Source organism: Sagittula sp., from assembly GCF_052825245.1.
Genome location: NZ_JBRBWD010000048.1, coordinates 1 through 54669 on the forward strand (window position 1 = coordinate 1; position 54669 = coordinate 54669).

Annotated in this window: 55 protein-coding genes (1 of these 55 only partly in view); 21 read left to right on the forward strand and 34 right to left on the reverse strand. The window is 67.7% G+C overall.

The window, feature by feature from the left end; genetic code table 11:
- Positions 1-213 precede the first annotated feature (213 nt).
- Both ACU0DV_RS20350 and ygiD read right to left on the reverse strand, forming a co-directional pair.
- The gene (locus tag ACU0DV_RS20350; RefSeq protein WP_446242352.1) at positions 214-1173 is read right to left on the reverse strand and encodes a glutathione S-transferase family protein; all 960 of its coding nucleotides are present in this window, start codon (positions 1171-1173) and stop codon (positions 214-216) included.
- A 13-nt stretch (positions 1174-1186) separates the two neighbouring features.
- Positions 1187-2017, reverse strand: a complete 831-nt coding sequence (ygiD, locus tag ACU0DV_RS20355; protein ID WP_446242353.1) for a 4,5-DOPA-extradiol-dioxygenase — start codon at positions 2015-2017, stop codon at positions 1187-1189.
- A gap of 152 nt (positions 2018-2169) precedes the next feature.
- Between ygiD and ACU0DV_RS20360 the strand changes: the two genes are divergently transcribed.
- The gene (locus tag ACU0DV_RS20360) at positions 2170-3066 is read left to right on the forward strand and encodes a LysR family transcriptional regulator (protein WP_446242354.1); all 897 of its coding nucleotides are present in this window, start codon (positions 2170-2172) and stop codon (positions 3064-3066) included.
- Between the two features lie 67 nt (positions 3067-3133).
- Here ACU0DV_RS20360 and ACU0DV_RS20365 read toward each other — a convergent pair whose 3' ends face one another.
- Positions 3134-3991 carry an SDR family oxidoreductase gene (locus ACU0DV_RS20365; RefSeq protein ID WP_446242355.1) on the reverse strand — a complete coding sequence of 286 codons (858 nt, stop codon included), beginning with the start codon at positions 3989-3991 and terminating at the stop codon, positions 3134-3136.
- Positions 3992-4100: 109 nt separating this feature from the next.
- Between ACU0DV_RS20365 and ACU0DV_RS20370 the strand changes: the two genes are divergently transcribed.
- From ACU0DV_RS20370 to ACU0DV_RS20380, 3 genes are all read left to right on the forward strand, one after another.
- Positions 4101-4490: a winged helix-turn-helix transcriptional regulator gene (locus ACU0DV_RS20370; RefSeq protein ID WP_370314108.1), complete on the forward strand. Its 390-nt coding sequence runs from the start codon at positions 4101-4103 to the stop codon at positions 4488-4490.
- A 176-nt stretch (positions 4491-4666) separates the two neighbouring features.
- On the forward strand, positions 4667-4831 hold the full coding sequence (gene hemP, locus ACU0DV_RS20375; RefSeq protein ID WP_100931612.1) for a hemin uptake protein HemP: 165 nt from the start codon (positions 4667-4669) through the stop codon (positions 4829-4831).
- Positions 4828-5946, forward strand: a complete 1119-nt coding sequence (locus ACU0DV_RS20380; RefSeq protein ID WP_446242356.1) for an alpha-hydroxy acid oxidase — start codon at positions 4828-4830, stop codon at positions 5944-5946. Before hemP ends, ACU0DV_RS20380 begins: the two co-directional genes overlap by 4 nt.
- On the opposite strand, the gene ACU0DV_RS20385 is transcribed toward ACU0DV_RS20380, so the two are convergent.
- The 12 genes from ACU0DV_RS20385 to ACU0DV_RS20440 form a co-directional block, all read right to left on the reverse strand.
- A complete protein-coding gene (locus ACU0DV_RS20385) occupies positions 5912-6766 on the reverse strand; it encodes an energy transducer TonB family protein (protein ID WP_446242357.1) in 855 nt (284 codons plus the stop codon). The genes ACU0DV_RS20380 and ACU0DV_RS20385 overlap by 35 nt on opposite strands.
- Entirely contained in the window at positions 6763-7230 is a 468-nt protein-coding gene (gene exbD, locus ACU0DV_RS20390; protein ID WP_446242358.1) for a TonB system transport protein ExbD, read from the reverse strand. Before exbD ends, ACU0DV_RS20385 begins: the two co-directional genes overlap by 4 nt.
- A 4-nt stretch (positions 7231-7234) precedes the next feature.
- A complete protein-coding gene (gene exbB / locus ACU0DV_RS20395; RefSeq protein ID WP_446242359.1) occupies positions 7235-8026 on the reverse strand; it encodes a tonB-system energizer ExbB in 792 nt (263 codons plus the stop codon).
- Between the two features lie 2 nt (positions 8027-8028).
- Entirely contained in the window at positions 8029-8712 is a 684-nt protein-coding gene (locus ACU0DV_RS20400) for a Fe2+-dependent dioxygenase (protein ID WP_446242360.1), read from the reverse strand.
- Between the two features lie 79 nt (positions 8713-8791).
- Positions 8792-11194, reverse strand: coding sequence for a TonB-dependent receptor (locus tag ACU0DV_RS20405; protein ID WP_446242361.1), 2403 nt, complete (start codon positions 11192-11194; stop codon positions 8792-8794).
- A gap of 328 nt (positions 11195-11522) precedes the next feature.
- Positions 11523-12113 carry a zeta toxin family protein gene (locus ACU0DV_RS20410; protein WP_446242362.1) on the reverse strand — a complete coding sequence of 197 codons (591 nt, stop codon included), beginning with the start codon at positions 12111-12113 and terminating at the stop codon, positions 11523-11525.
- A complete protein-coding gene (locus tag ACU0DV_RS20415; protein ID WP_283984137.1) occupies positions 12110-12469 on the reverse strand; it encodes a TA system antitoxin ParD family protein in 360 nt (119 codons plus the stop codon). Before ACU0DV_RS20415 ends, ACU0DV_RS20410 begins: the two co-directional genes overlap by 4 nt.
- A 57-nt stretch (positions 12470-12526) precedes the next feature.
- On the reverse strand, positions 12527-13270 hold the full coding sequence (locus ACU0DV_RS20420; protein ID WP_446242363.1) for an SDR family oxidoreductase: 744 nt from the start codon (positions 13268-13270) through the stop codon (positions 12527-12529).
- Positions 13257-14192, reverse strand: a complete 936-nt coding sequence (locus ACU0DV_RS20425; RefSeq protein ID WP_100931621.1) for a 3-keto-5-aminohexanoate cleavage protein — start codon at positions 14190-14192, stop codon at positions 13257-13259. The genes ACU0DV_RS20420 and ACU0DV_RS20425 overlap by 14 nt, the downstream gene beginning before the upstream one ends.
- A 23-nt stretch (positions 14193-14215) precedes the next feature.
- Entirely contained in the window at positions 14216-15160 is a 945-nt protein-coding gene (locus ACU0DV_RS20430) for a 3-hydroxyacyl-CoA dehydrogenase (protein WP_446242364.1), read from the reverse strand.
- Positions 15160-15939 (reverse strand): SDR family oxidoreductase, encoded by a 780-nt coding sequence (locus tag ACU0DV_RS20435; protein ID WP_100931623.1) that lies wholly within the window; start codon positions 15937-15939, stop codon positions 15160-15162. Before ACU0DV_RS20435 ends, ACU0DV_RS20430 begins: the two co-directional genes overlap by 1 nt.
- Positions 15940-15990: 51 nt before the next feature.
- A complete protein-coding gene (locus ACU0DV_RS20440) occupies positions 15991-16710 on the reverse strand; it encodes a GntR family transcriptional regulator (RefSeq protein WP_446242365.1) in 720 nt (239 codons plus the stop codon).
- Positions 16711-16881: 171 nt separating this feature from the next.
- Between ACU0DV_RS20440 and ACU0DV_RS20445 the strand changes: the two genes are divergently transcribed.
- Genes ACU0DV_RS20445 through ACU0DV_RS20465 form a run of 5 tightly spaced genes read left to right on the forward strand, consistent with a single transcriptional unit; the run spans position 16882 to position 21932 of the window.
- On the forward strand, positions 16882-17916 hold the full coding sequence (locus ACU0DV_RS20445; protein ID WP_100931625.1) for a TRAP transporter substrate-binding protein: 1035 nt from the start codon (positions 16882-16884) through the stop codon (positions 17914-17916).
- A 7-nt stretch (positions 17917-17923) separates the two neighbouring features.
- A complete protein-coding gene (locus ACU0DV_RS20450) occupies positions 17924-18523 on the forward strand; it encodes a TRAP transporter small permease subunit (protein WP_370314062.1) in 600 nt (199 codons plus the stop codon).
- The gene (locus tag ACU0DV_RS20455; protein WP_283984130.1) at positions 18516-19859 is read left to right on the forward strand and encodes a TRAP transporter large permease; all 1344 of its coding nucleotides are present in this window, start codon (positions 18516-18518) and stop codon (positions 19857-19859) included. Before ACU0DV_RS20450 ends, ACU0DV_RS20455 begins: the two co-directional genes overlap by 8 nt.
- Positions 19860-19867: 8 nt before the next feature.
- Positions 19868-20632, forward strand: coding sequence for an SDR family NAD(P)-dependent oxidoreductase (locus ACU0DV_RS20460; protein ID WP_370314063.1), 765 nt, complete (start codon positions 19868-19870; stop codon positions 20630-20632).
- Positions 20633-20660: 28 nt separating this feature from the next.
- Positions 20661-21932 carry a hydroxymethylglutaryl-CoA reductase, degradative gene (locus ACU0DV_RS20465; RefSeq protein WP_446242366.1) on the forward strand — a complete coding sequence of 424 codons (1272 nt, stop codon included), beginning with the start codon at positions 20661-20663 and terminating at the stop codon, positions 21930-21932.
- A gap of 47 nt (positions 21933-21979) precedes the next feature.
- On the opposite strand, the gene ACU0DV_RS20470 is transcribed toward ACU0DV_RS20465, so the two are convergent.
- The 4 genes from ACU0DV_RS20470 to ACU0DV_RS20485 are packed head-to-tail and all read right to left on the reverse strand — an operon-like array spanning position 21980 to position 25898.
- Complete coding sequence (locus tag ACU0DV_RS20470; RefSeq protein ID WP_446242367.1) at positions 21980-22822, reverse strand: sugar phosphate isomerase/epimerase family protein; 843 nt, start codon at positions 22820-22822, stop codon at positions 21980-21982.
- Positions 22822-23973 (reverse strand): dihydrodipicolinate synthase family protein, encoded by a 1152-nt coding sequence (locus tag ACU0DV_RS20475; protein WP_446242368.1) that lies wholly within the window; start codon positions 23971-23973, stop codon positions 22822-22824. The genes ACU0DV_RS20470 and ACU0DV_RS20475 overlap by 1 nt, the downstream gene beginning before the upstream one ends.
- Positions 23974-23985: 12 nt before the next feature.
- Complete coding sequence (locus ACU0DV_RS20480; RefSeq protein ID WP_446242369.1) at positions 23986-24756, reverse strand: 3-ketoacyl-ACP reductase; 771 nt, start codon at positions 24754-24756, stop codon at positions 23986-23988.
- Positions 24753-25898: an acyl-CoA dehydrogenase family protein gene (locus tag ACU0DV_RS20485; RefSeq protein ID WP_446242370.1), complete on the reverse strand. Its 1146-nt coding sequence runs from the start codon at positions 25896-25898 to the stop codon at positions 24753-24755. Before ACU0DV_RS20485 ends, ACU0DV_RS20480 begins: the two co-directional genes overlap by 4 nt.
- A gap of 130 nt (positions 25899-26028) precedes the next feature.
- On the opposite strand from ACU0DV_RS20485, the gene ACU0DV_RS20490 reads away from it, so the two are divergent.
- Both ACU0DV_RS20490 and ACU0DV_RS20495 read left to right on the forward strand, forming a co-directional pair.
- On the forward strand, positions 26029-27042 hold the full coding sequence (locus ACU0DV_RS20490) for an aldo/keto reductase (RefSeq protein ID WP_100931634.1): 1014 nt from the start codon (positions 26029-26031) through the stop codon (positions 27040-27042).
- Complete coding sequence (locus tag ACU0DV_RS20495) at positions 27039-27494, forward strand: MaoC family dehydratase (protein WP_446242371.1); 456 nt, start codon at positions 27039-27041, stop codon at positions 27492-27494. Before ACU0DV_RS20490 ends, ACU0DV_RS20495 begins: the two co-directional genes overlap by 4 nt.
- Positions 27495-27515: 21 nt before the next feature.
- On the opposite strand, the gene ACU0DV_RS20500 is transcribed toward ACU0DV_RS20495, so the two are convergent.
- The 3 genes from ACU0DV_RS20500 to ACU0DV_RS20510 are packed head-to-tail and all read right to left on the reverse strand — an operon-like array spanning position 27516 to position 30193.
- Positions 27516-27827, reverse strand: coding sequence for a Dabb family protein (locus ACU0DV_RS20500; RefSeq protein ID WP_446242372.1), 312 nt, complete (start codon positions 27825-27827; stop codon positions 27516-27518).
- 3 nt (positions 27828-27830) lie between these two features.
- Positions 27831-28616: an enoyl-CoA hydratase/isomerase family protein gene (locus tag ACU0DV_RS20505; protein WP_446242373.1), complete on the reverse strand. Its 786-nt coding sequence runs from the start codon at positions 28614-28616 to the stop codon at positions 27831-27833.
- On the reverse strand, positions 28613-30193 hold the full coding sequence (locus tag ACU0DV_RS20510; RefSeq protein WP_446242374.1) for an acyl CoA:acetate/3-ketoacid CoA transferase: 1581 nt from the start codon (positions 30191-30193) through the stop codon (positions 28613-28615). The genes ACU0DV_RS20505 and ACU0DV_RS20510 overlap by 4 nt, the downstream gene beginning before the upstream one ends.
- A 123-nt stretch (positions 30194-30316) precedes the next feature.
- On the opposite strand from ACU0DV_RS20510, the gene ACU0DV_RS20515 reads away from it, so the two are divergent.
- The gene (locus tag ACU0DV_RS20515; protein ID WP_446242375.1) at positions 30317-31135 is read left to right on the forward strand and encodes an aldo/keto reductase; all 819 of its coding nucleotides are present in this window, start codon (positions 30317-30319) and stop codon (positions 31133-31135) included.
- A gap of 63 nt (positions 31136-31198) precedes the next feature.
- Here ACU0DV_RS20515 and ACU0DV_RS20520 read toward each other — a convergent pair whose 3' ends face one another.
- The 8 genes from ACU0DV_RS20520 to ACU0DV_RS20555 form a co-directional block, all read right to left on the reverse strand.
- Positions 31199-32803 (reverse strand): GMC family oxidoreductase, encoded by a 1605-nt coding sequence (locus ACU0DV_RS20520; protein ID WP_446242376.1) that lies wholly within the window; start codon positions 32801-32803, stop codon positions 31199-31201.
- Between the two features lie 9 nt (positions 32804-32812).
- Positions 32813-34315 (reverse strand): aldehyde dehydrogenase family protein, encoded by a 1503-nt coding sequence (locus ACU0DV_RS20525; RefSeq protein ID WP_446242377.1) that lies wholly within the window; start codon positions 34313-34315, stop codon positions 32813-32815.
- Between the two features lie 31 nt (positions 34316-34346).
- Positions 34347-34916 carry a hypothetical protein gene (locus ACU0DV_RS20530; RefSeq protein ID WP_100931642.1) on the reverse strand — a complete coding sequence of 190 codons (570 nt, stop codon included), beginning with the start codon at positions 34914-34916 and terminating at the stop codon, positions 34347-34349.
- Between the two features lie 19 nt (positions 34917-34935).
- On the reverse strand, positions 34936-35964 hold the full coding sequence (locus ACU0DV_RS20535) for a zinc-dependent alcohol dehydrogenase (protein ID WP_446242378.1): 1029 nt from the start codon (positions 35962-35964) through the stop codon (positions 34936-34938).
- A complete protein-coding gene (locus ACU0DV_RS20540) occupies positions 35961-36902 on the reverse strand; it encodes an ABC transporter permease (RefSeq protein WP_283984116.1) in 942 nt (313 codons plus the stop codon). Before ACU0DV_RS20540 ends, ACU0DV_RS20535 begins: the two co-directional genes overlap by 4 nt.
- Positions 36903-36912: 10 nt before the next feature.
- A complete protein-coding gene (locus ACU0DV_RS20545) occupies positions 36913-38418 on the reverse strand; it encodes a sugar ABC transporter ATP-binding protein (protein WP_370314079.1) in 1506 nt (501 codons plus the stop codon).
- Between the two features lie 11 nt (positions 38419-38429).
- A complete protein-coding gene (locus tag ACU0DV_RS20550) occupies positions 38430-39440 on the reverse strand; it encodes an ABC transporter permease (protein WP_446242379.1) in 1011 nt (336 codons plus the stop codon).
- 96 nt (positions 39441-39536) lie between these two features.
- The gene (locus tag ACU0DV_RS20555) at positions 39537-40649 is read right to left on the reverse strand and encodes a sugar ABC transporter substrate-binding protein (protein WP_100931645.1); all 1113 of its coding nucleotides are present in this window, start codon (positions 40647-40649) and stop codon (positions 39537-39539) included.
- A gap of 258 nt (positions 40650-40907) precedes the next feature.
- On the opposite strand from ACU0DV_RS20555, the gene ACU0DV_RS20560 reads away from it, so the two are divergent.
- Entirely contained in the window at positions 40908-41549 is a 642-nt protein-coding gene (locus ACU0DV_RS20560) for a TetR/AcrR family transcriptional regulator (protein ID WP_100931646.1), read from the forward strand.
- Between the two features lie 3 nt (positions 41550-41552).
- Here the strand turns inward: ACU0DV_RS20560 and ACU0DV_RS20565 are convergent, their stop codons facing one another.
- Positions 41553-41984: a GlcG/HbpS family heme-binding protein gene (locus ACU0DV_RS20565; protein WP_446242380.1), complete on the reverse strand. Its 432-nt coding sequence runs from the start codon at positions 41982-41984 to the stop codon at positions 41553-41555.
- 422 nt (positions 41985-42406) lie between these two features.
- On the opposite strand from ACU0DV_RS20565, the gene repA reads away from it, so the two are divergent.
- The 3 genes from repA to repC all read left to right on the forward strand — a co-directional run bounded on the left by repA (position 42407) and on the right by repC (position 45791).
- Complete coding sequence (gene repA, locus ACU0DV_RS20570) at positions 42407-43588, forward strand: plasmid partitioning protein RepA (RefSeq protein ID WP_100931656.1); 1182 nt, start codon at positions 42407-42409, stop codon at positions 43586-43588.
- A 1-nt stretch (position 43589) separates the two neighbouring features.
- The gene (repB, locus tag ACU0DV_RS20575; protein ID WP_446242381.1) at positions 43590-44552 is read left to right on the forward strand and encodes a plasmid partitioning protein RepB; all 963 of its coding nucleotides are present in this window, start codon (positions 43590-43592) and stop codon (positions 44550-44552) included.
- 177 nt (positions 44553-44729) lie between these two features.
- Complete coding sequence (repC, locus tag ACU0DV_RS20580; RefSeq protein ID WP_446269781.1) at positions 44730-45791, forward strand: replication initiation protein RepC; 1062 nt, start codon at positions 44730-44732, stop codon at positions 45789-45791.
- A 64-nt stretch (positions 45792-45855) separates the two neighbouring features.
- On the opposite strand, the gene ACU0DV_RS20585 is transcribed toward repC, so the two are convergent.
- On the reverse strand, positions 45856-46578 hold the full coding sequence (locus ACU0DV_RS20585) for a response regulator transcription factor (protein ID WP_100931650.1): 723 nt from the start codon (positions 46576-46578) through the stop codon (positions 45856-45858).
- Positions 46575-47741, reverse strand: coding sequence for a GAF domain-containing sensor histidine kinase (locus ACU0DV_RS20590; RefSeq protein ID WP_446242383.1), 1167 nt, complete (start codon positions 47739-47741; stop codon positions 46575-46577). The genes ACU0DV_RS20585 and ACU0DV_RS20590 overlap by 4 nt, the downstream gene beginning before the upstream one ends.
- Before the next feature lie 240 nt (positions 47742-47981).
- Between ACU0DV_RS20590 and ACU0DV_RS20595 the strand changes: the two genes are divergently transcribed.
- The 5 genes from ACU0DV_RS20595 to ACU0DV_RS20615 all read left to right on the forward strand — a co-directional run bounded on the left by ACU0DV_RS20595 (position 47982) and on the right by ACU0DV_RS20615 (position 53280).
- Positions 47982-49001 (forward strand): ABC transporter substrate-binding protein, encoded by a 1020-nt coding sequence (locus ACU0DV_RS20595; protein WP_100931652.1) that lies wholly within the window; start codon positions 47982-47984, stop codon positions 48999-49001.
- Positions 49002-49080: 79 nt separating this feature from the next.
- A complete protein-coding gene (locus ACU0DV_RS20600) occupies positions 49081-50493 on the forward strand; it encodes a sugar ABC transporter ATP-binding protein (protein WP_446242384.1) in 1413 nt (470 codons plus the stop codon).
- Positions 50493-51416, forward strand: coding sequence for an ABC transporter permease (locus ACU0DV_RS20605; protein WP_446242385.1), 924 nt, complete (start codon positions 50493-50495; stop codon positions 51414-51416). The genes ACU0DV_RS20600 and ACU0DV_RS20605 overlap by 1 nt, the downstream gene beginning before the upstream one ends.
- Complete coding sequence (locus tag ACU0DV_RS20610; RefSeq protein ID WP_283984107.1) at positions 51413-52354, forward strand: ABC transporter permease; 942 nt, start codon at positions 51413-51415, stop codon at positions 52352-52354. Before ACU0DV_RS20605 ends, ACU0DV_RS20610 begins: the two co-directional genes overlap by 4 nt.
- Positions 52351-53280: an SMP-30/gluconolactonase/LRE family protein gene (locus ACU0DV_RS20615; protein WP_283984106.1), complete on the forward strand. Its 930-nt coding sequence runs from the start codon at positions 52351-52353 to the stop codon at positions 53278-53280. The genes ACU0DV_RS20610 and ACU0DV_RS20615 overlap by 4 nt, the downstream gene beginning before the upstream one ends.
- Positions 53281-53293: 13 nt before the next feature.
- On the opposite strand, the gene ACU0DV_RS20620 is transcribed toward ACU0DV_RS20615, so the two are convergent.
- Positions 53294-54669: the 3' portion of a carboxypeptidase M32 gene (locus tag ACU0DV_RS20620; protein WP_446242386.1), read on the reverse strand. 100 nt of this gene lie beyond the right edge of the window; the window shows 1376 of its 1476 coding nt (coding positions 101-1476); its start codon lies beyond the right edge, outside the window; it ends in the stop codon at positions 53294-53296.

Here is a 54669-nt window from a genome sequence, read left to right on the forward strand (position 1 = left end):
CGCCGCTCCAAGGAGGCCCGCAAAGCCAGCCAGGGCTGCGATACATGAGGTCTCCGCCCTGTCAGGCTTTGCTTCCCTCAGCGCCCAGGTGGGACATTTCTACTTTGCGGAACAAGAGACATTTCAACTTGGTTGCAACAATCGGGGCGGATTAATCCCAACGCGGAGGTTTCGCCCGATGCCATGGCGCGCGGGCGAAACCGAAGCGATGGGTCACAGGTCCAGCAGTTCCGTGATGTGGCGGGGACCGACGGGGCGGATGCGCGAGGGGTTCAGCGCCTTGATGGCGTAGTAGCCGCGCGTGATGTGATCCATGTTCACCGTTTCGCGCACGCCGGGCAGGGACAGGATGCGCGCCATGTAGGCCGAGAGGCGCGGGTAGTCGGCGATCTGGCGGCGGTTGGTCTTGAACAGCCCGTGATAGGCCGCATCAAAGCGGATCAGCGTGACGAAGGCGCGGATGTCCGTCTCGGTCAGCCGGTCGCCGAAGAGGTAATCCCCGGTCAGCCGCTCCTCCAGCATGTCGAGCGTGTCGAAGACGCCGGCCACAGCCTCGTCGTAGGCCTCCTGCGAAGTGGCGAACCCCGACTTGTAGACGCCGTTGTTCAGCCGGTCGTAGATCACCGCGTTCAGCGCGTCGATCTCCTCCCCCAGATCCTCCGGGTAGAGACGCAGGCCGGAGGGGACCAGCCCCTCGAACGCGGTGTCGAACATGCGCAGGATGTCGGCGCTTTCGTTGTTCACCATCACGTTGCGCTTCATGTCCCACAGTACCGGCACCGTCGCCCGCCCGGTGAAGTCACTGTCGGCGCGGGTGTAGAGTTCGTACATGTAGGTCGAGCCGAACATCGGGTCGGCGTCTGCACCGTCATGGCCGCCGAACTGCCAGCCCTGGTCCGTCAGCACCGGGTTCACCACGGTGACCGGGATCAGGTCGTCCAGCCCCTTCAGCTTGCGGGCCATCAGCGTGCGAGAGGCCCAGGGACAGATCAGTGCGACATAAAGCCGGTAGCGCCCTGCTTCCGCCTCGAACCCGCCCTCGCCGGTCGGCCCGGCGCTGCCGTCCGGGGTGATCCAGTTGCGGAAACTCGACACCTGGCGCACGAAGCGGCCCTTCTCGTCCGCCTTCTGCACTGGCTGCCAGTCTTCCGTCCATTTTCCGTTCACGAGCATTGTCCTGGTCCTTTCAGCGGGCGTGGAACACGAAGGAGCGCATGGAGATCGACGCGAGGTCGATGGCGTCCGTCATGAATGTCAGGTCGTCGCGGGCGTCGGACGCCCCTGCGATGGTCAGCGCGGGCATGTAGTGATCGACCGAGGGGTGCGCCATCCGCAGCAGCGGCCCAAGCCCCTGCCGGTCGGCCAGTGCGGCAAGGTCGCGGTCCCCAAGCCGGTCGGCAAAGAGCGTGTCGAATTCCAGCGCGAAGTCGTGTGGCCGCGCCACCTGCCCCCACTTCATGGCACCGAGGTTGTGCACCACGTTGCCCGACCCGAGGATCAGCACGCCGCGGTCGCGCAGCTCAGACAGGGTGCGCCCGATTTCCAGCTGGTGCTCCAGCCCCCGGCCCATGTCGATGGAGACCTGGAACACCGGCACGTCTGCGCCGGGGTAGAGGAACTTCAGCACTGTCCACGCCCCGTGGTCGAGACCCCAGGTGTCGTCTTCCTCCGCGTGGTGGCTGGCCAGCAGGGACACCACCTCGCGCGCCATCTCCGGCGCGCCCTGCGCGGGGTATCGCTGGGCAAAGAGCGCATCGGGGAAGCCGTAGAAATCGTGGATCGACTTCGGCATGGCCGAGACGTCGACCAGCGTCGTGCCCCGCGTCATCCAGTGCGCCGAGACCACGAGGATCGCCTTCGGTCGCGGCAGCGTGCGGCCCAGCTCGGTCCAGGCCCTGCTGTAGGCGGTGTCCTCGATGGCGTTCATCGGGCTGCCGTGGCCGAGGAAGACCACCGGCATCCGGTCGGACGGGGCCAGTCCCTGTTTCAGGTCGTCGAGCGTGCGGGTGGCGGTCATGGTCTCTCTCCTCTGCAGGGACGGTGCGGGGCGCCTTTTGGCAATCCCTTTCGCCGGCGATCTGCGTTGACCACAATCTAGGGCTTGCCATTCATCCACGAAATGGCGTCATCATTGAATGACTATCCCCGATTTGTTCCGAATGGCCCGCCATGGACGTTGTCGAGCAGCTCAAGGCCTTCGTGGCCACGGCCAAGACCGGCTCCTTCACCGCCGCCGCCGATCAGCTTGGCGTGTCGAACCGGCTGACCTCGAAATACGTTGCAGAGCTTGAGGGCCGCCTTGGCGTGCGCCTGTTTCAACGCACCACCCGCAAGGTCGGGCTGACCCCGGCGGGTGAGGACCTGCTGGCCCGCGCGCCCGCGCTGCTGGACGATCTCGACGCGCTTCTGGCCGAGGTCTCCGACAGCTCGCGCGGGTTCACCGGCGTCATCCGCATCTCGGCCCCCGTCACGTTCGGCGAGGTCTACGTGGCGGACATGCTGGCCCGCTTCGCCGCCCGCAATCCGGAACTGACCTTCGACCTGCGGCTGCACGACGGGTTTGTCGACCTCGCCAGCGAGGGGATCGACCTGGCCTTCCGCGTCGGACAGTCGGACATGCGGTCGCTGAAATCCCGCAAGCTGGGAGAGATGCGGTCGGTCGTGGCGGCCAGCCCCGATTACATCGCAGCGCAGGGCGCCCCCGTTACCCCGGACGACCTGCGCTACCATGCCTGCATCCTCGACACGAACCGCCGCACCCCGCGCTGCTGGGTGTTCCTGAAGGATGGCAAGGAACAGGCGGTGGACGTGCAGGGGCGGCTCCACGTCAACTCCGCCCGCGCGGCGGTGGAACTGGCGGCCGCCGGGCTGGGCATCTGCTACGTCCCGCGCTTCGCCGTGACGGAGGCGATGGCCGCGGGCCGCCTTGTGCCCGTCATGGAGGGCTACGATGGCAGCGCGATCCAGGTCAGCGCCGTCTACCTCGAAGGGCGCAGCCTGCCCCGCAAGATCCGCGCCCTGATCGACTTCGCGGTGGAGGACAGCCGCGCCGCCGCCCTTCTCTGACCGATCCCTGCATAAAAAAGGGCGACCCCGCAGGGCCGCCCCTCGGATGACGGAACAGGCCGGGCGTTCAGCCCAGCACGGCCTTCAGCGTGTCGCGCATCGGGGTTGTCGGGCGGCCGATCAGGCGGCTCAGGTCGCGGGACTGCGTGGCCAGAGCGCCCTGCCCCGCCTTCGCGTCGCTGTCGGCCAGGATGCCGGCGAACCCTTCGGGCAGGCCTGCGCCCACCAGGGCTGCCGCATAACCCGCCTGGTCCATGTCCACGTAGGCCACGTCCTTGCCGGAGACTTCGCTCAGCAGTGCTGCGTATTCGGTCAGGGAAAAGTCGCTGTCGCCGCCCAGTTCATAGACGTCACCGGCCTGCCCTTCGCCCGCCAGCACCACCGCCGCCGCTTCGGCATAGTCCTGCCGCGACGCGGTGTTGAAGCGTCCCTCGCCCGCGGCCCCGAAGTGCTGGCCCATACCCACGGCCTGCGGCGCGGTCCCGGCGATGTTCTCCGAATACCAGCCATTGCGCAGAAGCGCGTGGGGAAGGCCGCTATCGCGCAGCATCGCCTCGGTCTGAAGGTGCTCTTCGGCCAGTGCCATACCGCCCGTTTCGGCGTTCAGGATCGAGGTATAGGCGACGAACCCGACGCCCGCGGCCTTTGCCGCCTCGATGACGTTGCGGTGCTGTGCGGCGCGTTTGCCAATCTCGGACGACGAGATCAGCAGCAGCCGGTCGACGCCGTCGAAGGCGGCGCGCAGCGCCTCGGGGTTTTCGTAGTCGGCCTGCCGCGCGGCAATGCCCTTCGCCTCGAACGCCTCGCGCGCAGAGTCGGAGCGCACCAGCACGACGATGTCGCTTGCAGGCACCAGCGTGGCGAGGTGATCGACCACCTTCTGCCCCAACTGCCCCGATGCGCCGGTCACCAGATACTTGGTCATGATCTTTCCTTTCAGGTATAGAATCGGATACAGGTCTCATTTAGAGACTTACTCCGTGCCCCGAAAGGAGGCAGTTTTTCGGGACAAGGTAACAGAAAGGGAACCGCCCATGGTATCTACCGTCACCGACCGGCTGCAGGACTGGAAAACGCAGGGATTCGATCCCACCAACTGCCCGGTGCGGCAGGTGCTGGACCACGTGTCCGCCAAGTGGCCCGTCCTGATCCTGATGGAGCTGGAGCAGGGGCCGGTGCGCTTTAACGCCCTGCTGCGCGCCCTGCCCGACATCTCGAAACGGATGCTGACCCAGTCGCTGCGAAATCTCGAACGCGATGGAATCATCCGGCGCGAGGTCTTCGACACCAAGCCGCCCAGCGTTTGCTACAGCCTGACCGAGCTGGGAGAGGGCCTGCTGCCCCACATCATGGCCATGGTGGACTGGGCTACGCAGGGTATGCCCCACATCGCCGCCGCACGCGCCGCCTTCGATCGCGCCTGAGGTCCGGCGCCCGTTCTTTCGGCACGCAAGGTAGGCGCGGCGGCGTCAAAGGTGACTGCGCGACAAATTAATTGACAATTTTTGTCGAGTTAGGCTATCCGGGTCGGGACATGCCCGCCAACCCGTGGTGAGGCATTTGAAAAGACGGCACAAAAGACCTGTCGAAGGATCGTGACATGCCCCAGGGCCAACTTCCGCAACCCGAGATCACAGACGATGGAACCACCCGCTACGATGCCCGCAGCCTGATCCCCGGAGGCGTCAAGGCCGAGATCGAGCTGAACGGTCAGGTCTACACCCTCCGCATCACACGGGCCGGCAAGCTCATCCTGACGAAATGACCGATCAGGCCCGTGCCCTGCCCGGCGGGCTGGCCGGTTACGCCACCCGGGCCGAGGCCCTTCTGCCGCCCGCAACCGCCGCCTATTTCCTGCGCGGCGCCGGGCGCGAGGAAACCTGCCGGGCCAACCTGCGCGACCTCGAACAGATCCGCATCTGGCCCCGTGCGCTGGCGCCTCTGGCCGAGGGGCACACGCAGCGGACCCTGCTCGGACGACGCCTCGACGTCCCGATGCTGATCGCCCCCATGGCCTACCTGCCGGTGCTGGACGCAGAGGGCGAGGCAGGCGTCGCGGCGGCGGCCACCGCGCAGGGTGTCGGCATGTGCCTCAGCGCGCAGGCCGGCCAGCCGATGGAGACGGTGCGCGAAGCAGGCACCGCCTGCCAGTGGATGCAGCTTTACTGGCAGGCCGGGCGCGCGCCCACCATGGCGCTGGCCGAACGTGCCGCCCGCGCCGGGTTTGCCGCGCTGGTCCTGACCGTCGATGCGCCGGTGAACGGCATCCGCGACGCGGAGATCGCCAGCGGCTTCAACCTGCCCGCGGGCATCCGCGCCGTGAACCTCGACGGTCTGCCGCGGCCCCAGTTCGCCCCTTTGAAGGACGGCGAGTCGGTGCTTTTCGACCGGGTCGCCCATGTTCTGCCCGACTGGGAGGACGTGGCCTGGTTCTGCGCCAATGCCCCCCTGCCCGTCCTGCTGAAAGGAATCCTGCACCCCGGCGACGCGGCACAGGCCGTCACCGCCGGCGCGGCGGGCATCATCGTTTCCAACCACGGCGGGCGGGTGCTGGATGGCGCGCCCTCGGCGATCTCTGCCCTGCCCGGCGTCGTGGCGCAGGTGTGTGGCGCGGTGCCGGTGCTGATGGACGGCGGCATAAGGCGCGGCGCCGACGTGTTCAGGGCGCTGGCGCTCGGCGCCTCTGCGGTGCTGATCGGCCGCCCGGTGTGTCACGGTCTGGCCGTGGCGGGCGCGCTGGGGGTCAGCCATGTGCTGCGCCTTTTGAGGGATGAGCTTGAGGTGACAATGGCGCTGGCGGGATGCCGGACGCCGGAGGACATCTCCCCCGCCTGCGTCCAGCCCGCTACCCTTTCCGAATCGTGTAGTTCAGCGGGATGACCAGCGTGAAGCTGTCGCCCGTCAGGTGGTTCGGCGGCGTCGGCAGCCGGTCGAGTTTGTCGAAGACCTCGAGCGCCGCTTCGTCCAGCACGGCCGCCCCGGACGACTGCTCCACCTCCCGCGCGGTCACGGCGCCGTAGCGGTCGATGGTGAACTTCACGCGCACCTCGCCTTCCAGCCCCTTCTTGCGCGCCGCCTGCGGATAGGCCTTGGCCTTCGCGATGCGCAGAACGACAGCCTTCTGCCATTCGGTGATCTCGGCCATCTGTTCGGCGGTCAGGCCCTCGCTCTCGGCCTGAGCGGTTTCGGCCTGCGCTTCCGCATCGACGCCGGAGACGGAAGCCTCCGACGCCTCCGCCTCTACCGCGCCGGTCTGGCTGGCCTGGTCGATCTGTTCTTCCTCGAACTCCTGTGCGACCTCTTCGGCGATCTCTTCGGTTTCCTGCTCCGGTTCGGGCGTGGCGATGCCGAATTTCAGCTCCTCGTCCTGCACCTCGTAGGGCGTCTGGTTGAGGATGGGCTCGTCCGCCGCGCGCGCCGCATGGACGGCCTCGGGCGATTCCGTGACGGTCGGGGCCTCCACCGCCTCCTCGACGGCGGTGCTGTCCTCGCCTGCGTCGGAAGGGGCGGCGATGATGTCGGAGAGGTCGAACATGATCGCGCCCTGCACGCCGGTGTCCTCGCGCCGCACCTCCGGCTCCGGCTCCGGCGCGCGGGCCAGGAGGCTTGCGGGCAGGGCGACATGCACGGCCAGGCTGACCGCCACGCCCGCAACCACCATCGGCAGAAGGCCCGCTGCCCCGCGATAGGCAAGGCTCATTCCACGGCCTCCCCTGCGCCGCCGACCTCTGTCCCTTCGGGCGCCGCGGCCTCGTCCAACCCGACCAGCCCGACCTTCAGGTATCCGTCGGCGCGCAGCACGTTCATCACGCGGATCAGCTCTCCGTAGGGCACCGCCTTGTCGGCGCGGATATAGAGCCGCTCGTCGCGGTTCAGCATGGTGGCGATGCCGATCTCCATCACCAGCGCGTCGAGCGTGGTTTCCACCTCGCCCACCGCCAGAGACAGGTCTTCCTTCAGGGTGATGAACACCGGCTCGGACGGGCGCTGCGGCGCTTCCGCCACGGCGACCGGCAGTTCAACCGGGATGTCCACGGTCGACAGCGGCGCCGCCACCATGAAGATGATCAGCAGCACCAGCATGACGTCGATGAAGGGCGTGATGTTGATGTCGGCGTTTTCCGCCATGTCATCGTCATCGCCACCCGAAAGCCTTGCCCCCATCGGATCACTCCGCCGCCTGATGCTGCGCCACGTCGCCGAAGGCCTCGGGCCGCGCCATCCTTGGCCGCATGGCCAGATCCAGATCGCGCGACAGGGTCCGCTGTACCAGAGCCGAAGCATCGCCAAGCATGACCTTGTACCCGCCCAGCATCCGCGCCAGCAGGTTGTAGAAGATCACCGCGGGAATTGCCGCGACAAGGCCGATGGCCGTGGCCAGCAGCGCCTCCGCGATGCCGGGGGCGACGACGGCCAGGTTCGTCGTGTTGGTCTCGGCGATCGAGATGAAGCTGTTCATGATCCCCCAGACCGTCCCGAAAAGCCCGATGAAGGGCGCGGTGGAGCCGGTGATCGCCAGGAGGGCTGAGCCGCGCTGCTGGCTGCGCGCCGCCCCGACCTCGACCCGCGACAGCGCGCTTTCGGCCCGTTCCTTGATTCCGGCACCGGGCGCATTGCCTGAGCGCTGACGTTCTGCCAGAGCCGCCCGGACCATGGCGCCCATGACACCGCGCCGCTTGCGGAACCGCGCTGCGGCGGTTTCAAGCGTTCCGGCCCGGTCGAGCGCGCGGTAGTTCCGCGCCAGCCGCCGCCGCGCCAGCATCAGCAGCACGACCCGGGCCAGGAAGATCGCCCAGACCAGTACCGAGGCCACGGCCAGCGACACCATCACCGATTTCACGACGATGTCGGCGGCAAGGTACATGCCGACCGGCGACATGTGGTCCTGACCGGCCTCCGACAGCCAGGCCAGCAGCTCTGCACGCAGAGCGTATACATACGGTATGTTCAGATAATCCATGGTCAGACGTCCGTCCATTGGCGGATCATGTTGTGGTAGATGCCGGTCAGGGTGACGACCTCCGGGTCATCGATACCGACCCGCCCGGCCAGCGCCTGGATCGCCTGGTCCATATCGAAGAGGATCGTGCGCTGCTCGTTCGAGCGGACCATGCTCTGCAGCCAGAAGAAGGACGACACCCGCGCGCCCTTTGTCACTGGCGTCACCTCGTGCAGAGAGGTCGAGGGATAGAGCACCATGTCCCCCGCGGGCAGCTTGACCTCCTGCGTGCCGTAGTGGTCCTCGACGATCAGTTCGCCGCCCTCGTATTCCTCCGGTTCCGAGAAGAAGATCGTCATCGACAGGTCGGTGCGCAGCCGCTCGCCGCTGAAGGGGTTCACCCGGATGGCGTTGTCGACATGCACGCCGAAGGTCTCGCCGCTTTCGTAGCGGTTGAACATCGGCGGCAGGATGCGCAGCGGCAGCGCGGCGGACAGGAACAGCGGCGTCTGGTGCAGCCGCTCCACGATGCGCTGGCCGATGGCCTGCCCCGCCTGCGACCGAGGGTCGAGCTGGCGGTTGCGCTTCACGCCCTGCGACTGCGCCCCGGCAGAGGCGCGCCCGTCCTGCCAGTCGGCGGCGTCCAGCTCTGCCCGGATCGCCTGCACCTCGTCCTTGGCGAAGAGCTCGGGGATGGTGATGAGCATGTCGTCCTCTTCGATGAATGGCCACGATGAGTGGCGGGGACGGCGCAAAGGCCGCCCCCGCCGGTGAAAGTCCCGTGCCTCAGAACTTCATGTCGATGGCGACCCATGCCTCGCGCCCGGGGGCGACGTAGGTGAAGGGTTCACCCGAACGGTAGGCGGTGTCGTAGTAGACTTCGTCGCCCGCGTTCTTCACGCCGAACCGCACGTCCATCCGGTCGTTGATGTCGTAGGAGCCGACAAGGTCGAACGACCAGTAGGACGGAAGCCGGTTGTCGTTGGGCGCCAGGGAGCCCAGCTTGACCTCGCCCTTCCAGTTCGACTGCACGCCGAGCATCAGCCTGTCGGTGACATCGTAGGTGGTCAGCAGGTTGAACTGCTGGTGCGCGATGGTGGCCAGTTCCTTGCCGACAACGCTGGAGTCCGCCGAGTCGAGGATCTCGCTCTCCATGAACACCGCGCCACCGTACAGGCCGAACCGGTCGACCTTGCCCGCAACACCCAGCTCGATCCCGCGCAGGCGGTATTCAAGCGTGTCCTGCGTGACCGCGGACCCGCGCGGACCAACGTCCTCGCGCGCGTTCTGCTTGGTGGTCTGGAACACCGCGGCCGTCAGAAGCAGATCGTCCATGAGCTCGTATTTCGCGCCAAGCTCGTAAGCGATGTTGCGTTCCGGCTTCAGCGTTTCGCCGCCGGTGTCGAGACCGCCGTAGAACCCGCCGCCCGCGGCGACCTCTGCCCCCATCGGGGTGGTGGACGTGGCCGCGCTGCCGTACAGCGTCAGCGCCTCGGTCGGCTTGTAGGTCAGGCCGAGGTTGCCGTTCCACATCACGTCGTTACGGCTGAGCGTCGAGCCGGAGCTTGTCCGCTCGATGTCATAGGAGTCCACCCGCACGCCCGCATCCAGCGCCCACTGCGGCGAGAACTCGATCCGGTCGACGAAGTAGGCCGACAAGGTCTGAACCTCGGTGACGGTCTTGTCGTGGTTGCGCGACGGCATGTTGCCGTCCCAGCACGGCGAGGTGTCCGGGTCCTCGACGTCGACGGTGCATCCGCGTCCGCCCGCCGGGAAGTCCTCGGTGGAGCCGGGATAGCGGTCGGCCATCACCTCCTCCTTCTGCACCATCACGCCGGCGACGAAGTTGTGGCCAACTCCGAACCATCCGGCCTCGCCCGTCACTTCGGTGGTGTTCGAGATCACGTCCGTCACCTGGTAACGCGACTTGTCGCTGATCCCGGTCGTCCAGTCGGACGGATCGTTCGACCCGTTCTCCGTTGTGCTCGAAGGTGCGGTCAGGATGTAGTCGTTGATCGTCTCCGAGGCCCGCAGAGTGTTGGTCAGCGTCAACCCGTTGCCCATGTCCCAAGTCACGCGCCCGGTCGCGACGTGGCGGGTGGCTTCCTGGTAATCGCGATCCGCGATGCCGTAGAAGGTGTCCCGGTCGACACCGAACTCGGTCACCGGGCCGGTCTTGCCGTCCGGACGTCCGGTGGTGAAGGGCACACCCCAGTCCGGTGTCTGGTCGAAGCGGGTGAAGGAGTAGGACGCATCCACCGTCACGTCGTCGGTCAGCTTGTAGCGCAGCGCCACTGCCGCCCCCTGCCGGTCGTCACGCACGTCGTCGCGCCCGGCCACCCAGCCTTCCTGCAGCATGGTGTTGAACCGCAGTTGCAGACGGTCGTTGGTGGCAAGGTTGATGTCCGCCGTCGCCCGCACGGTGCCCGCGCTGGTCGCCTCGAACGAGTAGTGCTGGAAGTCCACGTCCTGCGGCTGCTTCGTGGTCAGGTTGATGGTGCCGCCCGTGGCGCCCCGCCCGCCGACCGACCCGGACGGGCCTTTCATGATCTCGACCTGCTCGGTGTCGAAGGTCTCACGGACCGAGGTGCCGGGATCGCGCACGCCGTCGACGTACACGTCGTTGTTCGCCTTGAAGCCGCGGATGTAGATGTTGTCGCCAAAGGCATTGCCGCCCTCGCCGAAGCCCAGGCTCATCCCCGGCGTGTTGCGCGCCAGTTGCCGGACGGAGGTGGTGTTGGTGGTTTCCAGCACCTCTTTCGTGACGGCGGTCACGGTGCGCGGCATGTCCGCGATCTCGCCCCTGAGCTTGGAGTTCGCGCTGGTCACGGCGCGGAACGGCGCGTCTGGGTCGGCGTTCGGGTTGGTGCCTGCGGTGGCCTGACGTGCGGCCTCTGCTGCGGCCGCGGCTTCGGCGGCTGCCTGTGCAGCGGCAGCCTCTGCGGCCTCCTGCTCGGCACAGACCGGGGTGCCCGCCAGTTCCGGCGTGCAGACCTGCGGCACAGGCGCGCGGCGCGGGGCCGAAGCGGTACGGCGCGGTGCGGGCGCCGCACGGGCCGGAGCCGGTGCCGGCTCTGCTGTCGTTTCCACCTCGAGCGTCGGCAGGACGATCGTGGCTCCGTCAGTGGCGGTGTCCTGGGCATAGGCGAAACCGGCCAGGCAGGCGGCGGTCAGGGAAGTCCCGACCATAAGGTTTCGTTGCCCCACGGAAGTTCGGGCGGCCGCAGCGGGCCGCTGTCTCAGACTGCGCATTTCCAATGTCCCTCAGGTTCGTGATTTTTTGACGCTGCGAAGCTGTCTGGACACGGAAATCTGGATGGCGCAGCAAGTAGCTGTCTCTTATCCGAGTGATTTAATCAGTTAAAGATGCGAAAGGATTGCCGGGATTTCTGTGTCGCAAATACCACGCGCGTCCCCTGCATCGTCCGAACGCTAACCGGTGCCAGCGAACGGGGCTTCGTGCGTTTGAGGTGGACCGCAGGGAATGCCGACGTCCGCAAACCGTTGAAAACCCGCACTAGCGCCTCGTCAGGTCCGCCGCATAGGTCCGGCAAATCCAGTCCGGAGGGTTCGGGCGCACCGTCGCCAGTGCGCCGCGCCGGAAGGTCAGGACCAGCTTCGGGGGCTGCCCGGCCACCGAGTTGTCGTAGACCAGCCCGGTGTCGGCCATGCGCACGGCCTCGCGGATCAGCGGCGCCGACCGGTCGTAGCGGGCGCGGATCTTGTCCTCCGGCACGCAATGGCCGCCCTGCTCCACGCGGAAGGCGACGCGCGCGACGGAGAGGTCGGCGCTGTCGACGCCCACGTGCATCACCCAGACGTCATATCCCCGCGCCTGCGCATCCCTCAAGAGGTCGAGCTTGGAGGGATGGGAAAACACCGTCTCGGTCACGAGGTCGCCGCCCCGGGCGATGATTTCGGCCCGCCGGGTGTCGGCGATGCGGGCGGCTTCGTAGGAGGCTTCGGGGCCGGGATCGCGCAGTTCGTCGCGCTGGATCTGGTCGGCATTCACGAAGGGACCCGCGAAGGCGGGCGCCACGCGGGTCTGGTAGAGGGTCGACTTGCCCGCCCCGTTGGGGCCGGCCAGCAGGATCATCGTTGGGGTCATTCGCCGGGCGACGGCTCCGCCCGGACAATGGTGCCCGATGCGTCAAGGCCCACGGCCCCGCCGGTTTTGCGCAGCGCGTCGAAGTGCGCCTCTTCCCCGGGGCCGGGTGCGTCCATCCGCGCAAGGAAGCGTTCGGTCCAGACGGCCTTTTCCTCGGCGGTGAGGGTCGTGGTCTCCGCCTCTCCGGCCAGGACCCGCGACAGCCGCGCGTGGTCGAAGGTCCCGGAGCGTTCGATGGCACGGCCGATGCGGGCCCAGTGGGTGATCTGGCCGGCGAGAGAGCGGCTTTGCAGTTCGGATTCGACGCGGGCGTCTTCTACCAGCGTTTCGTCTGCGAATTTCACGGATCTGGCCATGGGGCACCTCCTGCCCCTAAAGGTGGCAATTTGCCACCCTGTTGTCAAGACATCCGCTCAGCGCCCGCCGCTAATGTCGACAATCGTTCCGGAGATATAGGAGGCGTCGTCGGACATGAGCCAAGCCACTGTCTGCGCGACCTCTTCCGCCGTGCCGGTCCGGCCCAGCGGCACGGCAGTTCCGGCGGTCTTCAGCCGGTCGCCCCGGCCTGCGGCGGCGTGGATCTCCGTCTCGATCAAGCCGGGCGCCACGGCGTTCACGCGGAAGCCCTTCGGTCCGGCCTCCTGTGCAAGCCCGACGCAGAACGTGTCGATGGCGCCCTTGCTGGCGGCGTAGTGCAGCCATTCGCCCGCGCCGCCCAAACGGCCCGCGCGGCTCGACATCAGGACGATGGCGCCGCCGTCCGGCATGGTGCGCAGGGCCGCCTGCGCTGTCAGGAAGGTGCCCGCGACGTTCACATCCAGCACCCGGCGCAGATCTTCAGGCGAAAGGTCGCCCAGACCGCAGGCCGGGCCGGTGATGCCGGCGTTGGCAAAGACGCCGCCGGGCGCGCCGAAGCGGTCGACGCAGGTGGCGAAGAGCGCGGCAACCGCGCCCTCGTCCGCCGCATCGCCCTTGAAGGCGACGGCCTGACCGCCCTCCTCCGCCACGCGGTCGCAGAGCGCCCCCGCGGCAGCGTCGTTGGAGGCGTAGGAGAACACGACCGGATGGCCGCGTCCTGCGAGCAGGGCGACCGTGGCCGCCCCGATGCCCCGGCTGCCGCCCGTGACGACAACCGGGAAGGCTTCAGAACGCGACATTGTCGGCGCCCTTGAGGTCCAGCATGCCGCGCGCCTCGTCCGGTGTCGCGACCTCCAGACCCAGCCCTTCGAGCAGGAGCCGCGCCTTGCGCACCTGATCGGCGTTGCTTTCCGCCAGCTTGCCCTTCGAGATCCAGAGCGAATCCTCCAGTCCGACGCGGACGTTGCCGCCCTGTGCTGCTGCCTGCGCCGCGACGTTCATCTGGTTGCGGCCCGCGCCCAGCACCGACCACACGTAGTCGTCGCCGAACAGCCGGTCGGCGGTGCGCTTCATGTGCGCCACATCCTCGGGGTGCGCGCCGATGCCGCCCAGCAGGCCAAAGACCGTCTGGACGAGGAACGGCGCCTTCACCAGCCCGCGGTCCACGAAATGCGCCAAGTTGTAGAGATGCGAGGTGTCATAGCACTCGAACTCGAAGCGCGTGCCATTGGCGTTGCCGACCTCGAGAATGTGCTGGATGTCCGCGAACGTGTTCTTGAACACCAGGTCGCGGCTGTTCTCGAGGTGCTGGCGTTCCCACTCGTGCTTGAACTCGGTGAAGCGGTTCAGCATCGGGTAGAGGCCGAAGTTCATCGAGCCCATGTTCAGGCTGGCCACCTCGGGCTTCAGCTCGGCCGCCGGGCGCATCCGTTCCGCCACGGTCATGTGGGGAGAGCCGCCGGTGGTCAGGTTCAGCACCGCACCGGTGGCCTGCTTGAGCTGCGGCAGGAAGGCGCGGAAGGCGTCCGGATCCTGCGTGGGCTTGCCGGTTTCCGGGTCGCGCGCGTGCAGGTGCAGGATCGTCGCGCCCGCCTCGGCGGCGGCGAGGCTGTCGGTGATGATCTCCTGCGGTGTCACCGGCAGATGCGGCGACATCGAGGGGGTGTGGATCGCGCCGGTGACGGCGCAGCTGATGATGATCTTGTTGCTGGTTCTGGGCATGCCCGTTCTCCTCCGGGGAAATCTCAGGCGCGGCTCTGGCCGCGCAGGAATTGCATAAGGGCCGTCAGGCGGCTGTCGCGCCGCGCCTGGGCCTTCGGGATATCGTCGAGTGGCACGGAAGCGCGCCGGGCGGCGTCGATCTGGTCGAGCGCGGGGCCAGACCAGTCGGCAGGGTCGCGCTGGCTGGGGGTCATGTTGGTATACATCCCGCCATAGCGGGCGACGTAGTCGCGCACGCCGCCGGGCGCGTTCAGGTCGATGGTCTCGAACGGACCCACCACGGCCCATCGCGGCGCCAGCCCCTCGCGGATGCCGATGTCCACGTCCTCCGGCGCGGCGATGCCCTGATCAACAAGGCGAAACGCCTCCTGCAGGAGCGCGCCCTGAAGGCGGTTCATCAGGAAGCCGTCGACCTCGCGCTTCATGCGGATGGGCTTCTGCCCGACCCGCTCCATGAGCTGCGCGGTGCGTTCGACCACCTCCGGATCGGTCCAGGGCGCGGGGACGACCTCGACCGCGGGGATCAGGCTGGGCGGGTTGATCGGATGGGCCACGACGCAGCGGTGCCGCCCGGCCAGCCCTTCGGTGAAGGCGGAAGGCAGCAGCGCGGAGGTGGAGCTGGCCAGCACCGCATCCTCGGGCGCCAGCCGGTCGAGCTCTGCCCAGACGGCCTGCTTGATCTCCAGCTTCTCCGGGACGTTCTCCTGCACGTGGGACGCGCCCTTCAGCGCGTCGGCAAGGTCGGTCGCCACGCGGATGCGGGAAGCGACCGAATCCGGTGTCTCGCCCATCAGCAGGTCGGCTGCGGCCATCTCCTCGGCCATGGCGCGGATGCGGTCGGGGGCTGCCGCGGCCACCCCCTCCGTCGCATCGTACATCGCGACGGAGCAGCCGCCGCGGGCGAAGGTCACGGCCCAGGCGCAGCCGATCAGGCCACTGCCGACGATCGCGATCGAAGGCTCCGCCATCACAGCGTCTCCACGTTGCCGCAGACGCTGAGCGCCTGCCCCGAGACGTTGCTGCCGCCCGGGCTGGCGAGGAAGAGGCACATGGCCGCGATGTCCTCCGCCGTCACCATCCGGCGGAGCGAAACCTTGGCGAGGTACTGCTCGCGCATCTCCTCGAAGGACACGCCCACCTGGTCGGCGCGGGCCTGGATCACCTTGTCGATGCGCGGTCCCTTCACGATGCCGGGCAGGATCGCGTTGGCGCGCACGCCGTCGGGGCCCATCTCGGTGGCGAGGCTCTTGGCCAGGCCGATCACGCCCCACTTCGACGCGGCATAAGGTGTGCGGAAGGCGTAGGGCAGGCGCCCGGCGACAGAGGCCATGGCGATGAACAGGCCCTTGTTGGCCTTCAGCTCGGCCTCGCCGAAGCGGGCGGCCAGGTAGGCGCCGCGCAGGTTGATCTCGAGGCATTCGTCCCAGTCGGCCTGGCTGATCTCTCCCACGCGGGAGGTCGGCCCGGCGACACCGGCATTGGCGATGACCACGTCTAGGCCGCCCATCTGCTCGCGCGCCTCCTCGAACAGCGCCTTCGTCTGCGCCTCGTCGGCGGCGTTGGCCACGCTGCCGGTGATCGCGCCGCCGGTCGCGGCACTGACCGTCGCCTCGTCGATGTCCGAGATGTGGACGCGGGCGCCGGTTTCGACAAAGCCGCGGGCGATGGCCTGACCGATGCCCCCCGCCCCGGCGGTGATCAGGACGCGCAGGCCCTTTGCAGGCGTCAATGATCCGAGAATGCTCATGATGTTGGTGTCCTCCCTGTGGTGATGTCCGGCGCGATGGCCGTGACAGCGTCAGCCGCCCTGATGGCCCGGCGCCGGGCGGGCCTCTTCCTCGAGCCGGGCGCGTATGTCGATGGCCGCGGTGCGGATGTCCTCGACGATGGCGGTCCGGAGCCCCTCCGGATCGTGCGCTTCGAGCGCGGTCAGCGCGGCGTCGTGAAACGTCATCGAGGTCGCCATGTGATGGTGATCCGGCACGCTGACCCGGATCGAGGGGCCGACCGCCAACCACAGCCGCTTGATGATGTCCATCAGAAGCGGCCAGTGCGCGGCGCGGTAGATCCCGCCGTGAAAGGCGGCGTTGGCGGCAAGGTAGCGGTCGGTCTCCTGCCCTTCCGCGGCGCGCGACAGCTCCTTGTGGAGGGCGCGCACCCGGGCGATGTCGCCCGCGGTGACCTGCCGCGCGGCGCGTTCGGCGGCCATGCCTTCGTTGGCGATGCGGATGGCGGTGACCTCGTCGAAATTCTCCGGCTTGAGCGTGCGGACCTGCAGTGTCCGGCTGCTCGTCAGTTCCAGCGCACCTTCGGCGGTGAGCCGCGTCAGCGCCTCGCGCACCGGCATCGCGCTGACCCCAAGCTGCTGCGCCATCCGCCGCGAGGAGATGACCTCACCCGGCAGGTAGGCGCCTGTCACAAGCCCGTTGAAGAGCCTGTTGTAGATCTGTTGCTGAAGGCTGTCGCGCTGGAGGGGCGTTGAAATGGAGTCGAGGCCGGTGACGGAATCGCCTTGCATCGTGGCGCCCTTTGGTTATCGTTGATCTGTGATCGCAGTTTGCCGAGCGCCTCGGACAAAGTCAAGCGGGGCAAGGAAAACCTGCGATGCCAGCGCCCTTTTCGGAGGGCGAATCAGATCTGTCCGACCCGGGGAGGAGACACCGGGCGGACCCATTTGGGAGGACACGACTTGAAAACTGTTGCGACACTGACTGCAGCGCTCGCCATTTCCACTGCCGGCTTCGTGCAGGCCGAGACGCTCGACGTAGCCAGCACCTTCCCCAAGAACATGCCGTTCCTCGGTGAGGGCGCGGAAGTTCTGGCGAAGAACATCGACATTGCCACGCATGGCGAAGTGAAACTGCGCGTCCACGGTGCAGGCGACCTCGTCCCGGCACTGGAAGTGCTGAACCAGGTCAGCTCGGGTGCGATCCCGGCGGGCTGGGACTTCATAGGCTATTGGGGCGGCACGATCCCGGTTGCCGCGCTGGCGGGCGCCATGCCCTTCGGCCCCGGCCCGGACTTGTTCACCGGCTGGATGTGGGAAGGCGGCGGCATGGAGATCGTCCAGAAGGCCTACACGCCGCTGAACGTCAAACTGCTGCCCTGCCACGTCACCGCGCCCGAGCCGGGCGGCTGGTTCAACAAGGAGATCAACACCGTCGAGGACCTGCAGGGCCTTCGCATGCGGATTTCCGGCATGGGCGGCCAGGTGCTGAACAAGCTGGGCGCATCGACCCAGCTGATCCCCGGCGGCGAGCTTTACGTCGCGCTCGAGCGCGGCCGCATCGACGCGACCGAGTTCTCGCTGCCCGTGGTGGACAAGTCGCTCGGCTTTGCCGAGATCGCTAAGTACTACTACTTCCCGGGCTGGCACCAGCCGGCAAGCTGGAACTCCCTGATCGTCAACATGGACGTCTGGAACGGCTTCGGCGAGGAAGTGCAGGAGCAGATCCTGACCGCCTGCAAGGCGACCGTGACCTGGTCGCTGGCCGCCGCACCGGAACCGCAGGGCGAGATCATCGAGGAGTTCCGCGCGATGGGCGTGGAGACCAAGCGCTTCCCGGACGAGGTTCTGGCCGCGCTGCGCGAAGCCTCCACCGAAGTTCTGGAAGAGGCAGCCGCCGCCGACCCGATCGTCGCCGAGGCGTACCAGTCCATCCAGGACTACATGGCCAAGGCACAGGTCTGGAACGACCTGCAGCAGATCCCCGCAGCGGACTGATCCTGCCATGACTTCGCGTTCCAGACTGGAGCGCGTCGGCCATGCGCTCGTGCAAACGGGCGCATGGCCAGGACGCGCCGCGGCGTGGCTGTTGCTGCCAATGATCGCGCTGGTGCTCGTGGCCGTGATCGGGTCGCTCATGCACGTGGGCCAGATCGCCACGTGGCAGACCGACCTGCCGCTCTTCGGCACAGAGCTGACCCTGACCGGCCTTGCCGAGCTGCAATGGCATCTTCTGGCCATCATCATCATGCTGGGCATGTCCTATGCCCTCGCACGGGATCAGCACGTCCGGGTGGACCTTGTCTACGACAAGCTCTCGACGCGCGGCCGGGCGGTGCTCGACCTCTTGGGCGACGTGATCTTCCTGCTGCCCTTCTGCGTCATCATCGGCTGGCTGAGCCTCAGCTTCGTCGAGTTTTCCTTCAACACCGGCGAACGCTCCGACTACGGCGGGCTGACCGACCGTTACCTGATCAAGGCGTTCCTGCCGCTCGGGTTCGTCTTTCTCGGGATCACCGGGATCGGCCGCATCCTGATCCATCTCGGGCGCATCTTCTCGCCCGCGCCGGCAGACCACCCAGAACACGAGGACCGGAATGGCTGAATATGCGCTTCCCCTTGCCATGGTCGGGGTGCTGATCGCCGGCATCTTCTCCGGCTACCCGGTCGCCTTCGTGCTGGCGGGTGTCGGCATCCTCTTCACCTTCATTGGCGACGTGCCGCTGTTGTTCCTGAACACGGTCTCGTCGCGCATCTTCACCGGAACGCTGACCAACTGGCTGATGCTGGCGGTGCCGCTCTTCGTGTTCATGGGCCTGATGCTGGAGAAATCCGACATCGCCAAGAACCTCCTGCTGTCGCTGGAAAAGATGTTCGCGCAAAGGCCGGGCGGGCTTGCCCTGTCGGTGACCATCGTGGGCGTCGTCATGGCGGCCTCCACCGGGATCATCGGGGCCTCCGTCGTCATGCTGGGCCTGATGGCGCTGCCGGTGATGATCAAGCAGAACTACTCCATGTCGCTGGCCGCCGGGACGATCTGTTCCGCCGGGACGTTGGGCATCCTCATCCCGCCCTCCATCATGCTGGTCCTCGTGGGCGACATCCTGTCGATCTCCATCGGTGACCTGTTCATGGGCGCGGTGATCCCGGGCGTCGTGCTGGGCGGGCTCTATGCCGCCTACATCCTCGTGACCACCTGGCTCGACCCGTCGAAGGCACCGCCGGCGCCGAAGTCCGAGGCCACCCCGATCGGCGAACTGATCGTTACGCTGGCGAAACACCTCGTGGCGCCGGTCCTGCTGATCCTCGGCGTCCTGGGCTCCATCGTCGCGGGTGTCGCCACCCCGACCGAAGCCGCCGCCATCGGCGCGCTGGGGGCCACGCTGCTCGCCGCGTTCATGGGGCAGCTCACCCGCAAGAACCTTGTGGAATGCGTGCAGGAGACCGCGCTCACCAGCGCCATGATCCTGTCGGTCGCCATCGGCGCCACCGTCTTCTCGGCGATCTTCAAGCGCGTGGGCGGCGACTACATGATCGAGGACGCGGTGATGGCCATCGCTTCCGGTCCCTACCAGACGCTGTTCCTCATCATGGCGCTGATCTTCGTGCTGGGCTTCTTCCTCGAATGGATCGAGATCTCCTACGTGGTGCTGCCGCTCTTTGCGCCGATCATCGCGGGGCTGGATTTCGGGCTGGGCAACTCCGGCATCACCCTGACGTGGTTCGCGGTGCTCGTGGCGGTCAACCTCCAGACATCGTTCCTGACGCCACCCTTCGGATACGCACTGTTCTACCTGAGGGGCATCGCGCCGCCGGAACTTGGCATCGGCCAGATCTACCGCGGCATCGTGCCCTTCGTGCTGATCCAGATCTTCGGGCTGATGCTCTGCATCCTGTTCCCCTCGCTTGTGCTGTGGCTGCCCGCGGCGCTCGGTAACTGAGGACATCCATGTCTGACCTGTTCGACCTGAAAGGCCGCCGTGCCGTCGTGACCGGCGGCACCAGCGGCATCGGTCTCGCCATCGCGCGGGCCTTCCTCGAGGCCGGTGTGGAGGTGATCATCACCGGCCGGTCGGAGGCGCGCGGTGCCGAGGCGCTCGCTGCCCTCACGCCCCACGGCACGGTGCATTTCGTCGCCGGGGATGCCGGTTCCGAAGACGACGCGGCGCGGCTTGAAATGGCCGTGACCGAGCTTCTGGGCGGCTTCGACACGCTTGTCTGTGCCGCCGGAACCAACCGCCGGATGCGGCCCGAGGACCTGACCCTCGACGACTGGGAAGCGGTGATCGACACCAACCTGACCTCGGTCTTCCTGACCTGCCGCGCGCTCTATCCCCTACTGAAGGAAAGCGGCGACGGCTGCATTGTGACCGTCGGCTCCATGATGTCCGTCCTCGCGAACGAGGCCACCAGCGCCTATGCCGCGGCCAAGGGCGGGGTGGTGCAGTTCACCCGCAGCCTCGCCGTGTCCTGGGCGTCGGAAGGCATCCGCGCCAACACCATCCTGCCGGGCTGGATCGACACGCCGCTGACCCGGCAGGCCCGCAAGGACATGCCCGGGCTCGACGCCCGCGTCACCTCCCGCACGCCGCTGGGCCGCTGGGGCCTGCCGGAGGAAATGGCCGGCACGGTGCTTTTCCTAGCCTCGCCGGCGGCCCGTTTCGTCACGGGGGCGGCGATCCCCGTGGACGGCGGCTATCTCATTCGCGGCTGACCCCGCCTTTCCTTCGCAGGAGACTTCCATGACAGACCACACGTCCCGCCTGCCCGGTTTCGCTCAGGCCAGCCGCGAAGAACGCCTCGGCATCCTCGCCGAACGGCTTGGCGGCAATGCCGAGGCGCTGCAGCTTTTCGACAACCTGGGCCCTATCGAGGGCGGCCTCGTCGACCGGCTGATCGAGAACGCCATCGGGGTGATGCCGGTGCCGCTCGGGCTCGCCACCAACATGATCGTCGACGGGGAAGAGATGCTCGTGCCCATGGCGACCGAGGAAAGCTCCGTCATCGCGGCGGTCTGCAATTCGGCCAAGCGCTGCCGGGATACCGGCGGGTTCTTCACCTCCTACTCCGGTTCGCTGACCATCGCGCAGGTGCAGCTTTGCGGCCTGAGCGATCCGCGCAACGCCCGCGCGCAGATCCTCGGCCGCACCGAGGAGATCCGTGCCATCTGCGACGAGGTCGACCCGCAGCTCACCTCGCTTGGCGGCGGCCTGCGCGAGATCGACGTGCGGTTGGTTGAGGCGCGCTCCGGCACGATGGTGATCGTGCATCTGGTGGTCGACACGCTGGACGCGATGGGCGCCAACGCGGTCAACTCCATGGCCGAACGTGTGGCGCCCGTGCTGGCGGGCTGGACCGGCGCGCGGCCCTTGCTGCGTATCCTGTCGAACCTCGCCGACCGGCGCCTGACCCGCGCCCGCGCGGTCTGGCCCGCCGACCAGATCGGCGGCCCGGAGGTGGTGGAGGCGATGCTCTTGGGGGCCGAGTTCGCGGAGGCCGATCCTTACCGCGCGACGACCCACAACAAGGGCATCATGAACGGCATCTCAGCCGTCGTGCTGGCCACCGGCAACGACACCCGAGCCATCGAATCCGGCGCCCATGCCTATGCCGCGCAGGGCGGACAGTACGGCCCGCTCACCCATTGGGAGAAGACCGCCGAAGGCGATCTGGCCGGGACCATCGAACTGCCGCTGTCGCTGGGCATCGTCGGGGGCGCGACCCGCGTGCACCCGGTGGCGCAACTCTGCCTGAAGATCCTCGGTGCCGACAGTGCCGAGAAGCTGGCGCGCATCACCGCCGCTGTCGGCCTGGCGCAGAACTTCGGCGCGCTGCGGGCGCTGGCAACGGACGGCATCCAGAAGGGCCACATGGCGCTGCACGCGCAGAACGTGGCCATCGCCGCCGGTGCGGAAGGCGACGAGATCGAGTCCGTCGCGGCGGGCCTGCGCGCCCACGGCCGCGTGACGGAGGCCGAAGCCCGCAAGCTGCTGGACGACCTGCGCAAGGGCTGATCCATGGATCGCCGGGGACGGATCGGACCGCCCCCGGCATATCCCCGTCAGCAGGCAGTCCGGAAACGGTCGACGATCACGTCCAGCACCTCAGCGGGCGGGCGCTTCCACCAATTGTCGGCCGAGAACACCTCGACCTCGCAGAACCCGTCATAGCCCGCCGCCTCGACCATCCGCCGCAGCGCCTTCAGATCGGCGACCCCGTCCCCCATCATCCCGCGATCCAGCAGCATGTGGCCGGTGTCCTCCAGCCAGTCGCAAAGGTGGTATCCGAAGATCTTCCCCGCCGCCCCGGACAGGACCTCGGGCAGGGTCCGGTCCCACCAGACATGGTAGACATCGACCGCGATGCCGACATGCGGCAGGTCGAGCGCCCGGCAGACCTCCAGCGCATCCCTGACGGTGAACACGCAGGTCCGGTTGCCGCCGAACATCGGGTTCAGCGGCTCCAGCGCCAGCCGCACATTGCAGGCGGCGGCATGGTCGGCATGGCGCGCGATGCGCCCGGCCAACCGCTTGCGGCTGTCCGCCAGCCCCTTTGTCCCCGGCTCGGTTCCGCCGGTCACGATGGTCAGCACCGGGGCGCCCAGCCCCGCCGCCATGTCGATGGAGGCCGTCACCTCGTCGTCGCTGCCCGCGTCCCGCCCGGTCAGGTACGGCGTGCGGCACAGCCCGGCCACCTGCATCCCGGCCGCGCGGACCCGTTCGCCGATCCGCACAGCATCGCCACCGATCTCGCGCTGCCAGAAGACGATGCCGCCAAAGCCGCGTTCGGCGCAGGCGTCGGTCACCTGCTCGGGCGACCAGCCCGCGCCCTGACCGTCGAGGATGTGGCCCAGCGTCGCCGTGTTCAGCGCCAGCGCCGAGGTATCGCGCGAGAAATCCCGCATCACGCCACGCCGTAGACCGCCAGCAGGCGCTTCATGCGGGTCACCGCCATGTCCGGGTCGCGCAGCAGCCCGCAGCGGTCGGCCTGCCGGAAGACTTCGGTGAAATACGGCAGGGGGCGCATCGCCTGCGCGCCGTTCAGCATGACGAAGTGATCCTGAAAGCCGTTCAGCCACCCAAGGAAGACCACGCCGGTCTTGTAGTACCGCGTCGGCGCGCGGAAGATCAGCCGCGCCAGCGGCACGGTCGGGTCCAGCGTGGCCCGGAAGCCCGCCGCATCCCCCTGTCCCAGAAGGTTTATCGCATGCGCCGCCGCAGGGGCCAGCGGGTCGAAGATCCCGAGCAGCGCATGCGAGAAGCCTTGGTCGTCGCCCTCGATCAGCTCGGGGTAGTTGAAATCGTCGCCGGTATACATGCGGACACCCTCGGGCAGACGGCGGCGCAGGACGACCTCCTTCTCCTTGTCCAGAAGCGAGATCTTGATGCCGTCCACCTTGGCCGCGTTGGCCTCGATGATGGCGATCACCGTGTCCAGCGCATCCTCGAACCGGTCGCTGCCCCAGTAGCCGGCAAGCTGCGGATCGAACATGTCGCCCAGCCAGTGCAGGATCGCCGGGTGATCGCAGGCCGACAGAAGCTCCGTATAAAGCCGGATGTAATCGTCGGGGCCTCGGGCGACACGCGCCATGGCGCGGCTCGCCATCAGGATCACGCGAGAGTCGAGCGCCTGGATCGCGCCGAGCTGTTCCATGTAGGCGCGCTTCACGTCGTCGAGGCCCCGCGCCCCGGGCGGGTCGAGGTGATCGGTCCCGCAACCGTTGGCGACCAGCGCATCCGGCAGCTCGGCCCGGGTGCGGCGGATCAGTTCCAGCGCGCCGGGCCAGTCGAGCCCCATGCCCCGCTGCGCGGTGTCCATCGCCTCCGCAATGCCCAGGCCCAGCCCGTGCAGGTGGTGGCGAAAGCGCATCGTTGCCGTCCAGTCCACCGCCGCCGGACCGGAGGGGTCGCTGGCGGTGAACGGATCGGCCACCACATGTGCGGCGGAATAGACCACGCGCGCCGGGTTGGCGGGCAGCGGCGTCTCGGGCATCGGCGTGCCGCTCAGGCGGTAGTCCTCAAGCGCGCCGGTCTCGTCGGGCAAGGAGATCTTCATGGGTGTGGTCCTTCAGAAGCGCGGCACCAGCATCCCGGCATCGGCCGAGATCGCCTGTCCGGTGGTGTACGGCAGCTTGCCGCTGGCGAGCGCGGCGATGATCCCGCCCATGTCCCCGGGCTGGCCGACGCGCGGAAAGAGGGTCAGGCCCGCCTGCGCGCGCGCTTCGTACTGCGCGATCACGGGGGCGGTCATTTCCGTGGCGATGAGGCCGGGCTGCACGTCGTAGACCGCGATATTCTCGCGCCCCAGCCGCACCGCCCAGACCTTCGACGACATGGCGGCGGCGGCTTTCGAGACGCAGTATTCCGCGCGCGGCTCCGCCACGGCGACGGCGTTGGACGAGGTGACGTTGACCACCGCGTGAAACAGCGCCGGATCGCGGTCGCGCGCCAGAAGACGCCGGGCAAATGCCGCGGTCAGGAAGAACGGTGCCTTGGCGTTGATCGCAAGGCAGCGGTCGTAGCTGTCCTCGGTGACATCCAGCGGATCGCCCCGCTGCATCACGCCCACCCCGGCGTTGTTGACCAGCGTCGTCAGCGGGCCGAGCGCCGCCTCCACCCGGTCCAGCGCCGCATCATGCGCGTCAAGGTCGGCGACGTCGAAGGGCGCGGCCACGACCGCGACGCCCTCCGCCTGCACCGTTCTGACGGCGGCCTGCAACTCGTCGTCGTCGAAAGGGCCGTTGAGCGCGATGGCAAAACCCTCGCGCGCCAGCGCCACCGCGGCGGCAAGCCCGATGCCCCGGCTCGACCCGGTGATCAGCGCGACCTGTCCGCTCATGCCGCGGCCCCCTTGGCCAGCAGTTCACGGGCGATGATCATCCGCTGGATCTGGTTCGTGCCCTCGTAGATCTGCGTAATCTTGGCGTCGCGATACAGCCGCTCCACCTCGAACCCGCGGATGTAGCCCGAGCCGCCGAAGACCTGCACCGCATCTGCCGTGCGCGCCACGGCCATGTCCCCGGCAAAGCACTTCGCCATCGAACAATAGCGCGTGGCATCCGCTCCGGTGTCGATCTTGTAGGCGGCATTCAGCACGAGAAGGCGCGCCGCCTCCACGTCCTTGGCGATGTCCGCCAGAAGCCACTGGACCCCCTGGAACTCCGCGATGGCCTTCTTGAACTGCTTGCGCTGCGCGGCGTAGTCCACCGCCGCCTCGAGCCCCGCCTGACCGATCCCAACGGCCAGCGCGGCAATCCCAACGCGACCCTTGTCGAGCACGCTCATCATCATGTGGAAGCCGCGTCCCTCGACGCCCAGCAAGGCCTCTGCCGGCAGCCGGACGTTGTCGAAATTCAGCGCGCCCACCTGGCTGGCCCGCTGGCCCATCTTGTGTTCCTTCGGCCCGCGCGACACGCCCTCGGCATGCAGGTCGACGATGAAGATCGACATGCCGCGGTGCCCGGCCTCCGGATCGGTCCGCGCAAGGACAAAGCCCACGTCCGCCACCGGCGCGTTGTGGATCCAGATCTTGCCGCCGTTCAGCACCCAGCCGTCGCCGTCCTTTACGGCGGTCGAGCGGATGCCGGACACGTCGGTCCCCGCCTCGGCTTCGGTGATGCAGTAGGCGCCCCGCTTCTGCGCCGTCAGAAGCGGGCCCAGCCACCGGGCGCGCTGCGCATCGGTGCCGTGCTGTACCAGCAGCGTCGAAAGCAGCTCCACCAGCCCGCATTGATCGGCGACGCTGGCATAACCGCGCGACAACTCCTCCATCACCAGCGCATAGGTCACCGTGTCGAATCCCGGTCCGCCCATCTCTTCCGGCACGCTGATGCCGAACAGGCCGAGCTCCGCCATCTGGTCGTAGATCTCGGCGGGAAAGCGTTCCTCGTCGTCCAGCGCCTCCGCCGCGGGGCGAATGACGTCCTGCGCAAATTGCCGGGTCATGTCGCGCACCTGAACGTGCATGTCTGTCAGAAACATCTCGCCTCCCGCAGTAACTATATGGTTACTTTTAGGCAGGCGCGGCAGTTTGGTCAAGTCCCTCATGAGGGTTGATTTGCCGCCGCCGATCTGCGCTATATAACCATACAGTTACTTATGGGAGGACGGCATGAAACCCGATGAGAAGGTGAAATTCGGACGCGTCGATCTGGAGGTGACCCCCTTCGGATTCGGCACTGCCCCGATCGGCAACATCTTTCGCGAGATCGACGAGGACACCTCGGACGCGATGATCCGGGAGGCTTGGGATCAGGGCGTGCGCTACTTCGACACCGCGCCGATGTACGGCCACGGGCTGGCCGAACTGCGCACCGGCCACGGGCTGCGCTGGAAGGACCGCGACGATTTCGTGCTGTCCTCGAAGGTCGGGCGCATCCTGAAACCGGCGCGGAAGGCCGACATCGACTACGCGCCATGGACCAACGCCGGGCGCTTCACGATGCACTTCGACTACAGCTACGACGGCACCATGCGCAGCTTCGAGGACAGCCTGCAGCGGCTGAACCTCGAACGCATGGACATCTGCTTCATCCACGACATCGACGTCTTCACCCGCGGGACCGAGCAGCCGGAAGTGTTCAGACAGGCGATGGACGGCGCGTGGAAGGCGCTGTCGGAGCTGCGCGACCAGGGTGTGGTCAAGGCCATCGGCGTCGGCGTCAACGAGTGGGAAGTCTGCCACGCCGCCCTGCAACAGCGCGACTTCGACTGCTTCCTGCTGGCCGGGCGCTACACCCTGCTGGAACAGGAGTCGCTCAACGAGTTCCTGCCGCTCTGCGAGGAACGCGGTGCGGCTGTCGTGGTCGGCGGCGGATTCAACTCCGGCATCCTCGCAACCGGGGCGAAGGAGGGCGCAAAGTACAACTACGCGCCCGCCCCGGCAGAGATCATGGACCGCGTCCGCCGGATCGAGGCGGTCTGCGCCGACTACGACGTGCCCCTGCCCGCCGCCGCGCTGCAGTTCGTCGTGGCGCACCCCGCGGTGCCGACCTTCATGGCAGGCACGCGGACGGTTGAGCAGTTGCAGCAGAACCTCGCTTGGTTCAGCCACCCGATCCCCGATGCGTTCTGGGCGGACCTGAAGGCCAAGGGGCTGCTGCGAGAAGACGCCCCCACACCATGAGCGGCAGGACACTCGGGCCGGGCCGGTATGGCCTGGCCGACCTCCGTACCGGCGACGTGATCGAAACCGGGCAATGCGCGGTGACACCTGCGCTGATCGACGCCTTCGCCGCCATGACCGGCGACCGGTTCGAGATCCACATGGACCGCGACGCCGCCCTGCGCCACAGGTTCCGCGACCGGGTGGCGCACGGGCTGTTGGTGCTGTCTCTGGTCGATGGGCTGAAGAACCAGGCCCCGGCGCAGTTCGCGGCGCTGGCCTCGCTCGGCTGGGACTGGAGCTTTGCCGCCCCGGTCCTCGCCGGGGACAGCATCGCCGCAACGATCACCGTCACCGGCCTGCGCGCCACCTCTGACGGGAAGCGCGCGGTCGCCACTCTGGACTTCGAGGTGACGAACCAGCGCGGCGAAACCGTGCAACGCGGGGTGAACCGGCTGATGATCTACGCCTGACCGCCCCCGACAAGGGGCGCGTCAGAGCTCGATATCACAGACGAAGACACCCTCCGCGCCACCTTCGACACAGGCGACGATATCGGCGCCGATGGCCTGATGCACCTCGTCGACAAGGTAGGCGTCACGCACCTCCGCATCGCGGAAATCGAACCAGAACATGTCGAGGAAACCGCGCACCAGCGGCGTCTCGACCGAGACGTTCTGCCGGTGTTGGAAATCCTCGATGCCGTCGATCCGGTCGGCCAGCCCGTCCAGCCGGTCGTACAGCGCCTGTTTCGTCGCCGCGTCCACGTCCCCGCGGAACCGCAGGTGCACAAGATGTCGGATCATCGTTCACTCTCCCCTGCCGCCGAAATCCGGCGGTCGTTTCTCCCTGAAGGCCGCGACGCCCTCCTGCAACTCTTCGCTGGCCGCCGCGATCCGCCCGGCGAGGGAGTCGAGGACACGCTCCCGCTCCTCGCCCTCGGCGGCATTGATCAGCATCTTGGTCAACTCGGTCGCCAGCGGCCCGCGTTTCAACAGCGTCTGCGCCACATCGCGGGCCGCCACAAGGCTCTCCCCCTGCGGCACCACCCGGTCGGCCAGACCCGCGCGTAGGGCCTCTTCCGCCGACAACACCTCTCCGAACAGTGCCATGCGGCGGACCACCTGCGCGCCAAAGCGGCGCACGGCGCGTTGCGTTCCCGACCACCCCGCGATGATCCCCAGCCCGGTCTCCGGCTGGCCGAAGCGCACATGGTCCTCGGCGATTCGGTAGTCGGCGCAGGCGGCCAGCTCCAGCCCGCCGCCCAGCACCGGGCCGTTCAGCGCGGCGATCACCGGCTGCCGCAGCCGGGCCAGACGGTCGAGGACCGCGTGGCCGTCGCGCACCCAGTGGCGCCCGAACGCGGCGGGGCCTTCCGCGCTCCACGCGGCAATGTCGCCCCCGGCACAGAAGCTGCACCCGCTGCCTGTCAGGATCAGGACGCCAATGTCCTCGCGCCGCTCGACCTGCCGGCAAAGATCGGCAAGCGCTTCCATCATCGCCGCGTCGAGCGCATTGCGCTTGTCCTCGCGCGTCAGGCGCAGCACGCCGATCCCGCCCCCGGCTTCCAGCGAAAGATGCTGCCAGCCGGTCATGCCCGGGCAAGCTCCAGCGCCATCGGCCCCGGCTGGAAGAGACCCGCGTCCATGGTCTTCAGATCGTTGGCAACCCGCAGTTCCGTGGCCGCCTGATCCAGGATGTCCTGCTGCACGTCCAGCCCCGGCGCCACCTCCGTCACGACCAGCGCGCCCTCGACCAGCCGGATCACGCAGCGTTCCGTCACGTAGGTCACGTCCTGACCCAGCTCCCGCGCCCGCGCGCCCGAAAAGGACACCTGGTCGACCGCATCGACGAACTTCGCGACCTTGCCCTCGCTGTCGATCACCAGTTGCCCGTCCTCCACCCGCATCTTCGCCCCGGCGTTGAAATTGCCGGAGAACACGATCTTGCTGGCGCGCGCCGTAATGTCGACGAATCCCCCGGCCCCGGCGGTGCGATGCGGCACGCCGCGCAGCCGCGAGACGTTGACCGACCCGTCCCGCCCGACCTCGAGGAAGGACAGCAGCGAAGCATCGAATCCCCCCGCCTGGAAATAAGTGAACTGGTGCGGCGAGGCGACGAAGGCCTCCGCGTTGGCGGCGCAGCCGAACTTGAAGTCCAAGAGCGGCACGCCGCCCACCGCGCCCTGCTCGATCATCCAGGTGACCGCGCCGTGCAACCCCTCCTCGACAAGGATTCGCGGCACGTTGGCCGAGATGCCGAAGCCGATGTTCACCGCCCAGCCTTCTCGCAACTCCTGCGCCACGCGGCGGGCGATGACCTTGCCGACGTTGAACTCCGCCGGGCGGAACGTGTGCAGCGGGCGGATCAACTCGCCAGAGATGGCGGGGTCGTAGTCGGTCGCGGTGGTCTGCAACTGTTCGGGCGCCTCGACGACCACGTCCACCAGGATGCCCGGCACGCGCACGTCATGCGGCCGGATGGAGCCGTTCTGCGCTACCCTCTTGACCTGTGCGATGACCAGCCCGCCTGAGTTGCGCGCGGCCAGCGCCAGCTCCATCGCGCCGAGGTAGGCGCCCTCCTGTTCGAAGCTCAGGTTGCCGCGCTCGTCCGCCGTGGTGGCGCGGATGATCGCCACATCCGGCCGGATCGCCGGGAAATAAAGCCAGTCCTCGCCCTCGAACTCCCGGTGGAAGACCAGCGGTTCGGCCCGCGCGGCGTCGTTCATCGCGCAGCCTTCCAGATCGGGATCGACGAAGGTCTGCAGCCCCACCTTGGTCAGCACGCCGGGCCGCTTGGCCGCCCCCTCGCGCAGCATGTCGAAGACGATGCCCGAGGGCACGTTGTAGGCCTTCACCTGCCCGGCGGTGATCATCTGCCAGATCTTCGGCGGCTCCGCCTTCGTCGGGCCCGAGGGGTAGGACCCGCCGATGATCTTCGTCAGCATCCCCGGCTTGGCGATGTGATCCACACCCGGCGTGCCGAACATGTCCCCGGCCGCGATCGGATGAACCGAGGTCAGGTTGCGCGGCGATCCCGTCGCGTCGAACCGCGCGCCAAGCGCGGCCAGCACGGCGTCAGGACAGCACAGCCCGCTCGACGCGTTCACGGCGACGATCGCACCATCCCCGATCCGGCGGACGGCCTCCTCTGCGGTCGCGGTCTTGGACATATCCGGTTGCCTCTTAGTAACTAACTGGTTATTTGTAATATGCCGCCAAGTCGTGCCACGATCAAGCCCGATATTGCCGCCCGTCACGCGGATCACGCGGCCCATTCACAGGGAGAGCCAACCGTGACCATCTATTTCGAAAAGACCTATCAACGCTCGTTCGGCACGTTTCCCCTGACGGGACAGGAACTGCACGATGCCGTTCTCGCCGCCGCCGAGGTGGGCTATCGCGCCTTCGACACCGCTCAGATGTACGGCAACGAAGCCGACACCGGCGCGGCCCTCAGGGCCACCGGCCTCGGGCGTGACGAGCTGTGCATCACCACCAAGGTCGACATCGCCAATTTCAGCGAAAAGGCGTTCCTGCCCTCGGTCGAGGAGAGCCTGAAGAAGCTGATGATCGACCAGGCGGATGTGCTGCTCCTGCACTGGCCGACGCCGGGCGGCGATATCCGCCTGTCGCTGGAGCTGCTGCAACAGGCGCACGACCGGGGGCTGGCCCGGCACATCGGGGTGTCGAACTACACCGCCCAGATGATGCACGACGCCCGCGCCATCGTGGACGCGCCACTGGTCACCAACCAGGTCGAATTCCACCCGCTGCTCAACCAGGACAAGCTGCTGGCCGCCGCGACCGAGACAGGCATCCCACTTGCTTCCTACTGCTCCGTGGCGCGAGGCGAGGTGTTCAAACACGCGATCTTCGGCGAGATCGGCGAAACCTACGGCAAGAGCGCCGCGCAGGTCGTGCTGCGCTGGATCCTTCAGAAGGGTGTCAGCATCAACACCATGTCGAAAAAGCCCGCCAACATCGCCGCGAACTTCGACGTGATGGACTTCACCCTCTCGTCCATCGACATGGCGCGGATCGAGGAGATGACCCGCACCGGCTACCGGATCGTCGGCAAGGACCTCGTGCCCTACGCACCCGATTTCGACTGAGGCGCGGACGCAACGGAAAAGGGGGCGGCGCTCAGGCCGCCCCAGGTCCGACAGGGAAGTGCGTCAGCGGTTTCCCCGCACCAGATCGGCGGCCTTCTCGCCGATCATGATGGTGGGGGCATTGGTGTTGGACCCGATCAGGCTCGGCATGGCCGAGCTGTCGCAGATCCGCAGGCCGTCCACGCCGCGCACCCTGAGCTGCGGATCGACAACCGCCATGGGATCGTTCTCCGGCCCCATCTTGCAGGTGCAGGTCGGGTGGTAGGACGTGCGCCCGAACTGGCGGGCATAGGCTTCGTATTCGGCCTGCGTCCTGACACTGTCGTCGGGAAAGCAGATCCTGCGGAAATGTTTCTGCAGCGCCGCCTGTTCAAAGATCTCGCGGCTGATCTTCACCCCCTCCACCGAGGTCTTCAGATCCTCCGGGTCGCCCAGGAAATTCGGATCGACCACGGGCAGCGCCGCAGGGTCGGAGGACCGCAGCCGCACCGTCCCGCGCGACCTGGGGCGCACCGCGTAGCTGTTCAGCGTGACGCCCGACGACCCCTTCGGGACCGAAGGCACCCCCGCCTCCGCCCCCGCGCCCGCAAGGAAATGGAACTGCAGGTCGGGGATCGGCAGGGAGCGGTCGGCATACCAGAACGCCCCGCCCTCCACCACGTTCGACGTGACCGGCCCGGACCCGAACAGCAGGTATTGCGCCCCGGCCCAGGCCATCCAGTGCGGCTTGTTGTACTTGTCGAGGCTCTGGTGCCCGTTCAGCTCCGCCACGATGTCGATGCCGAAATGGTCGGTCAGGTTCTCGCCCACGCCGGGCAGGTCGGCCACCACGTCGATGCCATGCTCCCGCAGGTGCGCCGCCGGTCCCATCCCCGACAGCATCATCAGCCGCGGCGATCCGATGGCCCCGGCAGTCAGCAGCACCTCCGATGCGGCGCGCGCCGTCGTCCGCGTCCCCTTCTGCGCATAGTCGACGCCAACCGCGCGGCCCCGCTCCACCACGATCCGGTGCACCAGACACCCGGTCCGGACGGTCAGGTTGGGCCGCTTCATCGCCGGGCGCAGATACCCCACCGCCGCCGAACAGCGCCGGCCGTTCTTCGTGGTGGTCTGGTAGATGCCCGAACCTTCCTGCACCGCGCCGTTGAAATCCGGGTTGTAGGGAATGCCGCGCTGCTGGCAGGCCTGCAGGAAGGCGCGCGTCATCGGCTGCGGCTCCTTCAGGTTCGACACGCCCAGCTCGCCCTCCGTCCCGTGCCACTCCCCGGCCAGGAAGGTGTTGCCCTCGGAGCGCAGGAAGTAGCGTTTCACCTCGGCAAAGGACCAGCCTTCGCAGCCTTCCTCGTTGGCCCAGCGGTCGTAGTCGGCGGGATGGCCGCGGGTGAACACCTCGGCATTGATCGACGAGCCGCCGCCGATCACCCGCGCCTGCGCATAGGGGATCTCGCGATTGTTGGCGTGCTTCTGCGGCGCCGTCACCATCCCCCAGGTAAGCGGCCCGGTGGTCATCTTGGCAAAGCCCACCGGCATGTGGATCAGCGGATGCGTGTCCTTGCCCCCGGCCTCCAGCAGCAGGACCCGGGCGGAGGCGTCCTCGGTCAGCCGGTTGGCCAGCACGCAACCCGACGACCCGCCGCCCACGATGATGTAGTCATACTCCTCCGACATGATCCCCCCTCACGCGATCCAGGGCGTGCGTTTCCCGATCTCGACATGCACCGACTTGACCTGGGTGTATTCCTCGACCCCGTACATGCCCGCCTCCCGGCCCCAGCCGGACTGCTTGAACCCGCCTAGCGGCAGCTCCGGCCCGCCGGCCAGCGTGGTGTTCACCCAGAAACGACCCGCCTGCACCCGGCGTGTGACCATCAGTGCCTTGTCGATGTTCTTTGTCCAGACGCTCGCCGCAAGCCCGTAGTCGGTGTCGTTGGCCATGGCGATCGCCTCCTCGACCGTGTCGAAGGGCATGACCGTCAGAACCGGGCCAAAGATCTCCTCCCGCGCGATAGCCATGTCGGCGGTCACGTCGCCGAAGACCGTCGGCGCGATGTACTGGCCGCGCCCGAAATCCAGCGCCGTGCCGCCGCAGATCAGCCGCGCACCCTCCGCCTGCCCCTTCGCGATGTAGGACAGGATCGTGGCGTTCTGGGCATCGGTGGTGATCGCGCCGATCTGGGTCGCCTCGTCCAGCGGATCGCCGACCACCGCCCGGGACAGCATGTCCCGCACCTTCTGCGCGAATGCGTCCGCGACAGGGCGTTCGACGATCAGCCGCGACCCGGACACGCAGCATTGCCCGGTGTTGAAGGCGATGCCGAAGGCCACCCCGTCCGCCGCGTCATCAAGATCGGCGTCGGCAAAGACGATCTGCGGGTTCTTCCCGCCCAGCTCCAGCCCCAGCTTCTTGAAGTTCGACCGGCCCGCCGCCTCGACCACGCGCCGCCCCACGGCGGTCGACCCGGTGAAGGACAGCATGTCGACCTTCGGATGCTCGATCAGCGCCTGCCCGATGGTGGACCCCGATCCGGTGACCACGTTCATGCAGCCGTCGGGCAGACCCGCCTCCGTCAGGATTTCCGCAAGGATCAGCGTCGTGGCGCTCGTCACCTCCGAAGGCTTCGCAACGATGGTGCAGCCGGAGGCCAGCACATAGGGCACCCGCTCGCACAGGATGAGGAAGGGGAAGTTCCACGGCGTGATGATCCCCACCACCCCCACCGGCTCGCGCGTGACAAGGCCCAGCATCCCGTCGCCGAGGTTGTTGAAGCTGTCGCCGTGCAGGCTCCGCGCAAGGCCAGAGGCATAGTCGAACATGTCCGCGCAGCCCGCCACCTCGCCGCGCGCCTGGCTGATCGGCTTGCCGTTCTCCAGCGTTTCGAAATAGGCGATCTCCTCGGCGCGTTCGCGGATCAGCGCCCCGGCCTTCAGCAGCACGGCGGCCCGCGCCTGCCCGCCAAGGCCCGACCACCGCCGGTCGTCGAAGGCGGCGCGCGCCGCATCGACTGCCATGTCGAGATCCCCGGTCGTGCATTTCGGAATCCGGGTCACCGGCACGTCATGCCCGGGCGAGCGGCGCTCGAACACCTCGCGGGGTCCGGCGGGCACAAAGGCGCCGTCGACGAAAAAGCCGAACGCGCGCGGTTCGGACGGCAGCGAAAGCCGTGTGCTGCTGGTATCCATCTGTCTCTCCTGATGTGGGGTCGGGCGCGGCTCAGCTGCGCCTGTCCAATGCGTGCCGCCAGTCGTTCCACCCGCCATCGACAGAGGACGGCGCGGCGTGCCAATGCGGCATGGCCTCTCCGGTGGCCGGGTCGCGGGCGGGAATGGGCAGCATCATGATCCGCTTGCAGGCGTGGACGTAATCCTCCTGCGTCAGGAACTGCTCCTGGATGTCGTCCCAGTCGCGCCCGTCGGGATAGCCGCCGCACATGTGGATGTTCTCGGACTGGGCCGTCATCTCGTGGCTGACGCCCGCCGGCATGACGATCACGTCCCCCGCCTCGATCCGGACCTTTGTCCATCCGCCCTCGCCCACGGACAGCGAGAACTCCATCCAGCCCTGCGCACAGCCAAGGCATTCGTGCGTGGTCGAATGGAAATGCGCGTATTCGTAGATGCCGGGGTAATCCCAGTTGTTCGACCAGCCGTTGCTGCGGAACCGTTCCTTCAGCGCCTCTGCCCCGCCGCCCGGCACCGCGCCGCGATGCACCAGAAGCGGAAAGCGGCTGTTGGGGATCAGCCCCTGCGGCTGCGAGGTATAGGCTTCGGTGGTGATGGCCATGTCCGTGTCTCCTCCTGCATCATTCACTCATCACGATCTGGGTCTTCAGGTCCCCGGGCCGGTCGCCGAGCGTGTCGAACGCCGCCTGTATGTCGTCGAGGGCAAAGCTGGCGCGGGTGAAGGGTTCGGTCTTCAGCCGCCCGTGCACCAGCAGCGTCAGCGCGTCGTGCATGTCCTGACCCATTCCCGCGACCGACCCCTTGACCGAATTCTCCTGCAGGATCGTGTCGAGGATCGGCAGCGCCAGCGTCTCGTCCGGGCCGGTCAGCCCGAAGGCGGCAAGGTGCCCGCCCCGGCGCACCAGCCGCAGGGCGGCGGCGTATAGCGCCGGGTTGCCCACGCTCTCGATCACCAGGTCGGCGCCCCGCCCGTCGGTCGCCTCCATCACCGCCTGCCTCAACTGCCCCGGATCGGACACACCGATGTCCGCGCCGCAGTCCAGCGCCATGCGCACGCGGTCCGGGGACAGGTCAGTGACGATGATCGGAGCGACCCCGATGGTCCGCAGAAGCTGGACATGCAGGTTGCCGATCGGCCCCGCGCCGATCACCAGCGCCGACTGCCCGAAGGTCACCTGCGCCTTGCGCGCCGCGCGCACCACGCAGGACAGCGGCTCGGTCAGGGCCAGCACCTCGAAGGGCACATGCTCCGGCGCGGGGATCACCAGACGCGCGGGCACCGTCATGTAGTCGGCAAAGGCGCCGTCCACCGTGATGCCCATCTGCTGCATCCCGGGGCAGTTCAGGATCTCGTTGCGGCGGCACCAGTAGCAGCGCCCGCAGCCGATGTTCATGTCGACCACGGCCTTCGTCCCGACCTCCGGCCCATCGACCCCCGCCCCCAGCGCCGCGACGGTGCCGGTGAACTCGTGCCCCGGCACCATGGGCAGGCTCTCTGCCGCGTAATGGCCGTTGAAGATGTGCAGGTCGGTGCCGCAGATGCCGACCCGCGCGATCCGGATCAGGATCTCGCCGCGCCCGGGTTTCGGGATCGGCCGCTCCTCGATCTCGAACCGCCCGGGTTCCTTCAGCACTGCCGCACGCATCATTTCACGATCCTCATCTTCGACCGGTCGATGGTCATCGCGATGGCAGCGATCAGGATGATGCCGAAGATCATCTGCTGCATGGTCGCATCCACCTCGAGGTAGACCATGGCCGAGCGTATCACGACAACGATCAATGTCCCGACCAGAGTGTTGATGACCCCGCCGACCCCGCCGGTCAGCGGCGTGCCCCCGACCAGCACCGCCACGATGGCGAGGATCAGGAACCCGTTCGCCAGGTTCGCGTCGCCCCCCGACAGCTTGACCGAGAACATCAGCCCGGCAATCGCGGCAAAGGTGCCCGACAGCGCAAAGGCGAGGATCTTGATCCGGTCGACCTTCAGGCCCGAGGCCACGGCGGCCAGCTCCCCTGCCCCCACCGCCTTCAGCGCGCGGCCAAAGGTGGTGCGGGTCTGCAGGAACCACGCCACCGCCAGCAGCACGCCCGCGATGATCAGCTCGTGCGGGACGCCCGCGGTGTTGCCGAACATCCAGCCAAAGCTCGCGTCCCGTATCTCCGCATCCATCGACAGCGCGCGTTCGCCCGACAGGTAGCGCGCGCCGGAAAGCGCGATGAACCCCATGGCCAGCGTCGCAACGAAGGAGGGCACGAACTGCCGCGTGGTGATCCAGCCCGACAGCGCGCCGATGCCGAAGCCCGCCACGATACAGACCACGGCGACCAGCACCCCGAACTGGGCCAGGTAGACGGTCGCCACCACAGTCACGAGGTTCGCCACCTGCTGCACCGACAGGTCGATCCCGCCGATGTAAATCGCGAAGGTCATCCCCAGCGCCATGATGAACAGCGGCACGATATCGGCCACCAGCGCCACCATGCCCGACGGGTTGAAGAAGGCCGGGTTGACCGCGCCGACCAGGATCACCAGCACCGCCAGCGTGAACCACGGGAACCAGGGTTTCAGTTTCTCCAGTGACATGCCGTCCCCCTCAGATCATGTGATGCACGAGGTCATAAAGCGACGGCTTGTCGCCCGGTGACCCGTCAAAGCGTTTCTGGAACGCCCCGTCCTTCAGGACGAGGATCGTGTGGCTGAGGCCGATGGCCTCCTCCAGCGTGTCGGCCACCAGCACGATGCCCGCACCGGCGGCGCTCATCTCGCGCACCATGTCGTAGACGTCTTCCTTGGCCCCGATATCCAGCCCCCGCGTGGGGTGGTCGAGAAGGATGATGTCCGACCCGCCCGACCGCCACTTCGCCAGCACGACCTTCTGCTGGTTGCCGCCCGACAGCCCGCCGCAATCCTTGTAGATATCGGGCGTCTTGATCGAGAGGCGCTTGATCCATTCCTCGGCCAGCGCCTTTTCCCGGTCGATGCGCAGCACCCCGCCCGAGGCGTAGTTGCCCATCTGGCTGAGGGTCATGTTCTCGTAGACGTTCATGCCGGTCACGATGCCTTCGACCTTGCGCTCGCGCGGGACGTAGCCTACCCCGCGGGCCACCGCCTCCTGCGCGCTCGTTCGGTGGTAGGGCTTGCCCTTCACCTCCACCCGGCCCGAGGTCGGCCGTTCGAGGCCGAAGACCGTGCGCAGGATCGCCTCCCGCCCGGAGCCTTCGGTGCCCACAAGGCAAAGCACCTCGCCCGGGTGCAGGTCGAAGGAGATGTCGCTGAACTTGCCCGCGACGCTCACCCGGTCGAACTGCACCAGCACGCGCGAGGGATCGTAGGGTTTCTGCTTCTGCTCGCGGTAATATTCCTTGTCGACGTCCCGGCCGACCATCTTGTGCTGGATCTCCTCGACCCGGGCGGTGTCGTGATCGACGACGTCCACCACCTCGCCGTCCTTCATCACGTAGATGCGGTCAGACAGTTCCAGCACCTCGTCCATGCGGTGACTGACGAAGATGAAGGACGCCCGGCTCGTCAGTTCCCGCACCAGCCGGAACAGCAGTTCCACCTCCTCTCGCGCCAGGACGCTGGTCGGTTCGTCCAGAAGGATCACGAGGTCGCCCTCGATGCGTTCCTCAAGGGTCAGGACCTTGGCCAGCTCCACCAGCTGCCGCTGCGCGAAGGACAGCTTCGACGTGACCGTGGCCGGGTCGATCTCAAGCCGCACCTTGGCAAGCTGCCGTTTCGCCGCCGCCGCCATCGCCTTCCAGTCGATGACGCCCCAGCGCACGAACTGCTGCTCGAACCCGAGGAAGATGTTCTCCATCACCGTCAGGTTGGTGATCAGCGACTGCTCCTGGAACACCATGCCGATGCCATGGTCCATCGCCTGCCGCGGGTTCTGGAAGCGGACGGTCCTGCCGTCGATGGTGATCGTGCCGCCGTCAGGCTGATAGGTGCCGTAGATCACCTTCATCAGCGTCGATTTCCCGGCGCCGTTCTCCCCCACGAGGCCCACGATCTCGCCGCGCCCGATGCGGAAATCCACCGCCTTCAGCGCATGCACGCCGGGGAATTTCTTGTCGACCTTGTTCAGCTGATACATCGACCCGCCCCCTATTTCACGAAGCTGATGGTTTTGCGGTTGGTCGACAGGATCACGGCAAGGATCACGAGGATGCCCAGCACGCCGTCCTGCACGTAGCCGGGCAGCCCGATCACCACCATGCCGTTGCCGATGACAAAGACGATCAGCACGCCGACCAGCGTGTTCCACACGCCGCCGATCCCGCCCCAAAGCGCGGTGCCCCCGACCACGACCGCGGTGATCGACAGAAACATGAAGTTGTTGCCGGTGGCAGTCTCGGCGATGCCGATGCGCCCCACCGCCAGCAGCGCACCCACCGCAAAGAACACGCCCGCCAGCGTGAACCCCATGATCCGCACCCGGTTGACGTTCAGGCCGGAGGCAATCGCCAGATCCTCGCCCCCGCCCACTGCATAGAAGTTGCGGCCCAGCGTGGTGCGCGTCTGGATGAACCACGCGATCAGCAGGAAGACCGCAGCGACATAGACCATCAGCGGAAAGTTCAGGATGCGCTGGGTCAGAAGCGCGCGGAACAGCTCGTCCTCGATGCGGATGCGGTCGCCGCCGGTCATCACCATGGCAAGCCCCGTCCCCACGAACCCCATGGCGAGCGACGCCATGAACGACGGGATCTTCAGCTTGACGTGGATGAGCCCGTTGACGAACCCCAGCGCCGCACCGACCAGCATGGCGACGGGAATGGCAAGCCAGGCCCAGCTGGCCAGCGTGCCCCCCAGCCAGAGGAAACAGAAGGCGAAGGACACCGCGCAGACCGACACCGTCCCCTCCATCGACAGGTCGATGGACCCCATGATGATGATGAAGGTCACGCCGATCGCCACCATCAGCGCGGGCGAGGCGGCGATCAGGATGCGCGCGAAGTTGCGTGTCGACAGGAAGCGCGGCTCCATCACGGCGAAGACCGCGCAGAGCACCAGAAGCACCAGAAGCGGCGCCCATTTCGCCAGCGTCTCGCGCCCGATCCCGGCACCGGCCCTGCGCGCGCCCTCTGTCCTGCCCGTGGTTTCAGTGATGGCCAAGATGTGTCCTCCCCAAAGCGGCCGGCGCGGTCCTCTGACCGTCATCCGGCGCATGGGCCAGCCGGGAACGCGCCCGGCTGGCCCGGTCCTCCCGGATCAGTTGTAGGCGATGGGTCCGTTCGACGGGCCCCAGAAGTCGTTCCAGTCGTAGCTCGGCACGCTGTCGAGGTAGTTCGCCTTAAACTCCAGCGCGTCCTCCGGCTGCACCATGATGGTCGGGCCGTAGAATTCGCGGTGCTCGTTGGGTTCCTCGGACGGTTTGAAGGTGCCGATGGCCGCGTGATAGGCCAGCGCCGCGGTGATGCCGCCGCCCCAGTGCGGGTTGGTGAACACGGTGGCCAGGATCTTGCGGTCCGCCACCAGCTGCACCGCCTGCGGGTTGCCGTCATAGGACACGATGGGCATGTCCTCGATCCCCTCGGCCCGCAGCGCCTCAAGCACGCCATAGGCGATGGTGTCGTTGGCGCAATGCACGCCGGTGATCTCGTCGCCGTAGCGCGTCAGGAAGGCGGACATCACCTGGTTGGCCTTCTGGGTGTCCCAGTCAGCCGGTTCCGCCGCCAGCAGTTCCACGTCCGGGTAATCCTCCAGCGCGTTCTTCAGGCCCTGCAAGCGCTCGATGGCCGGGTTGTTCGACGCGATCCCGCCCAGGTGCACGACGCCGCCCTTGCCGCCCATCGCCTCCAGCAGGATGCGCGCGGTCTCTTCCGCCGGGCCCTCGTCCGACCAGCTCATATGGCTGACGTAGTTGTCGCCGAAATCCCACGGGTGCAGGTCGTCGGTCTTGTTCCACAGGGTCGAGACATAGGCGTTCGCTTCCGCCACCGCCTCGACCACAGGACGCGCGTTCGGCGCGTCGTTGGTGTCGATGGCAAGCGCGAGGTTGCCGCCCGTCTTCGCCAGAATCGCCTTTACGTCGGCCAGAGACTTCTCCGACGACCCTTCGTTGATGAGGTGCGTGAGCGCATCCTTCGACATGCCGAGGCTCTGCACGAAGGCCTCGCCGCCCGACACGATCTCGTTCCAGTAGGGGTTGGTGCGGTTGCGGTAGGACCACGCGATGGTCGGGTCGGTCAGCGCCGCCCGCGCCATGTTCGGACCCAGCGCGCCAAGTGCCGCCGCCCCGCCCAGCCCGTAGGCCGACGCGAACAGGAAGTTCCGGCGGTTGATTTTCTCTTTCTCGATGAAGCCCTTGATGAAATTCGACATGGTTTTCCTCCCTCAACGGCGCTGTGCCGTCCTCCTGAAACACGCGTGATGTCCCGGCCCCTCCGGGGTGCCGCACCGCCCTTCATCGCGGACGGTCGCCAGATAACGCACTAACTGGTTACTTCCTTGTTCATCGAATCGTCAAGCCCCATGAAAGCTTTGGGGCGAAAACGGCCCAAGGCTGCGAGCGGAAGCTTTTGACCGCGCCCCGCGAAGTGAGGTAGGGGCATGGGAACCACGCCGGGGCGAAGGGAAGAGATGGCAGACGACACAACCAGGAAGACCCGCGATGCCGACGCGACGCGCGCGCGCATCCTTGCCGCCGCGAAGAAGGAATTCGCCAAGAGCGGTCTGGGCGGCGCCCGTGTCGACGAGATCGCCGACCGCGCCAAGGCCAACAAGCGGATGATCTACCACTACTTCGGCAACAAGGAGGACCTGTTCCGCATCGTGCTGGAGGAGGCCTACACCGACATCCGGACCGCCGAACAATCGCTGGAACTGGAACACCTGCCCGCCCGCGACGCGCTGGAAAAGCTGATCCGCTTCACCTGGGACTACTACCTGAAGAACCCGGAATTCATCACGCTGGTGAACAGCGAGAACCTGCACAAGGCCCGCCACCTTAAGAAATCCGAGAAGATCGACGTGCTGTTCCAGCGCTTCGTCGGCATGGTCGGCGGCCTTCTGGAACGCGGCGTCGAGGAAGGCGTCTTCCGCCCCGGCATCGACCCCGTGCAGCTCAACATCACCATCGCCGCCATCGGCTACTACTACCTGACCAACCGCTTCACCGGCTCCATCGTCTTCCGGCGCGACCTGATGTCCGCCGAGGCCCTCGAAGAGCGTCTGGCCTTCAACATCGAAACGATCATGCGGCTGGTCTGCATCGAGCCCTGAACGTCACCCCGGCGTCAGCCCCAGCGCCCGGATCGCCGCCTCGGCGCAGGCGATGTCCTCGTGCTCCTGCGCACCCGACACGCCAAGCCCGCCGATGCACGCCCCCTCTTCGAAGACCGCTAGTCCCCCGCCCCACGCGATGAACCTTTGCCGCGTGGCAAGGCCCAGCGACAGGGTCGGGCTGGCGGCCATGCGTTCGCCGAAGGCCCGCGTCGATTTCCGCAGCGTGCCGGCGGTATAGGCCTTGTCCACCGCGAAGGCCGCGACGGGCGGCGCGGCACCGTCCGTCCGGCCGAAGGCAACGAGCGTGCCGAAGGGATCGGTGACTGCCGCCGCCACCTCCCATCCGTTGTCCCGCGCGTGGGTCATCGCCGCCTCCACAAGGGCAAGCGCCGCCGCATAGGTGATCTGGGGCCGGGTCTGGCTGGTCTGCATGGTCGTTGGATCCTTCGACAGGGCGGGCGATGCCGGGATGGCCGCCGCACTATGTAACCATTCGGTTACGGCGACCGTGTCACCGACAATGCCCCCCTGTCAACGCCAACCGGCGCCGCCACCAGCCGCCATTCCCGGGCCCGCCACCCCTGCCCCGCCGATTCTCTGCCCGGCACAGCCAAGCCTTTGACCGCAAAGCCCTCCCTGCTAAGCTGTGAAAACACGCTTTTCCGCTGTCACGCGATTTTTCCAAAATATTTCATAGACTTGCAGCGGGATCTTCACCCAACGCGCGAAACGGCGGGACGGCGCCTTCGCCCCTCGGCGCAAGAAACAGTTGCCAACACCCCTTTCGCTTGCGTAAAGAAACGGAAAATAAAGCGCTGGCGAAAAACAGCGTTCCTGACGAGGCGGTGAAACAGATGGCGGGAACAGAGCCCATCCATATCAATACCCGTATCCGCGAAAACGCGGGGAACCTGGCAGGTGCGCTCGAACAGCACCTCCTGAAAAGCTTTGCCCCCGACGCGCGCAAGCAGCTCCGCCTGTTCTCCGCAGGAGAGGCCGCCGACCTGCTCGGCATTTCCCCCAGCTTCCTGCGCAAGCTCCATTTCGAGGAACGCGTGCCCGAGGTCCAGACCTCTGCCGGCGGCCGCCGCTCCTACTCCGCCGACGACCTGCTGACAATCCGCCGCATTCTCGAGGACAACTCGCGCACCACCGGCACCTACCTCAAGGGCCGGCGCGAGGGCGACAAGGTGCAGGTGCTCAGCTTCCTGAACTTCAAGGGCGGCTCGGGCAAGACGACCTCCTCGATCCACGCCGCGCAGCGCCTCGCGCTCAAGGGCTACCGGGTGCTCGCCGTCGACATCGACCCGCAGGCCTCGCTCACCTCGCTCTTCGGGTTCCAGCCGGAATACGACTTCCTGCACTCCGGGTCGATCTACGACGCGATCCGCTACGAGGACCCCCTGCCCTTCTCCGAGATCATCCAGGAAACCTACTTCCCCGGTCTCCACCTCGCCCCGGGCGGGCTGATCCTGCAGGAGTTCGAGCACGAGACGCCGACCGCGCTCCGCAACAACATCCAGCCCGCCTTCTACGCCCGCATGGCCGCCGCCCTGCAGGAGGTCGAGGACCGCTACGACGTCATCATCTTCGACTGCCCGCCGCAGCTTGGCTACCTGACAATGTCCGCGCTCTGCGCCTCCACCGGGATCCTGATCACCGTGGTGCCGAACATGCTCGACGTCGCCTCCATGTCGCAGTTCCTGCAGATGAGCGCCGACCTGCTGGACGTGGTGTCGAACGCCGGTGCGCGGATGGAGTTCGACTTCCTCCGCTTCCTCATCAACCGCTACGAACCGCAGGACGGCCCGCAGCAGCAGGTGGTCGCCTTCCTCCGCAACCTCTTCGGCAGCGAGGTCATGGTCGCGCCCATGCTGAAATCCACCGCGATTTCCGACGCCGGGCTGACCCAGCAGACCATCTACGAGGTCGAGCGCAGCGCCTTCCACCGGTCCACCTACGACCGCGCGATAGAGTCGCTGAACGCGGTGAACGACGAGATCGAGGCACTGATGCAGCAGGCATGGGGACGCTGACATGGCACGCAAGGGGATTCTGACCACCGGCAACGCAACCGAGACCGCGCAGCCTTCGCGGCGTCCCAGCCCCACCGCCCCGCGCGGCACCGTGGGCGCGCTGCAAAGCTCGCTCACCCGCCTGCAGGAAAGCGCCGTGCAGGAGATCGAGGCCGAGCGCATCGTCGATGCGGGTGTGGCCGACCGCCTGGGCGACGATCCCGTGGCGGACGAGTCGCTTCAGCAGAGCCTGAAGACCTACGGCCAGCAGGTGCCGGTGCTGGTGCGCCCCCATGCCGGGCAGCCGGGCCAGTTCGAGATCGTCTATGGCCGCCGCCGGGTCCGCGCGCTGCGCGCGCTCGGCCTGCCGGTCAAGGCCATGGTGCGGCATCTCGACGACCAGGCGCTGGTGCTGGCCCAGGGCCAGGAGAACACCGCCCGCAAGGACCTTTCGTTCATCGAGAAGGCCAGCTTTGCCGCCCAGCTCGACGCGCTGGACTACGACCGGCAGACAATCGCCGCGGCGCTGTCGATCGACCTGCCCATGGTCAGCCGGATGCTGCGCGTGGGCCGGGCCTTCGACATCGGCTTCCTGCGTCACATCGGTTCTGCCCCGGGGATCGGGCGCGAACGCTGGCTGAAGCTGGAGGAGGCGATGCAGCGCCCCGCCATGGCCGACAAGGTGGAGGCCTGCCTGCCGCTTCTGGCCGACATCGCCGACAGCGACACCCGGTTCGAACAGGTGCTGGCCTGGGCCAGCGACGCCCCCAGCCCGCTGAAACCCCGCGCTGCCACGGGTCGTGCGCGCAAGGTCGTCAGCGAGGCCGGATATGAAATCGGCAAGATCCGGCATGGCGACAAGGGGCTGGTGCTGACCGTGCCGCACGGCGACGCGCCGGAGTTCGCCCGCTGGGTCGACGCCCAGGCAGAAGACATCGTCAAGGATCTTTACGACCGCTGGATCAAGTCGCGGTCGGAAGACTGAACCGAAACCCGAGCAGACAACAAAGGAGGCACGAGCCCGGACAAAAGAAAAGCCCCCCAGGACAAATCCCGGAGAGCTCTCTCATTTCTCGCACTCTTGAGATAGCCGTTCCCCCCTGATCCTGTCAACGCCACCGATTCGGTGGAGCGGTATTTTTTTGTCTTTCGTGAACTGAAAATGACGGAACTGTCCCGAATCCGATTTGGGCAGCCTGTCGGGATGTGCCCGGAGGCCGGCCCTGCGCCCGCCGACAAGTGGGTCATCCTCGACGCGCTGACCCATGCCGCCGAGGACTTCGGCCTCAATCACCGGACACTGGGTGTGCTGCGCGCGCTCCTGACCTTCTTCCCCGACCGCGCCCTGCCCGCCGATCGCGGCGCCGGGGTGGTCTATCCGTCGAACCGCGTGCTGGCGGAGCGGCTCAATGGGATGCCGGAAAGCACCCTGCGCCGGCACCTTGCGACGCTGGTCCGCTCCGGGCTGGTGGACCGCCACGACAGCGCCAACCGCAAGAGGTTCGCGCGGTTCGGCGGTGTGGCCTTCGGTTTCGACCTGAGCCCCCTCGCCCGCTATGCAGAGGCGCTGCAGGCCGCCGCCGACCGCGCGCTGGCCCGTCGCGGCCAGGCGGACGCCTTGCGCGCCCGGATCGCCGCCACCCGGCAACGGCTGCTGGAGGACGGCTGCGACGCGGCCGACCCGCTGATCGAGGACGCCCGCCTCTGCCAGCGCCGCAAGCTGCCCGTGGAAGAGCTGGAGGCGCTTGCGCACGCCCTGGACAACCGGCTGACAACCGCCCTGCCCGCAGCCGGAATGAGCGCCAGCGACAGCCGGAATGAGCGGCACATACAGACTACAGATCAATCCGAATCTGTATCTTCCGTGGACATCCGCGACAGTGACGAGACGCCTGCCCTGTCGGAGGTGCTGGACAGTTGCCATGAATACCAGAGCTTCTTTCCAACGCGGAACCCGGACTGGCCGACGCTGGTCTCCGTGGCGGAGCGGTTGCATCCGATGATGGGCATAGACACCCAAGTCTTTGCCGAAGCACGGCAGAGGATGGGCGCGGAGCGTGCCACGACGGTGCTGCTCTGCATGCTGGAGACGATGGACAGGATCCGGAAACCGGGGGCCTATCTGAGGGCGCTGTGCCAGCGGGCGGACCGGGGTCTGCTGAACCTTGGCGGGATGCTGAAGGCCGCGAGCGGCGCCCGATTGTCAGCTGACAATTTCGGATGACACCGGCGCGCCTCCGGCTGAATTGTCAGCTGACAATTTCCATGGCGCCCACCTGTGCCCCATGTCAGCGGCGGTCGCGCCCCTGTTGCCAGCGTTCGAAATCGCGCTGTGCGGTTTCCAGCGTCTCGATGTTGAGGGTTCGTGTCACCAGCGCACGGTTCAGCGCCCGCACCCGTTTGTTCAGCGGCATGTCGTCAGAGGCCTCGTCGTCCACGCCCAGCTTCTCGTAAAGCGACAAGAGGCGGTTCTGCACGGTGCGCAGGGACATGCCGCGGCGTTCGGCGATGATGCGGTCCTGAAGACCTATGGCGAGGTCCAGAAGAACCGCAAATTCGCTGTCGTCGAGCGTGTTCCGGGGAGAGGCGGCGCGGCGTTGCAGCCGGTGGATTTCCCGGTCGACCATGATCTGGCCCTCGACCAGCACGGCGCGCAGGGCCAGCTTCAGCCGGTCGCGGGGCGCGGTCTTCAGCAGGTAGCCGTAGGCGCTGTCCTCCGGCACGATGGCTGCAATGCCGCGCAGGTAGGCCTCGTCCGCGTAGTTCGACCAGAAGAGGATGCGTGTCTCGGGCCGTTCGGTCCAGAGGGTGCGGGCCGCCTCGATCCCGTTGCGGCGGGACATGCGCAGGTCCATGACCACGGCGTCGATGGCCAGGGCGCGGGCCTCGTGCTCGGCCTCCTCTCCGTTCACCGCGTGGAAGATTTCGGTCACTTCGGGGAGGGTCTCGGCCAGCACGTCCTCCATGTAGGAGGCGTGGAACTGGTCGTCCTCGACAAGCAGGACCCTCATGGCCCGGTCCTCAGAGTGACGCGGACGACGGTGCCATGATCGGCCTCGATGTCCAGCCCGGCCGAGATCAGCCGCGCCCGGGTGCGCATGTGCATGAGGCCGGACTGGCGGGCGGGCGCGGCGGGTATGCCGCAGCCGTCGTCACGCACAGTGATTGTCAGCAGGGCAGGGGCCGGATGCTCGACCGTGACGGATATCCGGCTTGCCCCGGCGTGGCGGGTGGCGTTGTTGATCGCTTCCTGCGTGATGTGGAACAGCGCGGTGCGCACGGTGGGGTCGAGCGCGTCCGGCACCCCGTCCGTCAGGTCGTCAACCTCAAGTTGCGTCCCGGACTCGCCCGAGGCGCGTTCCAGGTGGACGCGGACGGCATGGGCGAAGCCGAACAGTTCCAGCAGGGTGGGCACGGCGGTGTCGATGATCCGGCGCAGGTCGTCGATTGTCTGCCGGAGCCGCGAGGCCAGCACGTCGCGGGGCAGGGGGCGGTCGCCTGTCGCCTCGCGCAGGAGGCGGGACAGGTCGGCCAGCGTCTGGTCGTGCAGGTCCATGCCGACGCGCTGGCGCTCTGCCTCGAGCGCGCGGGTCAGTTCCAGCGCGCCGCGGCGCAGCCCCTCGTCCCCGGTGGCGGAGCGGGGCAGGCGCCGCGCCCGGTCCGAGCGGTGAAGGATGTGGAACCACGGCGAGAGCACATCGGCGATCTGCTGCGCCAGCGCGACCGTCTGCGCGTCATAGAGCCCGCGGGTCGAATGCGAGAGGTTCAGCGTGCCGATGATCTCGCCGCGGACGCGCATCAGCACGTTCACCCGGGCGCGCAGCTTGTGGTTCAGGATCGGCTCGCAGGTGGCGCCGGGGAAGGTGTAGCGCGGGTCCTGCGTGGCGTCCTCGGTCAGCATGACCTCGCACTGGCCAAGCAGCAGGTCGCGGATCGGCGCGTGGTCGATCCGGCCCGAGGCGCGGGACCAGCGGGTGCGGATGCCGACCTCGTGGCTGACCACCCAGCCGGGGCGGTCCAGCAGGCAGATGTCGCAATGCGTGAAGGGGATCAGCGCGGCGATGTCACCGGCCACGGCCCCGAGCGCGCCGGTGATGTCCGTCACGCCGGTAAGCCGCCGCGCGATGTCGAGCAGCGCCACGCCGGTGCGCGGTTCGCCGAGGGTGTCGGCCATGTGTCCTCCCTTGTCCGCGCGGCGCGTAATGGCGCTGCCTTGCGCGGTTCCGCAAGTCTGCCCCCGTTGCGGGGGAAATGGAACACCCGAACCCGCAAGTTCGTTGCGGGTTCCCGCAACAGGTCTGCGGGCGACAGCCTTTACAGGGGCGGTGGGTATGGCCACCATTCCCCTCGCCGGCCGGGTGGAGAGAACCGGGCGGTCAAAGGTAGTGCGGCACACGCACAGGGAGGAAAATTCATGAAGACGTTTCTGACGGGCGCGGCGACGCTGGCCCTACTGGCTGGCGCGGCACATGCGGAAAGCCATCTGGCGGACACCTCGGACAAGCGCATCGCGCTGTCCAACAACTACGCGGGCAACTCGTGGCGGCAGGCCATGCTGCAGACCTTCGAGGAGACAGCCGAGGCCGCCGTGGCCGATGGCGTCGTGGCGGCGGCGGATGCCTTCACCACATCCGAGAACCAGGCCACCGAGCAGGCCGCGCAGATCCAGAACATGATCCTGCAAGGCTACGACGCCATCGTGCTGAACGCGGCATCGCCGACCGCCCTGAACGGCGCGGTTGCCGAGGCCTGCGGTGCCGGTCTGATCGTGGTCAGCTTTGACGGGATCGTGACGGAGCCCTGCGCCTGGCGGATCGCGGTGGATTTCGCGGCGATGGGCAAGGAAGAGGTCGATTACCTCGCCGGCCGTCTGCCCGATGGCGGCAACCTGCTGGAGATCCGCGGCCTAGCCGGTGTCTTCGTCGATGACGAGATTTCCAAGGGCATCCACGAAGGTGTGGCGGAACACGACCAGTTCGAGATCGTCGGTTCGGTTCATGGGGACTGGGCGCAGGACGTGGCGCAGAAGGCGGTTGCGGGTATCCTGCCCTCGCTGCCCGAGATCGTGGGCGTGGTGACGCAGGGCGGCGACGGCTACGGCGCGGCGCAGGCCTTCGAGGCCGCGGGCCGCGATACGCCGCTGATCGTGCTGGGCAACCGCCAGGACGAGCTGAAGTGGTGGGCCGAGCAGCGCGACGCCAACGGCTACGAGACGCTGTCGCTGTCGATCGCGCCGGGCGTCGCCTCGCTGGCGTTCTGGGTGGCGCAGCAGATCCTTGCGGGCGAAGAGGTGCCGAAGGACCTGACCGTGCCGTTCCTGAAGATCACGCAGGACGATCTGGACAGCGCGCTGGAAACCACGCCCGAGGGCTCTGTGGCGAACGTCAGCTACACGCTGGAAGACGCGCAGGCGGTGATTTCCGAAGCAAAGTGACGTAAGGGCATGCGCGCCCCGCACCGCCGTCCGGCGGGGGCGGGGCGCGTTTCCCGGCACGTCCTGACATGGGGACCGGATGACCGACCAAGACCATACGCCTGTCGTCGCGCTGACGCAGGCGGCGAAACATTTCGGCCCGGTGCGGGCCCTCGACGGGGTCAGCCTGCGGGTCGGTCCGGGGGATTGCCTCGGGCTCGTGGGGCACAACGGCGCGGGCAAGTCGACGCTGGTGAACCTGATCAACGGCACCTTCGGGCCGAGTTCCGGCGAGGTGGCGTTTCCGTCCGGGACGGAGGGCGTCCGCTCGGTCTTTCAGGAGCTGTCGCTCTGTCCGAACCTGACGGTGGCGGAGAACCTGCGGGTGTCGCATCCCGGGCTGAAGGGCCTCGCGTGGCGGCGGCAGGCGCGGGCGGAGATCCTCGCCAGCCTCGACAGGGTGTTTCCCGGCCATGGCATCGACGCCGACGCGGAGGTCGACCGGCTGAGCATCGCGGAGCGGCAGATGGTGGAGATCGCCATCGGCTTTGCCCCGCGCGGCGGTGAGGCGCGGCTGGTGATCCTGGACGAGCCGACCTCGTCGCTGGACGAGGGCATCGCGCGGCAGTTGCTGGACCACGTGAAGGGCTTCTGCGCGGCGGGCGGGGCGGTGATCTTCATCAGCCACATGCTGGGCGAGATCTTTGCCGTGGCGAGCCGCATCGTCGTGCTGAAGGACGGCCGTGTCGTGGCGGACAGGCCCGCGGCGGAATTCACGCGCGCCGGGCTGGTGGATGCCATGGGCCACGTCGCCACAGAGGCGGTCGCCCAGCAGGCGGCGCGGTCGGCTCCGGGCGATGTGGTGATCCGCACGCCCGAGGGGCTGGAAGCGCGCCGCGGCGAGGTCGTGGGGCTGTCGGGCCTCGCGGGGCACGGGCAGGCGGCGGCGCTGGCGCGGCTGTACCTGTCGCAGTCCTCGGACTGGCGGGCGGGCCGGGCCTCGAAGGCCGTGTTCGTCGCGGGCGACCGGGCGCGCGACGGCGTGCTGCCCTTGTGGTCGATCCTGCGCAACATCTCGATTTCCGTGCTGCAGCGCGACGCGCGGCGGGGGCTGGTGAACCGTGGCGCCGAACGCGCGCTGGCGGAGGACTGGCAGCGGCGCATCGGCATCCGTACCGACGACCTGACGAACCCGATCCTGTCGCTGTCGGGCGGCAACCAGCAGAAGGTGCTGTTCGCCCGCGCGCTGGCCTCCGACGCGGAGGTGGTGGTGATGGACGATCCCATGCGCGGTGTCGACGTGGGCACGAAGCAGGACGTCTATGCCATGGTCCGCGCCGAGGCCGCGAAGGGCCGCACCTTCCTGTGGTATTCGACCGAGACCGAAGAGGTCTGCCAGTGCGACCGCGTCTTCGTCTTCCGGGACGGACGGATCAGCGCCGAGCTGACCGGCGACCAGATCACCGAGGAGCGCATCCTCGAGGCGTCCTTCGAAATGCAGGAGGCGTCCTGATGCCACAGCGTTACCGGATCCTTTTGCCGGTCGTGTCGCTGGCCGTGCTGCTGGCGCTGACCTTCTGGATGCAGCCGAGGGCGATGAGCTACTTCGGCCTGAACCTGCTGTTCAACCTGGCGGTGCCGATCGCGCTGGCGACCATCGCGCAGATGATGATCATCATGGTGAACGACATCGATCTGAGCCTTGGCGCCTTCGTGAGCCTCGTGGCCTGCGTGACCGCCACATGGCTGAACGACGCGCCGCTGACCGGGGTGCTGATCCTCATGCTGCTGGTGCTGTCCTATGCGGCGATGGGGGCGGTGATCCACGTGCTGGAACTGCCCGCCATCGTGGTGACGCTGGGCATGTCCTTTGTCTGGGGCGGGCTGGCGCTGTTCATCCTGCCGACGCCGGGCGGGGCCGCGCCGGGCTGGCTGAGGACGCTGATGACGGTGAAGCCGCCGCTGATGCCCATGGCCGTGGTGGCTGCCATCCTGATCGCTGTCGTGACGCATCTGATGGTCATGCGCTCCGGCCTTGGCACGGTGCTGCGCGGGCTTGGCGGCAACGCCCGGTCGGTCGCCCGTGCCGGGTGGAACGTCACCCTGCTGAAGGCCACGGCCTACGGGCTTGCCGGGCTGTTCGGCGTGCTTGCCGGCATGGCGCTGGTCGGGCTGACGACCTCCGCCGATGCCAATATCGCGCTGCGCTACACGCTTCTGAGCATCGCGGGCGTGATCCTGGGCGGCGGTGAGTTCATCGGCGGCAAGGTGAGCCCGGTGGGCGCGGTGATCGGTGCGCTGACGCTGACGCTCGCGGCCTCCTTCCTGTCCTTCCTGCGGCTGTCGCCGGACTGGCAGATCGGCGCGCAGGGCGCGATCCTGATCCTTGTCCTGACCGCACGGCTGCTGTTCTCGCGGCGGGGGGCTGCGGCATGAACCTGAACATGAACGTGAAACCGTGGCTTTGGGCGTGGCTGGCGGCCGCACTGGCCTTTGCTGCGACGCTGGGGCTGACCTCGGGCCGCGGGGCAGGGGAACTGGCCTATGCCGCCATGAGCTTTGGCGCCTTCGCCGCCATCGTGGGGCTGGGGCAGATGCTGGTCATCACGCTGGGGCCGGGCAACGTCGACCTGTCGATCCCGGCCACCATGACGCTGGCGGGCACGCTGGCGCTGAAGGTGATGGGCAGCGATCCGGGCACCGCGTGGCTGGGTCTGGCGGTGGCGCTGGCCACGGGCCTTGGCGTGGGGCTTGCCAACTTCGCGCTGATCTTCCTGCTGCGGCTGCCGCCGATCATCGCCACGCTCGCCGCCTCGCTGATCTACCAGTCGCTCGCCATCTGGTCGAACCGGGGCCTGCGCATCAAGCCGCCCGAAGGGCTGGCCGACTTTGCCACGGGGCGCCTGCTGGGCGTGCCGAACGTGGCCTGGGTGGCGCTGCTGCTGGCCGTGGTCACATGGGTGCTGCTTGAACGGTCGGTCTGGGGCCGGTGGCTTCTGGCGTCGGGCCAGAACCTGCGCGCGGCGCGGCTGGCGGGCGTGCCGGTACAGGCGGTCCGGGCGGCGACCTACCTGGCCGTCGCGGTCTTTGCCGCGCTGGCGGGCTACCTGCTGTCGAGCTTTTCCGGCGGCGCGGCGCTGAACATGGGGGCGGAGTACCTGCTGATGTCCATCGCCGTGGTGGTGATCGGCGGCAGCTCCATCGCCGGGGGCAATTCCAACGTGCCGGGTGTCCTCGGGGCCGCGCTCTTCATGTTCCTTGTGGTCTCGATGCTCAACAGTTACGGCGCGGGGGCGGGCGTGCGCAACGTCATGACCGGCGCCATCATCATTGCCATCGTCATTGCCGCCAGTGCCCGGAGGACCCGCCCATGATCACCTTTCCCCCGCATATCGAGACCCTGGACGACCGGTTCCGGGGGCTCGTGCACCCGATGGGCAAGCTGGAGAAGATCGCCGAGGGCTTCACCTGGACCGAAGGGCCGGTGTGGTTCGGGGACCGCGACTGCCTGCTGTTCTCCGACATCCCGTCGCGGCGGATCATGATGTGGTCCGAGGCCACGGGCGTGACGCTCTACCGGGGCGAGAGCGGCTTCAACAACGGCAACACGCGCGACCGGCAGGGGCGGCTGATCGGCTGCCGTCACGGCGCGCGCGACGTGGTGCGCACCGAGCATGACGGCACCCTGACGGTGCTGGCGGACAGCTTCGAGGGCAGGCGGCTCAATTCGCCCAACGACGTGGTGGTGGGCAGCGACGGCACGGTGTGGTTCACCGATCCGACCTACGGCATCATCTCGGACTTCGAGGGCTACCGGGCAGAGCCGGAGCAGGCGGCGCGCAACGTCTACCGGCTGTCGCCGGAGGGTGCGCTGACGGTGGCGGTGTCGGACTTCACGCAGCCGAACGGTCTGTGCTTTTCGCCCGACGAGCGCACGCTCTACATCGCCGAAAGCGGGTCGAGCCATGACGACCGCGTGGCGCCGGTGATCCGGCAGTTCGCGGTGGAGGGCGGCAGGCTGACCGACCGGGGGGTGTTTGCGACCATCGACACCGGGCTGCCGGACGGCATCCGCTGCGACACCTCGGGCAACCTGTGGTCCTCGGCGGCGGACGGGGTGCATTGCTTTGCGCCGGACGGCACGCTTCTGGGCAAGATCCTCGTGCCGGAGGTGGTGTCGAACCTGTGTTTCGGCGGCTCGGACGGGCGGCGGTTGTTCATCACCGCCACCAGCACGGTCTACCGTATCTTCGTCGACGCGGCGGGGGCCGAACCCTGGACCCGGGGCCGGCTGTCCTAACGCGGGCAGGGGGTCAGGCGTACCTGTCCCCCAGATGCGCGAGGTAGGCCGAGGGATCGGTCGGGCCGCCCGTCATCTCTGCCCGCGTGCGCGACCGTCCGTGGTGCCAGACGCGGTCCGCCAGTGCGGCGCGCAGCGGGCCGTAGTCGGCGCGGTCGAGCGCGGGCCCCACGGTGTCGTCCGCCCGGATCTGCGCAAAGAGCGTCGCGGCGGTGACATTGCCGATGGTGTAGGTCGGGAAGGACCCGAAATAGCCCGAGGACCAGTGCACGTCCTGCAGGCAGCCCGCGCCGTCGTCCGGCACCTCCAGCCCAAGATCCTCGCGCATGGCGGTGTTCCAGGCCTCCGGCACGTCGGCGGCCTTCAGCGAGCCGTCCATCAGCGCCATCTCGATCCGGACGCGGAGCATGATGTGCAGGTCGTAGGTCAGTTCGTCCGATTCGACGCGCGTCAGGCCGGGCTGGGCGTGGTGGATCGCGGCCAGCCACTCCTCGACCGTCACGTCGCCGAGCTGATCGGGGAAGGCGTCGCGCAGGGTGCCGAAGTGCCGGTCCCAGAAGGCGGCGGAGCGGCCCACGTGGTTCTCGATCAGCCGCGACTGGCTTTCATGCATCCCGAAGGAGGTGCCGCCCACGGCGTAGAGGAGCCGCAGGTCGGTGGCGTGCACGCCGCGGGTAAAGGCCGGGTCGATGCCCTGTTCGTAGAGCGCGTGGCCGGTTTCGTGCAGCGTCCCGAAAAGCGCCATGGGCAGGTAGTCGGGCCGCCAGCGCGAGGTGATGCGCACGTCGTTCCGGGTCATGCTGACCTCGAACGGATGCACGGTGGTGTCGAGCCTGCCGCGGTCGAAGTCGTAGCCCATGGTTTCGGCGAAGCCGTGGCAGACCCGTTGCTGGGTGGCCACGTCGAAGCTGCGGAACAGGAAGTCGCGGCGCGGGGCGGGGCGGCCCCGGACCGTGTCGAGCAGCGGCAGGATGCCGGCGCGCAGGGTATCGAAGAGCGCGGCGAGCGAGGCGGCGGTTTCCCCGGGCTCGTAGAGGTCGGCCATGGCGTCATAGGGGTGATCTTCGTACCCCAGCGCCTCTGCCTGTTCGCGGGCAAGGTCGACCGCCTGTTCGAGGTAGGGCCGGAAGAGCGCGAAGTCCGCGGTGCGCCGCGCCTCCGCCCATGCCTTTCCGGCGGGCGCGCCCTGTTCCGCCTGTGCCTGCAGCAGCCGGGCCGGGATCGCGGCGTGAAAGTCGCGGGCGTCCAGCACGGCCTGCGCGGCGCGGCGGTCGGCCTCGGTTGCGGCATCCAGCAGCGCGGCCTCGGCGGCGTCGCGCATGGCGGGGTCGAGGATCATTTCGCGCGCAAGACCCTTGAGCGTGGCGATCTGCTGGCCGCGCGTCCCCG

Bases quoted from the DNA above. Each gene is read 5' to 3' on its own strand.
- ACU0DV_RS20485 (WP_446242370.1), bottom strand. From the start codon at position 25,898: ATGTTTCTGACAGACATGCACGTTCAGGTGCGCGACATGACCCGGCAA.
- ACU0DV_RS20415 (WP_283984137.1), bottom strand. From the start codon at position 12,469: ATGGCCAGATCCGTGAAATTCGCAGACGAAACGCTGGTAGAAGACGCC.
- ACU0DV_RS20360 (WP_446242354.1), top strand. From the start codon at position 2,170: ATGGACGTTGTCGAGCAGCTCAAGGCCTTCGTGGCCACGGCCAAGACC.
- ACU0DV_RS20610 (WP_283984107.1), top strand. From the start codon at position 51,413: ATGAACCTGAACATGAACGTGAAACCGTGGCTTTGGGCGTGGCTGGCG.
- ACU0DV_RS20460 (WP_370314063.1), top strand. From the start codon at position 19,868: ATGTCTGACCTGTTCGACCTGAAAGGCCGCCGTGCCGTCGTGACCGGC.
- hemP (WP_100931612.1), top strand. From the start codon at position 4,667: ATGCCCCAGGGCCAACTTCCGCAACCCGAGATCACAGACGATGGAACC.
- ACU0DV_RS20525 (WP_446242377.1), bottom strand. From the start codon at position 34,315: ATGGATACCAGCAGCACACGGCTTTCGCTGCCGTCCGAACCGCGCGCG.
- ACU0DV_RS20595 (WP_100931652.1), top strand. From the start codon at position 47,982: ATGAAGACGTTTCTGACGGGCGCGGCGACGCTGGCCCTACTGGCTGGC.
- repC (WP_446269781.1), top strand. From the start codon at position 44,730: ATGACGGAACTGTCCCGAATCCGATTTGGGCAGCCTGTCGGGATGTGC.
- ACU0DV_RS20425 (WP_100931621.1), bottom strand. From the start codon at position 14,192: ATGCCCAGAACCAGCAACAAGATCATCATCAGCTGCGCCGTCACCGGC.
- ACU0DV_RS20435 (WP_100931623.1), bottom strand. From the start codon at position 15,939: ATGAGCATTCTCGGATCATTGACGCCTGCAAAGGGCCTGCGCGTCCTG.
- ACU0DV_RS20495 (WP_446242371.1), top strand. From the start codon at position 27,039: ATGAGCGGCAGGACACTCGGGCCGGGCCGGTATGGCCTGGCCGACCTC.
- ACU0DV_RS20420 (WP_446242363.1), bottom strand. From the start codon at position 13,270: ATGTCGCGTTCTGAAGCCTTCCCGGTTGTCGTCACGGGCGGCAGCCGG.
- ACU0DV_RS20465 (WP_446242366.1), top strand. From the start codon at position 20,661: ATGACAGACCACACGTCCCGCCTGCCCGGTTTCGCTCAGGCCAGCCGC.
- ACU0DV_RS20500 (WP_446242372.1), bottom strand. From the start codon at position 27,827: ATGATCCGACATCTTGTGCACCTGCGGTTCCGCGGGGACGTGGACGCG.
- ACU0DV_RS20605 (WP_446242385.1), top strand. From the start codon at position 50,493: ATGCCACAGCGTTACCGGATCCTTTTGCCGGTCGTGTCGCTGGCCGTG.
- ACU0DV_RS20385 (WP_446242357.1), bottom strand. From the start codon at position 6,766: ATGAGCCTTGCCTATCGCGGGGCAGCGGGCCTTCTGCCGATGGTGGTT.
- ACU0DV_RS20480 (WP_446242369.1), bottom strand. From the start codon at position 24,756: ATGAGCGGACAGGTCGCGCTGATCACCGGGTCGAGCCGGGGCATCGGG.
- ACU0DV_RS20600 (WP_446242384.1), top strand. From the start codon at position 49,081: ATGACCGACCAAGACCATACGCCTGTCGTCGCGCTGACGCAGGCGGCG.
- ACU0DV_RS20540 (WP_283984116.1), bottom strand. From the start codon at position 36,902: ATGTCACTGGAGAAACTGAAACCCTGGTTCCCGTGGTTCACGCTGGCG.
- ACU0DV_RS20490 (WP_100931634.1), top strand. From the start codon at position 26,029: ATGAAACCCGATGAGAAGGTGAAATTCGGACGCGTCGATCTGGAGGTG.
- ACU0DV_RS20560 (WP_100931646.1), top strand. From the start codon at position 40,908: ATGGCAGACGACACAACCAGGAAGACCCGCGATGCCGACGCGACGCGC.
- ACU0DV_RS20455 (WP_283984130.1), top strand. From the start codon at position 18,516: ATGGCTGAATATGCGCTTCCCCTTGCCATGGTCGGGGTGCTGATCGCC.
- ACU0DV_RS20555 (WP_100931645.1), bottom strand. From the start codon at position 40,649: ATGTCGAATTTCATCAAGGGCTTCATCGAGAAAGAGAAAATCAACCGC.
- ACU0DV_RS20530 (WP_100931642.1), bottom strand. From the start codon at position 34,916: ATGGCCATCACCACCGAAGCCTATACCTCGCAGCCGCAGGGGCTGATC.
- ACU0DV_RS20380 (WP_446242356.1), top strand. From the start codon at position 4,828: ATGACCGATCAGGCCCGTGCCCTGCCCGGCGGGCTGGCCGGTTACGCC.
- ACU0DV_RS20365 (WP_446242355.1), bottom strand. From the start codon at position 3,991: ATGACCAAGTATCTGGTGACCGGCGCATCGGGGCAGTTGGGGCAGAAG.
- ACU0DV_RS20615 (WP_283984106.1), top strand. From the start codon at position 52,351: ATGATCACCTTTCCCCCGCATATCGAGACCCTGGACGACCGGTTCCGG.
- ACU0DV_RS20505 (WP_446242373.1), bottom strand. From the start codon at position 28,616: ATGACCGGCTGGCAGCATCTTTCGCTGGAAGCCGGGGGCGGGATCGGC.
- ACU0DV_RS20450 (WP_370314062.1), top strand. From the start codon at position 17,924: ATGACTTCGCGTTCCAGACTGGAGCGCGTCGGCCATGCGCTCGTGCAA.
- ACU0DV_RS20565 (WP_446242380.1), bottom strand. From the start codon at position 41,984: ATGCAGACCAGCCAGACCCGGCCCCAGATCACCTATGCGGCGGCGCTT.
- exbB (WP_446242359.1), bottom strand. From the start codon at position 8,026: ATGGATTATCTGAACATACCGTATGTATACGCTCTGCGTGCAGAGCTG.
- ACU0DV_RS20440 (WP_446242365.1), bottom strand. From the start codon at position 16,710: ATGCAAGGCGATTCCGTCACCGGCCTCGACTCCATTTCAACGCCCCTC.
- ACU0DV_RS20475 (WP_446242368.1), bottom strand. From the start codon at position 23,973: ATGAAGATCTCCTTGCCCGACGAGACCGGCGCGCTTGAGGACTACCGC.
- ACU0DV_RS20545 (WP_370314079.1), bottom strand. From the start codon at position 38,418: ATGTATCAGCTGAACAAGGTCGACAAGAAATTCCCCGGCGTGCATGCG.
- ACU0DV_RS20535 (WP_446242378.1), bottom strand. From the start codon at position 35,964: ATGATGCGTGCGGCAGTGCTGAAGGAACCCGGGCGGTTCGAGATCGAG.
- repA (WP_100931656.1), top strand. From the start codon at position 42,407: ATGGCGGGAACAGAGCCCATCCATATCAATACCCGTATCCGCGAAAAC.
- ACU0DV_RS20410 (WP_446242362.1), bottom strand. From the start codon at position 12,113: ATGACCCCAACGATGATCCTGCTGGCCGGCCCCAACGGGGCGGGCAAG.
- ACU0DV_RS20520 (WP_446242376.1), bottom strand. From the start codon at position 32,803: ATGTCGGAGGAGTATGACTACATCATCGTGGGCGGCGGGTCGTCGGGT.
- repB (WP_446242381.1), top strand. From the start codon at position 43,590: ATGGCACGCAAGGGGATTCTGACCACCGGCAACGCAACCGAGACCGCG.
- ACU0DV_RS20590 (WP_446242383.1), bottom strand. From the start codon at position 47,741: ATGGCCGACACCCTCGGCGAACCGCGCACCGGCGTGGCGCTGCTCGAC.
- ACU0DV_RS20405 (WP_446242361.1), bottom strand. From the start codon at position 11,194: ATGGTCGGGACTTCCCTGACCGCCGCCTGCCTGGCCGGTTTCGCCTAT.
- ACU0DV_RS20350 (WP_446242352.1), bottom strand. From the start codon at position 1,173: ATGCTCGTGAACGGAAAATGGACGGAAGACTGGCAGCCAGTGCAGAAG.
- exbD (WP_446242358.1), bottom strand. From the start codon at position 7,230: ATGGGGGCAAGGCTTTCGGGTGGCGATGACGATGACATGGCGGAAAAC.
- ACU0DV_RS20400 (WP_446242360.1), bottom strand. From the start codon at position 8,712: ATGCTCATCACCATCCCCGAGCTCTTCGCCAAGGACGAGGTGCAGGCG.
- ACU0DV_RS20585 (WP_100931650.1), bottom strand. From the start codon at position 46,578: ATGAGGGTCCTGCTTGTCGAGGACGACCAGTTCCACGCCTCCTACATG.
- ACU0DV_RS20510 (WP_446242374.1), bottom strand. From the start codon at position 30,193: ATGTCCAAGACCGCGACCGCAGAGGAGGCCGTCCGCCGGATCGGGGAT.
- ACU0DV_RS20370 (WP_370314108.1), top strand. From the start codon at position 4,101: ATGGTATCTACCGTCACCGACCGGCTGCAGGACTGGAAAACGCAGGGA.
- ygiD (WP_446242353.1), bottom strand. From the start codon at position 2,017: ATGACCGCCACCCGCACGCTCGACGACCTGAAACAGGGACTGGCCCCG.
- ACU0DV_RS20430 (WP_446242364.1), bottom strand. From the start codon at position 15,160: ATGGCGGAGCCTTCGATCGCGATCGTCGGCAGTGGCCTGATCGGCTGC.
- ACU0DV_RS20470 (WP_446242367.1), bottom strand. From the start codon at position 22,822: ATGCGGGATTTCTCGCGCGATACCTCGGCGCTGGCGCTGAACACGGCG.